This is a genomic window from Sphingomonas floccifaciens (genome assembly GCF_042681125.1).
In the GTDB taxonomy this organism is placed as follows: Bacteria; Pseudomonadota; Alphaproteobacteria; order Sphingomonadales; family Sphingomonadaceae; genus Sphingomonas; species Sphingomonas floccifaciens.
Map to the genome: position 1 here is coordinate 57672 of NZ_JBHUFC010000002.1, position 54185 is coordinate 111856.

At 67.7% G+C, this 54185-nt stretch carries 59 protein-coding genes, 1 tRNA gene and 1 pseudogene (1 of these 61 only partly in view); 31 read left to right on the top strand and 30 right to left on the bottom strand.

The genetic code is table 11. The features are described 5' to 3' along the window. Positions 1-81: 81 nt before the first annotated feature. Positions 82-918 carry an outer membrane protein gene (locus ACFSC3_RS03115; RefSeq protein ID WP_380938657.1) on the top strand — a complete coding sequence of 279 codons (837 nt, stop codon included), beginning with the start codon at positions 82-84 and terminating at the stop codon, positions 916-918. Positions 919-1206: 288 nt separating this feature from the next. Here ACFSC3_RS03115 and ACFSC3_RS03120 read toward each other — a convergent pair whose 3' ends face one another. Continuing rightward, the gene (locus tag ACFSC3_RS03120; protein ID WP_380938659.1) at positions 1207-1830 is read right to left on the bottom strand and encodes a DNA-3-methyladenine glycosylase family protein; all 624 of its coding nucleotides are present in this window, start codon (positions 1828-1830) and stop codon (positions 1207-1209) included. Between the two features lie 74 nt (positions 1831-1904). On the opposite strand from ACFSC3_RS03120, the gene ACFSC3_RS03125 reads away from it, so the two are divergent. Next, on the top strand, positions 1905-2222 hold the full coding sequence (locus ACFSC3_RS03125; RefSeq protein WP_380938661.1) for a 2Fe-2S iron-sulfur cluster-binding protein: 318 nt from the start codon (positions 1905-1907) through the stop codon (positions 2220-2222). A gap of 202 nt (positions 2223-2424) precedes the next feature. Continuing rightward, positions 2425-2757 (top strand): HNH endonuclease, encoded by a 333-nt coding sequence (locus ACFSC3_RS03130; RefSeq protein WP_380938663.1) that lies wholly within the window; start codon positions 2425-2427, stop codon positions 2755-2757. A gap of 303 nt (positions 2758-3060) precedes the next feature. Here the strand turns inward: ACFSC3_RS03130 and nusG are convergent, their stop codons facing one another. From nusG to ACFSC3_RS03160, 6 genes are all read right to left on the bottom strand, one after another. Beyond that, positions 3061-3597, bottom strand: a complete 537-nt coding sequence (gene nusG, locus ACFSC3_RS03135; protein WP_380938665.1) for a transcription termination/antitermination protein NusG — start codon at positions 3595-3597, stop codon at positions 3061-3063. A gap of 14 nt (positions 3598-3611) precedes the next feature. Further along, entirely contained in the window at positions 3612-3809 is a 198-nt protein-coding gene (gene secE, locus ACFSC3_RS03140) for a preprotein translocase subunit SecE (RefSeq protein WP_380938667.1), read from the bottom strand. 353 nt (positions 3810-4162) lie between these two features. Further along, positions 4163-4411, bottom strand: coding sequence for a hypothetical protein (locus ACFSC3_RS03145; protein WP_380938669.1), 249 nt, complete (start codon positions 4409-4411; stop codon positions 4163-4165). 99 nt (positions 4412-4510) lie between these two features. Further along, positions 4511-4587 (bottom strand) — tRNA-Trp (locus ACFSC3_RS03150). 47 nt (positions 4588-4634) lie between these two features. Further along, the gene (locus ACFSC3_RS03155; RefSeq protein WP_380938671.1) at positions 4635-6992 is read right to left on the bottom strand and encodes a putative bifunctional diguanylate cyclase/phosphodiesterase; all 2358 of its coding nucleotides are present in this window, start codon (positions 6990-6992) and stop codon (positions 4635-4637) included. Positions 6993-7454: 462 nt separating this feature from the next. After that, a complete protein-coding gene (locus ACFSC3_RS03160) occupies positions 7455-9200 on the bottom strand; it encodes a fatty acyl-AMP ligase (RefSeq protein WP_380939656.1) in 1746 nt (581 codons plus the stop codon). Positions 9201-9353: 153 nt separating this feature from the next. On the opposite strand from ACFSC3_RS03160, the gene ACFSC3_RS03165 reads away from it, so the two are divergent. From ACFSC3_RS03165 to ACFSC3_RS03175, 3 genes are all read left to right on the top strand, one after another. After that, positions 9354-9890 carry a regulatory protein RecX gene (locus ACFSC3_RS03165; protein ID WP_380938673.1) on the top strand — a complete coding sequence of 179 codons (537 nt, stop codon included), beginning with the start codon at positions 9354-9356 and terminating at the stop codon, positions 9888-9890. A 70-nt stretch (positions 9891-9960) separates the two neighbouring features. After that, positions 9961-10554, top strand: a complete 594-nt coding sequence (locus ACFSC3_RS03170) for a cold shock domain-containing protein (protein WP_380938675.1) — start codon at positions 9961-9963, stop codon at positions 10552-10554. After that, positions 10551-11039 carry a DUF192 domain-containing protein gene (locus tag ACFSC3_RS03175; RefSeq protein WP_380938677.1) on the top strand — a complete coding sequence of 163 codons (489 nt, stop codon included), beginning with the start codon at positions 10551-10553 and terminating at the stop codon, positions 11037-11039. The genes ACFSC3_RS03170 and ACFSC3_RS03175 overlap by 4 nt, the downstream gene beginning before the upstream one ends. Before the next feature lie 9 nt (positions 11040-11048). Here the strand turns inward: ACFSC3_RS03175 and ACFSC3_RS03180 are convergent, their stop codons facing one another. Further along, complete coding sequence (locus ACFSC3_RS03180) at positions 11049-11504, bottom strand: hypothetical protein (RefSeq protein WP_380938679.1); 456 nt, start codon at positions 11502-11504, stop codon at positions 11049-11051. An 80-nt stretch (positions 11505-11584) separates the two neighbouring features. Here ACFSC3_RS03180 and ACFSC3_RS03185 point away from each other — a divergent pair, with 80 nt between their 5' ends. Continuing rightward, positions 11585-11977 (top strand): NADH:ubiquinone oxidoreductase subunit NDUFA12, encoded by a 393-nt coding sequence (locus ACFSC3_RS03185; RefSeq protein ID WP_380938681.1) that lies wholly within the window; start codon positions 11585-11587, stop codon positions 11975-11977. 302 nt (positions 11978-12279) lie between these two features. Beyond that, positions 12280-12447, top strand: a pseudogene (locus tag ACFSC3_RS03190) (DUF2155 domain-containing protein); the annotation flags it as partial. A gap of 35 nt (positions 12448-12482) precedes the next feature. Here ACFSC3_RS03190 and aat read toward each other — a convergent pair. The 7 genes from aat to ACFSC3_RS03225 form a co-directional block, all read right to left on the bottom strand. After that, entirely contained in the window at positions 12483-13235 is a 753-nt protein-coding gene (gene aat, locus ACFSC3_RS03195; protein ID WP_380938683.1) for a leucyl/phenylalanyl-tRNA--protein transferase, read from the bottom strand. A gap of 79 nt (positions 13236-13314) precedes the next feature. Beyond that, on the bottom strand, positions 13315-13701 hold the full coding sequence (locus ACFSC3_RS03200) for a hypothetical protein (protein ID WP_380938685.1): 387 nt from the start codon (positions 13699-13701) through the stop codon (positions 13315-13317). A gap of 84 nt (positions 13702-13785) precedes the next feature. Continuing rightward, on the bottom strand, positions 13786-15120 hold the full coding sequence (locus ACFSC3_RS03205) for a DNA polymerase Y family protein (RefSeq protein ID WP_380938687.1): 1335 nt from the start codon (positions 15118-15120) through the stop codon (positions 13786-13788). 400 nt (positions 15121-15520) lie between these two features. Next, complete coding sequence (gene rplA, locus ACFSC3_RS03210) at positions 15521-16213, bottom strand: 50S ribosomal protein L1 (RefSeq protein WP_380938689.1); 693 nt, start codon at positions 16211-16213, stop codon at positions 15521-15523. Positions 16214-16217: 4 nt separating this feature from the next. Next, complete coding sequence (gene rplK / locus ACFSC3_RS03215; protein WP_380938691.1) at positions 16218-16649, bottom strand: 50S ribosomal protein L11; 432 nt, start codon at positions 16647-16649, stop codon at positions 16218-16220. Positions 16650-16796: 147 nt separating this feature from the next. Then, positions 16797-19787, bottom strand: coding sequence for a TonB-dependent receptor (locus tag ACFSC3_RS03220; protein ID WP_380938693.1), 2991 nt, complete (start codon positions 19785-19787; stop codon positions 16797-16799). Between the two features lie 172 nt (positions 19788-19959). Continuing rightward, complete coding sequence (locus ACFSC3_RS03225; RefSeq protein ID WP_380938695.1) at positions 19960-20364, bottom strand: winged helix-turn-helix domain-containing protein; 405 nt, start codon at positions 20362-20364, stop codon at positions 19960-19962. 180 nt (positions 20365-20544) lie between these two features. Here ACFSC3_RS03225 and ACFSC3_RS03230 point away from each other — a divergent pair, with 180 nt between their 5' ends. The 4 genes from ACFSC3_RS03230 (at position 20545) to ACFSC3_RS03245 (ending at position 23351) form a co-directional block, all read left to right on the top strand. After that, the gene (locus tag ACFSC3_RS03230; RefSeq protein WP_380938696.1) at positions 20545-21624 is read left to right on the top strand and encodes a sensor histidine kinase; all 1080 of its coding nucleotides are present in this window, start codon (positions 20545-20547) and stop codon (positions 21622-21624) included. Positions 21625-21628: 4 nt separating this feature from the next. After that, entirely contained in the window at positions 21629-22414 is a 786-nt protein-coding gene (locus ACFSC3_RS03235) for a LytR/AlgR family response regulator transcription factor (protein ID WP_380938698.1), read from the top strand. Positions 22415-22456: 42 nt separating this feature from the next. Further along, positions 22457-22789 (top strand): hypothetical protein, encoded by a 333-nt coding sequence (locus ACFSC3_RS03240; RefSeq protein ID WP_380938700.1) that lies wholly within the window; start codon positions 22457-22459, stop codon positions 22787-22789. Between the two features lie 61 nt (positions 22790-22850). Then, positions 22851-23351, top strand: coding sequence for a hypothetical protein (locus ACFSC3_RS03245; protein ID WP_380938702.1), 501 nt, complete (start codon positions 22851-22853; stop codon positions 23349-23351). A 352-nt stretch (positions 23352-23703) separates the two neighbouring features. Here ACFSC3_RS03245 and ACFSC3_RS03250 read toward each other — a convergent pair whose 3' ends face one another. Then, positions 23704-26115 carry a PhoX family protein gene (locus ACFSC3_RS03250; protein ID WP_380938704.1) on the bottom strand — a complete coding sequence of 804 codons (2412 nt, stop codon included), beginning with the start codon at positions 26113-26115 and terminating at the stop codon, positions 23704-23706. A 172-nt stretch (positions 26116-26287) separates the two neighbouring features. After that, positions 26288-28747, bottom strand: a complete 2460-nt coding sequence (locus tag ACFSC3_RS03255) for a PhoX family protein (protein ID WP_380938706.1) — start codon at positions 28745-28747, stop codon at positions 26288-26290. A 333-nt stretch (positions 28748-29080) separates the two neighbouring features. Between ACFSC3_RS03255 and ACFSC3_RS03260 the strand changes: the two genes are divergently transcribed. The 4 genes from ACFSC3_RS03260 to ACFSC3_RS03275 all read left to right on the top strand — a co-directional run bounded on the left by ACFSC3_RS03260 (position 29081) and on the right by ACFSC3_RS03275 (position 31021). Next, positions 29081-29578, top strand: coding sequence for a hypothetical protein (locus tag ACFSC3_RS03260; RefSeq protein ID WP_380938708.1), 498 nt, complete (start codon positions 29081-29083; stop codon positions 29576-29578). After that, entirely contained in the window at positions 29575-30033 is a 459-nt protein-coding gene (locus ACFSC3_RS03265; RefSeq protein WP_380938710.1) for a hypothetical protein, read from the top strand. The genes ACFSC3_RS03260 and ACFSC3_RS03265 overlap by 4 nt, the downstream gene beginning before the upstream one ends. After that, on the top strand, positions 30030-30452 hold the full coding sequence (locus tag ACFSC3_RS03270) for a hypothetical protein (RefSeq protein ID WP_380938712.1): 423 nt from the start codon (positions 30030-30032) through the stop codon (positions 30450-30452). Before ACFSC3_RS03265 ends, ACFSC3_RS03270 begins: the two co-directional genes overlap by 4 nt. Positions 30453-30715: 263 nt before the next feature. Continuing rightward, positions 30716-31021 (top strand): hypothetical protein, encoded by a 306-nt coding sequence (locus tag ACFSC3_RS03275; RefSeq protein ID WP_380938714.1) that lies wholly within the window; start codon positions 30716-30718, stop codon positions 31019-31021. On the opposite strand, the gene gspD is transcribed toward ACFSC3_RS03275, so the two are convergent. From gspD to gspG, 5 genes are all read right to left on the bottom strand, one after another. After that, a complete protein-coding gene (gene gspD, locus ACFSC3_RS03280; protein ID WP_417774576.1) occupies positions 31015-33105 on the bottom strand; it encodes a type II secretion system secretin GspD in 2091 nt (696 codons plus the stop codon). The two genes, ACFSC3_RS03275 and gspD, sit on opposite strands and share 7 nt — an antisense overlap. Positions 33106-33117: 12 nt before the next feature. Beyond that, the gene (locus ACFSC3_RS03285) at positions 33118-33942 is read right to left on the bottom strand and encodes a type II secretion system protein N (protein WP_380938718.1); all 825 of its coding nucleotides are present in this window, start codon (positions 33940-33942) and stop codon (positions 33118-33120) included. Further along, complete coding sequence (gspI, locus tag ACFSC3_RS03290) at positions 33939-34322, bottom strand: type II secretion system minor pseudopilin GspI (protein WP_380938720.1); 384 nt, start codon at positions 34320-34322, stop codon at positions 33939-33941. Before gspI ends, ACFSC3_RS03285 begins: the two co-directional genes overlap by 4 nt. Beyond that, complete coding sequence (locus tag ACFSC3_RS03295) at positions 34319-34756, bottom strand: prepilin-type N-terminal cleavage/methylation domain-containing protein (protein WP_380938722.1); 438 nt, start codon at positions 34754-34756, stop codon at positions 34319-34321. Before ACFSC3_RS03295 ends, gspI begins: the two co-directional genes overlap by 4 nt. Positions 34757-35019: 263 nt before the next feature. After that, positions 35020-35496, bottom strand: a complete 477-nt coding sequence (gspG, locus tag ACFSC3_RS03300) for a type II secretion system major pseudopilin GspG (protein ID WP_380938724.1) — start codon at positions 35494-35496, stop codon at positions 35020-35022. A 10-nt stretch (positions 35497-35506) separates the two neighbouring features. Here gspG and gspL point away from each other — a divergent pair, with 10 nt between their 5' ends. The 4 genes from gspL to ACFSC3_RS03320 all read left to right on the top strand — a co-directional run bounded on the left by gspL (position 35507) and on the right by ACFSC3_RS03320 (position 39958). Then, on the top strand, positions 35507-36637 hold the full coding sequence (gene gspL, locus ACFSC3_RS03305) for a type II secretion system protein GspL (RefSeq protein WP_380938726.1): 1131 nt from the start codon (positions 35507-35509) through the stop codon (positions 36635-36637). Further along, positions 36634-37128 carry a type II secretion system protein GspM gene (gene gspM / locus ACFSC3_RS03310; protein WP_380938728.1) on the top strand — a complete coding sequence of 165 codons (495 nt, stop codon included), beginning with the start codon at positions 36634-36636 and terminating at the stop codon, positions 37126-37128. The genes gspL and gspM overlap by 4 nt, the downstream gene beginning before the upstream one ends. Next, positions 37125-38606 carry a GspE/PulE family protein gene (locus tag ACFSC3_RS03315; RefSeq protein ID WP_380938730.1) on the top strand — a complete coding sequence of 494 codons (1482 nt, stop codon included), beginning with the start codon at positions 37125-37127 and terminating at the stop codon, positions 38604-38606. The genes gspM and ACFSC3_RS03315 overlap by 4 nt, the downstream gene beginning before the upstream one ends. 128 nt (positions 38607-38734) lie before the next feature. Then, the gene (locus tag ACFSC3_RS03320; RefSeq protein ID WP_380938732.1) at positions 38735-39958 is read left to right on the top strand and encodes a type II secretion system F family protein; all 1224 of its coding nucleotides are present in this window, start codon (positions 38735-38737) and stop codon (positions 39956-39958) included. Positions 39959-40094: 136 nt separating this feature from the next. On the opposite strand, the gene ACFSC3_RS03325 is transcribed toward ACFSC3_RS03320, so the two are convergent. Beyond that, complete coding sequence (locus ACFSC3_RS03325) at positions 40095-40871, bottom strand: hypothetical protein (RefSeq protein WP_380938734.1); 777 nt, start codon at positions 40869-40871, stop codon at positions 40095-40097. Positions 40872-40900: 29 nt separating this feature from the next. Here ACFSC3_RS03325 and ACFSC3_RS03330 point away from each other — a divergent pair, with 29 nt between their 5' ends. From ACFSC3_RS03330 to ACFSC3_RS03350, 5 genes are all read left to right on the top strand, one after another. Next, entirely contained in the window at positions 40901-41848 is a 948-nt protein-coding gene (locus tag ACFSC3_RS03330; RefSeq protein WP_380938735.1) for a type 1 periplasmic-binding domain-containing protein, read from the top strand. Positions 41849-41917: 69 nt separating this feature from the next. Continuing rightward, positions 41918-42490: a prepilin-type N-terminal cleavage/methylation domain-containing protein gene (locus ACFSC3_RS03335; protein ID WP_380939657.1), complete on the top strand. Its 573-nt coding sequence runs from the start codon at positions 41918-41920 to the stop codon at positions 42488-42490. Continuing rightward, a complete protein-coding gene (locus ACFSC3_RS03340) occupies positions 42490-43374 on the top strand; it encodes a type II secretion system minor pseudopilin (RefSeq protein ID WP_380938736.1) in 885 nt (294 codons plus the stop codon). Before ACFSC3_RS03335 ends, ACFSC3_RS03340 begins: the two co-directional genes overlap by 1 nt. Before the next feature lie 159 nt (positions 43375-43533). Then, complete coding sequence (locus ACFSC3_RS03345) at positions 43534-44916, top strand: L-serine ammonia-lyase (protein ID WP_380938738.1); 1383 nt, start codon at positions 43534-43536, stop codon at positions 44914-44916. 46 nt (positions 44917-44962) lie between these two features. Further along, complete coding sequence (locus ACFSC3_RS03350) at positions 44963-45295, top strand: phasin family protein (protein ID WP_380938740.1); 333 nt, start codon at positions 44963-44965, stop codon at positions 45293-45295. 160 nt (positions 45296-45455) lie between these two features. Here ACFSC3_RS03350 and ACFSC3_RS03355 read toward each other — a convergent pair whose 3' ends face one another. Both ACFSC3_RS03355 and gpmA read right to left on the bottom strand, forming a co-directional pair. After that, the gene (locus ACFSC3_RS03355) at positions 45456-45593 is read right to left on the bottom strand and encodes a hypothetical protein (protein WP_205493965.1); all 138 of its coding nucleotides are present in this window, start codon (positions 45591-45593) and stop codon (positions 45456-45458) included. After that, positions 45574-46287 (bottom strand): 2,3-diphosphoglycerate-dependent phosphoglycerate mutase, encoded by a 714-nt coding sequence (gene gpmA / locus ACFSC3_RS03360; protein WP_380938742.1) that lies wholly within the window; start codon positions 46285-46287, stop codon positions 45574-45576. Before gpmA ends, ACFSC3_RS03355 begins: the two co-directional genes overlap by 20 nt. Before the next feature lie 137 nt (positions 46288-46424). On the opposite strand from gpmA, the gene ACFSC3_RS03365 reads away from it, so the two are divergent. After that, the gene (locus ACFSC3_RS03365; RefSeq protein WP_380938744.1) at positions 46425-47144 is read left to right on the top strand and encodes a dienelactone hydrolase family protein; all 720 of its coding nucleotides are present in this window, start codon (positions 46425-46427) and stop codon (positions 47142-47144) included. 154 nt (positions 47145-47298) lie between these two features. Here the strand turns inward: ACFSC3_RS03365 and ACFSC3_RS03370 are convergent, their stop codons facing one another. From ACFSC3_RS03370 to ACFSC3_RS03380, 3 genes are read right to left on the bottom strand one after another with little or no spacing between them, the layout of a single operon-like run. Continuing rightward, positions 47299-48420, bottom strand: a complete 1122-nt coding sequence (locus tag ACFSC3_RS03370) for a M14 family metallopeptidase (protein WP_380938746.1) — start codon at positions 48418-48420, stop codon at positions 47299-47301. Further along, positions 48417-49022 (bottom strand): DUF4136 domain-containing protein, encoded by a 606-nt coding sequence (locus ACFSC3_RS03375; RefSeq protein WP_380938748.1) that lies wholly within the window; start codon positions 49020-49022, stop codon positions 48417-48419. Before ACFSC3_RS03375 ends, ACFSC3_RS03370 begins: the two co-directional genes overlap by 4 nt. Then, the gene (locus ACFSC3_RS03380; RefSeq protein ID WP_380938750.1) at positions 49019-49579 is read right to left on the bottom strand and encodes a hypothetical protein; all 561 of its coding nucleotides are present in this window, start codon (positions 49577-49579) and stop codon (positions 49019-49021) included. Before ACFSC3_RS03380 ends, ACFSC3_RS03375 begins: the two co-directional genes overlap by 4 nt. A gap of 138 nt (positions 49580-49717) precedes the next feature. On the opposite strand from ACFSC3_RS03380, the gene ykgO reads away from it, so the two are divergent. Next, positions 49718-49843 carry a type B 50S ribosomal protein L36 gene (gene ykgO / locus ACFSC3_RS03385; RefSeq protein WP_055755695.1) on the top strand — a complete coding sequence of 42 codons (126 nt, stop codon included), beginning with the start codon at positions 49718-49720 and terminating at the stop codon, positions 49841-49843. A 117-nt stretch (positions 49844-49960) separates the two neighbouring features. After that, the gene (locus ACFSC3_RS03390) at positions 49961-50578 is read left to right on the top strand and encodes an HAD family hydrolase (protein ID WP_380938752.1); all 618 of its coding nucleotides are present in this window, start codon (positions 49961-49963) and stop codon (positions 50576-50578) included. A gap of 31 nt (positions 50579-50609) precedes the next feature. Here ACFSC3_RS03390 and ACFSC3_RS03395 read toward each other — a convergent pair whose 3' ends face one another. Then, positions 50610-51140 carry a GNAT family N-acetyltransferase gene (locus ACFSC3_RS03395; RefSeq protein ID WP_380939658.1) on the bottom strand — a complete coding sequence of 177 codons (531 nt, stop codon included), beginning with the start codon at positions 51138-51140 and terminating at the stop codon, positions 50610-50612. Between the two features lie 67 nt (positions 51141-51207). On the opposite strand from ACFSC3_RS03395, the gene dxs reads away from it, so the two are divergent. From dxs to ACFSC3_RS03410, 3 genes are all read left to right on the top strand, one after another. Beyond that, entirely contained in the window at positions 51208-53130 is a 1923-nt protein-coding gene (gene dxs / locus ACFSC3_RS03400; protein ID WP_380938754.1) for a 1-deoxy-D-xylulose-5-phosphate synthase, read from the top strand. Between the two features lie 66 nt (positions 53131-53196). Continuing rightward, entirely contained in the window at positions 53197-53424 is a 228-nt protein-coding gene (locus ACFSC3_RS03405; RefSeq protein WP_380938756.1) for an AbrB/MazE/SpoVT family DNA-binding domain-containing protein, read from the top strand. Next, positions 53421-53834: a PIN domain-containing protein gene (locus ACFSC3_RS03410; RefSeq protein WP_380938758.1), complete on the top strand. Its 414-nt coding sequence runs from the start codon at positions 53421-53423 to the stop codon at positions 53832-53834. The genes ACFSC3_RS03405 and ACFSC3_RS03410 overlap by 4 nt, the downstream gene beginning before the upstream one ends. On the opposite strand, the gene ACFSC3_RS03415 is transcribed toward ACFSC3_RS03410, so the two are convergent. Beyond that, positions 53824-54185 carry the 3' end of an alpha/beta hydrolase gene (locus ACFSC3_RS03415; RefSeq protein WP_380938760.1) on the bottom strand. 628 nt of this gene lie beyond the right edge of the window, so 362 of the gene's 990 nt are visible here — the last part of the coding sequence; its start codon lies off the right edge, out of view; it ends in the stop codon at positions 53824-53826. The genes ACFSC3_RS03410 and ACFSC3_RS03415 overlap by 11 nt on opposite strands.

The window sequence follows — 54185 nt, forward strand, 5'->3', positions numbered from 1 at the left end:
CAACTGCGACGGTCGGTGGAGCCGATCCGCGATCGAGCCGTTCGGACGACTGATCGAAATCATCGACCAGGAGATAGATACGTGCGGACCTTTCTTACCATTCTCGCCGCCGGCACGGCATTCGCCGCGACCGGGGCTGCCGCACAGGACGATACGCGTCCGGCGTTCGACGGCGTCTACATCGGTGCTTCGGGCGGCTATGACGTGCAGGGGAACGACGTCGGGTCGAGCATCCGCTTCGACCGCAACCTCGACGGCCGCTTCACGGACACCGTGACGACAACGGCCGGCGCCAACGCCTTCTCGCCGGGCTTCTGCAACGGCCGCGCGACCAGCACCGCCAACACCGCCTGCGTGAACGACCGTGACGGGTGGAGCTACAACGCGCGAATCGGCGCCGACACGCGCCTCGGCAACCTCGCGGTCGGCGCGGTGGGCGAGTTCGGCAAGAGCGAGATCACCGACAGCGTTTCGGCCTTCTCGACCACGCCCGCATGGTACACGATGACCCGCTCGGTTGACTGGGAAGCCAATCTGCGCGCACGCGCCGGCTATGTCGCGGGTGAGAGCACGCTGTTCTACGGCACGTTCGGCGCGGGCTATGCCCGGATCGATCGCAGCTTCACGACCAGCAACGGCACCAACGCCTTTACCGAACGCGGCAAACGCAACCGCTTCGGCACAGTCGCCGGCGGTGGCGTAGAGACGATGCTCGGCAGCAACTTCTCGATCGGCCTGGAATATCTGTGGCACCAGTATAACGACGACGATTACCGCGTCCGCGCGACGCAGGGCACCGCCCCGGCGACCACCAATCCGTTCATCCTGGCGCCGAACACCGCCGGCACCGACTTCCGCCGCAGCGACGACAAGTTCCGCTGGCACAGCTTGCGGGCGACGGCGGCGTTCAGGTTCTAAGCGGGCGGCCGTGGGCTTGCCCAAGCAAGCCCACGGACTCGCCACGTCGGGCAGCGGGGCGGCGCAGCCGTCCCGTCTGACGGGCGTGGTGAGCGGGCGCTAGATGTAGTTTCCGACTTACTTCTCTCCCGGGTCGTCGCGCCGTCGGACGGAGCAGCTACGCTGCACCGCCGGCCGCCGCGACGAGTCTTCGGATTGCTGATGCAATCCGAAGCCGTCTGCTCCTGGGACGCCACGCCGTCGGACGGANNAGTCGGCGGTTTGCTTGCGCAAACCGCGCGCCGCCTGCTAAATCACCGCCATATCCGCGCGATAGTGATGCCACGTCATGATCGCCGCCGCCCCGCGATGCGGCCGCCACGGCTCGGCCAGTTCGCGCGTCAGCTTCTCGGAAGGCCGCGCATCCAGCCCCAGGATACGCCCGACCTCGATCTGCACGGCCAAGTCGCCCGCCGGCCAGATGTCCGGCCGCCCCTCCGCGAACAGTAGGTAGATTTCCGCCGACCACCGCCCGATGCCCTTAACCCGCACCAGTTGCGCGATCGCCTCTTCGTCGTCCGCGGGCAGGTCGGCCAGGTTCAGCCGTCCGCTCACCACCTCCTCCGCCAGGCTCTTGGCATAGCCCGTCTTCTGCCGCGAAAAGCCCACGCTGCGGAATGTCTCGTCCGGCACGCCCGCGATCGTCGTCGGGTCGGTCAGGTCGCCGAGCGCCTCTGACAGCTTGGTCCACACCGATTGCGCCGCCGCGACCGACACCTGTTGGCCGATGATCGTGCGCAGCAGCGTCGCATAGCCGCGGTCGCTGATCCGCACCGGCGGATAGCCGACCCGCGCGATCGCCGCGGCGAATCCCGGCTCGCGGGCCGCCAGCACGTCGAGGGATGTCTTCAACTGCTCGGCACTCAATCCCATCGACGGTTCCCATTCTTGTAAAGCCCGCGCAGGCGCGGCATGGCGGCTGGGTAACGCAAAAGGACCGCGACAAGATGCCGACACTTATCGTCACCACCCGCGACGGGGAAGAGCGCGCGGTCCAGGGCCAGGCCGGCCTGTCGGTGATGGAGGTCATCCGCGACAACGGCTTCGACGAGTTGCTGGCGCTGTGCGGCGGCTGCTGCAGCTGCGCGACCTGCCACGTCCATGTCGACCCCGACTTCGCCGACAAGCTACCGCCGATGAGCGAGGATGAGGACGACCTGCTCGGCTCGGCGGCGGAGCGCGACGACACGTCGCGACTGTCGTGCCAGCTGCCGTTCAGCGATGCGCTGGACGGACTGCGCGTGCGGATTGCTGCGGAAGACTAAGCTGCCAGCGCGTACGTGAAGAGCGTGGCTATTCACCAGACGCGCCAAGCCGGCCGGCGGTGCGCAGCGACCGGCCGACGACGCGGCTTCGCGCGCTTGCAATAAAGCGCCGGATGCCTAGTCCGGCCAACGCGAATCGTCACCCCCCCAGTGAAATGCAGGCTGACGGAGCCCAGCCCGTTCTGACGGGTTTATCCCCACCATGGGCGGCCGCATTCGACGAAAGACCGGCTTGGCCGAGGCTGCCGCCCGCCGCGACGCCGAACCTGTCGATACCTGTGCCTTGTGCAGCCGCTCGCTCGGTCGCCGGATCGAGTGGCACCATGTCGTCCCCAAGAGCGAGGGCGGTCGCGATACCGTGCCCGTGCACCCGATCTGCCACCGCACGATCCACGCGACCGCGAGCAACACCGAACTCGCTCGCGTCTATCCTACCCTCGATGCGTTGCGTGCTCGAGAGGACATCGCACGCTTCCTGACCTGGATCGCTGATAAGCCACCCGATTTCACGGCACCGACCCGTCGCCGTCGCTGACGGGCAGGACGCGCAGCCGTTTATCGCGACACCTATCGCCGGATGCTGCTTGGGGTCACTGGGGGCTGGTCGCCATCGCTGAGACGCGGCCCGTGGTGAAGTAGGACTTCGTAAGTGGCGGGTCCCAGTACGGCATCGGCACATGTGCGCCTAACTGCCGCAGCGTAGCGGACCCTTTTGCAACGAGGCCGGTGCCCTGTCGGCGGCAGAACCTGCGCCATCTTCGACCGTAGCTATGCCCCGCTGGTCGAGCGTAGGCGACCTCGCGGGTTAGCGCTGGCCAACCCGCGAAATGACGTCGCCTTACTTGCTGCGCTCGACCTGCTCGAATTCCAGTTCGACCGGGGTCGCGCGGCCGAAGATCGAGACGGCGACCTTGACCTTGCCCTTGTCGAAGTCGAGTTCCTCGACCAGGCCGTTGAACGTCGCGAACGGGCCGTCCAGCACCTTGACCGAATCGCCGATCTCGTAGTCGACCTTGACCTGCTGCTTGGGCGCGGCGGCGGCTTCTTCCTTGGTGTTCAGGATGCGCGCGGCCTCGGCCTCGCTGATCGGCTGGGGCTTGCCCGAACTGCCTAGGAAGCCGGTCACCTTCGGCGTGTTCTTGACGAGGTGATACACGTCGTCGTTCATGCTCAGCTTGGCGAGCACATAGCCGGGGAAGAACTTGCGTTCCGACTGGACCTTCTTCCCGCGGCGAACCTCGGTGACCTGCTCGGTCGGCACCTCGACCGCCTCGACCAGCTGGGTCAGGCCCATGCGTTCAGCGTCGGCCAGGATCTGGTCGCGAACCTTGTTCTCGAAGCCCGAATAGGCGTGGATGATGTACCAGCGCGCCATGTCTATCGTGCCCCTTACTTCGCCAGGCCGAGGAGGAAGTCGACGATCGTGCGGAACACGCTGTCGACGCCGAGGAAGAACAGCGCGAGGATCGTGGTCATGATCATGACCATGACGCCGGTCATCCAGGTTTCCTTCGGCGTCGGCCAGGCGACCTTCTTCCGCTCGGCCTCGACCTGCCGCATGAATTCCAGGGGAGTCGTCTTCGCCACGCTACAGGCCTCGCTTCGCAATTGATGTCCGCGGGACATGGGCTCTCTGCCCGGTCCCGTGAGGGGCGCCGGTGCGGATTATCCACGCTGTCGGATTGGAAGTGGCGATAGCCGCACCGGCGACCGAGCGCAAGATGTTCGCTTGCGCCTTGGGTCGCTGTAGGGACTGCAAGCGGAAAGGGGCGGGGCGCGGCTCGGTCGGCTCGGCTCAGCCCGTGCTTCGGCGAAGGCCTGAGCGCAGTGCTATTTCAATGCGGATGAACCGAACTCCGGACGTTTCCGCGTCCGGCACATACGAAAAAGGGGCCGGACGCATGGCCCGACCCCTCTATTTCGGTCGCTTGCGCGAGCGATCAGTTGCTGTCGCTGTCCGAAGCGATCGCAATGATGCCGGCGACGACGGCGGCGCCGGCGACGATCGCGATGATCAGGCCGGTGCCTGCCAGCGCCTTGTTCTTGCCGGCGGTCGCCGAGACGCGGGCGTTGGCCGGAACGGCCTTCGCCAGCGACAGCTTCGCTGCCGGGTTCGACGCGGTCTGCGCCATCACCGGCGTTGCGACCATGCTCAGCGCGACTGCGCTCATGACAAACTTGCGTACCATATTACTTCCCCTTCTTAGGTTACGAAACTCTCGTGCTCGCCGTCGAATTTCACCCGATCACGACGATCGGACGATCGGCGAAACCAGTCGAAGGCGATTTGGCAGGGGCGCTCGGATTCGAACCGAGGGCCTTCGGTTTTGGAGACCGACGCTCTAACCAGCTGAGCTACGCCCCTGTACCCCGCGCCCTCTAACCCCCCTCCGCGGCGTCCGCAATGCAAATCTATGCCGCGCGAACTTGTTCACCGACACTGTCGGTCAACCCGCGGGCCTCCTCGACCGGAAGCGGGCGGCCGAAATAATAGCCCTGAACCTTGGAACAGCCAAGCGTCTTTATTAACATATGTTCTTCTTCCGTCTCGACCCCCTCCGCGGTCGTGGTCATGTCGAGCGACTGGGCGAGCGCCACCACGGCGCGGATGATCGCGATCGCTTCCTTCACGCCTCTGGCCGCGCCGGTCACGAAGCTGCGGTCGATCTTGATCGTCGAGAAGCGCGTCCGGCTGAGGTAGCCGAGCGACGAATAGCCGGTCCCGAAATCGTCGAGGCTCAGGCGGATGCCGAGGTCGAGCAACCGTTCCAGCGTCTGCGTGGCGCCGGTGCCTTCGCGCAGGAACACGCTTTCGGTGACCTCCAGCTCCAGCCGGTCGGCGGACAGTCCCGACGTCGCCAGCGCATTGGCGACGACCGCGACGAAGCCGGGGTTGTGCAGCTGTTCGGCCGACACGTTGACCGCGACGCGCGAATAGCTCTTCCAGCCCGCCGCCTCGTGGCAGGCGGTGCGCAGCACCCATTCGCCGATCGGCGCGATCAGTCGCGCCTCTTCGGCCAGCGGGATGAACTTCGCCGGGCTGACCGGCCCGAGCGTCGGATGGGTCCAGCGCAATAGCGCCTCGAATCCGGTCAGCGACCCCGTGCCGGCATCGACCACCGGCTGATACATCAGGTGGAGCTCGTCCTTCTCCAGCGCACTGCGCAGCGCCATTTCGAGGACTCGGCGTTCCTCGGCCTGGAGGTGGAGCTGCGGTTCATAGGCATGGAACACCCCGCCGCCGGCATCCTTCGAGCGATAGAGCGCAAGATCGGCCGAGCGGATCAGCATTTCCGGCGTCCGCCCGTCGCGCGGGCCGATCGCGACGCCGACCGACGCGCCGATGAACAGCGTATGCTGGTCGACGTCATAGGGTGTCGACAGGGTGGAGATGATCGTGTGCGCCAGCTGCTCGACCTTGGCGGTATCGGTCGCGTCGCGCACGACGACGGCGAATTCGTCACCGCCCAGCCGCCCGATGATCTCATTGTCGGTGATCAGCGTCTTCAGCCGATCCGACACGCGCCCCAGCAAGCGGTCGCCGATCGGATGGCCCAGCGTGTCGTTCACCGCCTTGAACCGGTCGAGGTCGATCATCATGAAGCCGCAGCGCGAGCCCCATTTGTCGGCCTCCTGCATCGCCTGGCCCAGCGTCTCGTTGATCAGCAGGCGGTTGGGCAGGCCGGTCAGCGTGTCGTAGCGCGCCATGCGGTTGATCTTGTCGGCCGACGCCCGCTGCTCGGTCACATCGGAGCCGACGCCGCGAAAGCCGACGAAGCCGCGATCCTCGACGAAGCGGGGGCTTGCCGACATTTCCCACCAGCGTTCCTGCCCGTCGACATAGACCGGCAGCAGCAGGTCGCGGAACGCTTCGCGCGCCTTGAGCTTGTCCGACAGCGCGCGCAGACCCGCGGCGAAATTGCCGCTTTCCCAGGTCGGCCCGGCGAGGATTTCCAGGAAGCTCTTGCCGTTGATCGTCGTCGGGTCGACCCCGATCGAGCGGGCGAAGCGGGGGGAGGCGCGCACGACTCGACGCTGTGCGTCGATCTCCCACAGCCAGTCGGCGCTGCTATCTTCCTCCGTCTCGCGCAGCAGCAGGCTGACCGTCTCGTCGCGTTCGGACAGCGCTATCTCGTTGGCGCGCATCACGACCAGCGCGCGGCCGCGGGCAAAGCAGCCGACCATCAGCAGCGCGGTGAAGATCACGGTCGTACCGGCGATGGTCGGCATGGCGAGCAGCACGAAGGTGCCGCTCATGGCCGAGCCGACCATGCCGAGGAACAGCAAGGTCGCCAGCGGCAGCGTGGCCATCGAGATCGCCGCCGACGCCATCAGCACGACGACGACGCTGTACAGCCCGAGCAGTGCGATCGGATCGGCGTAGTGGCCGAAGACCATCGGCGCGACCGCCCAGATGCCGCCGAGTGCGATCCCGTCCAGAAACGTGCCGCGGACGTCGGCCAAAGTCGCATTGCGATCGGTCCGGTTGCGCGTCGATAGGCGCCGCACCGCGACCCCGACCGCGACGATCGCGACCAGCGCGTTCCACCCGACCAGCCAGGCCAGCGGTACGAGATGTGCGAACGACAGGGTGACGAGAGTCGCCCCGATCACGTTCGCCGCCAGCATGAACAAGGCCATCTGCGCGCCCCCATTCATCTGCGCCGCCCGAATCGGCGCCCAATCGGTCGAGTCGGCCGGATCGTAAAGGCCGAGAAGCGCCCGCGCATCGATGCGCGGCGCTGCGAACTGGGAGGTCGGGATACGCATCACGATCGGGAGCGTAAGCCCGTAAGGTTGAGGGATCGTGTATGTCGTTGGTGCGGAGCGGGATTTGCTTTGCTCAACCGTTCGTGCTGAGCGCAGTCGAAGCACTTGGTGGAGGGCTGCCCTTCGACTTCGCTCAGGGCGAACAGGGTTCGGCTTTGAGAGGTCTCGACATTCGACCGATCGATGCTGCTTCTAGTCTTCGTCATCCCGGACTTGATCCGGGATCCAGAGCCAAACGCCGTGTCGCTCGCGACCCTGGATCCCGGATCAAGTCCGGGATGACGGTGCCTTGGGGTAACCGTTCAACGCTCTTATCCTGCGCCGGCCCTTGGGATGGCTCGGTTCGCTTCGATCAAAACACGCGATAGCGCGGGTCGACACACCCGTCAGACGGCCCGGCTTTGCCGGGCCGTCTGACGGGTGTGTCGAGTCCTCGGATCGCTTAAGCGATCCGAGGCACGATCATGCCGCGATCGCGTAGGGCTTGATCTCGCCGGTCAGATACAGGTTCCGCGCCTTTGCCCGGCTGAGCTTGCCCGAGCTCGTCCGCGGCAGGGTGCGAGGGGGCACGAGTTCGACGACGCAGTTCATGCCGGTGACCGCGCGGACGCGTTCCTTGATCGCGTCGTGCAGGCGCTTGCGCTCCTCGCCGTCGCTGGTGCGGCACTGGACCAGCACCGCCGGGGTCTCTTCGCCGCCGGGCGTGGTGATCGCAAAGGCGGCGATGTCGCCCTGCTTGAAGCCGGGCAGCTGTTCGACCGCCCATTCGATGTCCTGCGGCCAGTGGTTGCGGCCGTTGACGATGATCATGTCCTTCGCCCGCCCGACGATGTAGATGTAGCCGTCCGAAAGATAGCCCATATCGCCGGTGTCGAGCCAGCCGTCCGTCATGCAGGCGTCGGTCGCGTCGGGGTCGCGGAAATAGCCGACCATGACGCTCGGCCCGCGGCACCAGACCTTGCCGACCGCGCGGTCGGGCAGAGGCGTGCCGTCCTCCTCGCGAACCTCGATCTCCATGTCGCGCACGGCCTTGCCGCAGTTGACGATGGCGCGGAAGCGCTGGGGACGGTCCTCGCCCGCGGCGACGCCGGACAGCTGGGTTTCCTCGACCAGCTCGACGACGATGCCTTCGCCTGGCGGCATGATCGAGACGGCCAAAGTCGCCTCGGCCAGGCCATAGCTCGGCAGGAAGGCCGACGCCTTGAAGCCCGCATCGCCGAACGCGTCGACGAAGCTCTGCATCACGTCGGGGCGGATCATGTCGGCGCCATTGCCCGCAACCCGCCAGCGCGACAGGTCGAACCGGTCGCTGGCCTTGGTCTGCGACGACATGCGGCGGGCGCAGATGTCGTAGCCGAAGGTCGGCGAATAGCTGAGCGTCGTGCCCTTGTTGCGACTGATGAGGTCGAGCCACGCCAGCGGGCGCCGCGCGAAATCCTCGGTCTTCAGATAGTCGGTCGACACCTGATTGGCGACCGGCGACAGGAAGCAGCCGACGAGGCCCATGTCGTGATACCACGGCAGCCAGGAGACGCAGCGATCCGCCGGCTCCAGCTTCATGCCATGCCCGTGCGCCGCCAGATTGTTGAGCAGCGCATGATGGGTGATCGCGACGCCGTGCGGGAAACGCGTCGATCCGCTCGAATATTGCAGATAGGCGATGCTCTGGCCATCCAGCGTCGGCAGCGACACCTCGGGCGCGTCTTTCGCGGCGATGCCGGCGAACGATATGCCATCGACGCCGGCGACACGCGCGGCCTCGCCCGCCATCTCGCCCAGTTCGTCGGGGTAGATCAGCAGGCACGGGTCGCAGCTGTCGAGCTGGACGCGCAACTGGTCGATATAGGACTGCGCACCGCCGAAGCTGGTCGGCAGCGGCAGTGGCACCGGCCACGCACCGGCATAGACCGCGCCGAAGAACAGCGCGGCGAATTCCGGACCCGTCTCGGCGATCAGTGCGATCCGGTCCTCGGGCTTCACGCCCATCGCGATCAGCCGGCGCGCTTGGACCAGCGCATCTGCGCGCAGTTCGGCGAAGGGATAGGGCCGCGTCAGCGTGCCGCGAGCGTCGTGAAAGTTCAGGCCCCGCGACCCGCTAGCTGCATAGTCGAGCGCATCGCCCAACGTCGCGAAATCAGCGAAGCGGCGCGGCAGCGCGTCTTCGGTGGGCGTGGGAGCGGGGGCGATCGCCGCCGCCTGGTCCGTCATCGCCATGTCACCCGAATCCATCAAGAGTCTCGCGTCCCTAATCAAAAAATGCCCGGTCACGGTCTGCTGCCGCGGTCGTCGGTCCCTGATGTAGTCGGCGGTTGCGCCGACCCGGCGTTCAAAATCCGGTCCCACTGTGGCACAATCAAGGCCATGCGCCCCAATTCGTCACCGCGACCCCTGGATCCCGACGCTCTCGACCGTCTCGCCCTGCGCTATGTCGAGCGCTACGCGACGACAAGGGCGAAATTGCGCGACTATCTGATCCGCAAGATCCGCGAACGTGGCTGGGCGGGGGATGTGCCGCCCGACCCGGCGGCGCTGGCCGATCGAATGGCGGAGCTGCGCTATGTCGACGATCGCGCCTTTGCCGAGGCGCGGGTACGCTCGCTCGGTCGGAGGGGGTTGGGCGCACGGCGTATCTCGGGCGCGCTCCGGGCGGCGGGGATCACCGGCGACGATGCCGAGGCGGTGCGCGAGGATATCGATGCGCAGGCCGACGACAGCGCGCTGACCTTTGCCCGGCGGAAACGGCTGGGGCCGTTCGCCACGGCCCCGGCGACCGATCCCAAGGCGCGCGATCGGGCCTTCGCCGCGATGCTCCGCGCCGGGCACGATCCCGACCAGGTCCGCCGCATCCTGGGCATGACGGCCGACGATCTGGCCCGGATTGGCATGGAAGACCGTTGATCTTCGTCAAGCGGGGGACTTTCCGTTCGCGGCAGGCTCTGCAATAGAGGGGCGGGGGCATTTGTACGGGATGCGTATCGACTTGGACCGATCCGGGTTTAGCGAGGGGGAAGCGGGTGGTGCGGCAACGCATCCGGCCGGTACCGCGCGTCCGGAGACCGATGTCCATGCCGGCGTCGTCAAATGGTTCGACGTCACCCGCGGCTTCGGCTTCCTCGTCGCAGACGATGCGACAGTCGGCGATATCCTGATCCACTTCTCGATCCTGCACGACCATGGCCGCCGCAGCTTGCCCGAGGGCGCGCGTGTGGTGTGCGAGACGGTGCGGCGCGAGCGCGGGTTGCAGGCCTGTGCCATCCTGTCGATCGACCTGACCGACGCGATAGAGCCGGTCCGTCCGCGCAGCGGCGGCGGCGACCGGATCGACCGGCTGCTGGCGGTCGCCGATGCCGGGCCGTTCGAGCCGGTCGCTGTCAAATGGTTCAACCGGTTGAAGGGCTACGGTTTCCTGATCCGCGACGCCGTGCCGGGCGACGTCTTCGTCCATATGGAGACGCTGCGCCGCGCGGGGATCGAGGAGGTCGAGCCCGACGACCGGTTGCGGGCGCGGATCGTGTCGGGCGACAAGGGGCCGCTGGCGGTCGCGGTGGAAAGGGACGAATGACGATGGCGCTTCGGCGGTGTTTCCTGGCGGTAGCGCTCGTCGCACTCGCGCCGCTGACGACGGCGTGCAATTCGGGCGGCGGCGCGGCGACCGACGGAACAGCCAAGCCGACGGTCACGATCCGCTCCGCAAACGGTGCGCATGCCTTCCAAGTCGAACTCGCGCGCACCGCGGCGGAACAGCAGAAGGGGCTGATGTACCGGACCGACCTGAAGAAGGACGACGGCATGCTCTTCGCGCCCTATCCGCCCGAAGGCGGCCCCCCGCGCGAAGCGAGCTTCTGGATGGAGAACACGCCGACCCCGCTCGACATCATCTTCATCAGACCCGACGGCACCATCGCCCGCATCGCCGAGAATACGGTGCCCTTCGACAAGACCCCGATCCCGAGCGGCGAGCCGGTGAGCGCCGTGCTGGAAATCGTCGGTGGTCGTGCGGCGGAACTGGGGATCGCGGAAGGGGACAAGGTCGAACTGCCGAAATAGAGGTCGGGCTCACGCTTCGATCAGTCGAAGCCTCTCCAAATCCTTCGGTCTACCAAAGGACCTAAGGAGCCCACGAAGATCGTCGATTCCCGGAATATAAATTTGTCCGCCGTCGACTGCCATCGCCAGTCGGGTCGTAAACCCTATCGATTGCCAACCCTCATTACAGGCCAGGCGGAAGCCGCCGAAGATCTCCACCGGAATGGGTGGGGCGGTCCAAACTCCGAAGATATCGGATTGAAACAGCGCGCTTGGCTCCGGAACGATACGATCGCCGTTTACGTCCGTGAGGAACCGCTCGGCGTCGCGGTAAGACATCATGACGTCGACGTCTTTGAGCGGGGTGACGAAAGCGCCGTGCAGAGCGACTGCGGCGCTGCCGATGATCCACCAGTCATCCTCGGCCGCACGGGCTCCCTGTGCGATCATGGCCAGAGTGATCGCGAGAGGTTCGGGAATAGCCATGCTGTCTGATGATCGGTTTGTGGCGGCGTGTGCAACTGCGGATGTTGCACGCCCCCCCGCCGCCCGCTAATCCCCCGCGCATGGGCATCAACCTCAATCCCTTCACCTGGTGGAACGGCGCCACCATCGGCACCTGGTTCGGTCTGCGCGGCAAGACGAGCGTGGGCGAGGATGCGCTGGGCAACGTCTATTATCAGGGCGGTCGCGATACTGCGGGCAATCCGCGGCGCTGGGTGATCTATTCGGGCTCGAACGATGCCAGCCGCATCTCGCCCGAATGGTTCGGCTGGCTGCACCACCAGATCGACGACGTGCCGGATCGGGCGCTGCCGCCAGCGAAGCCCTGGGTGAAGCCTGCCGTCCCGAACATGACGGGCACGCCGCTCGCCTATCGCCCGTCCGGCGCGCTGGAAAAGGGTGGCAAGCGGGCCTCCGCGACCGGCGATTATGAGGCGTGGACGCCCGACGCATGATGACCCGCGGGCGCTGGCTGGGCGTGGGCGCAATCGTGCTCGCGGGCGGGGCCGGCGCCTGGCTGGGTAGCGAGCGGCTGACCGCTGCGGTTCGCGGTACTCCGGCGACGTCGACGAGCCTGATCGCCGTGCCCGAGCGATCGGCTGCGCCACGACCGGCGCTGTCGGCCACCCGTGCGCAGCCGAACCTTGTCGCCACGCCAAACGCGACCGCCACCGCGAGCGGCGAGACGCCGATGGCGGAGCGCGTCGCGGTCGTCGGCTTCCTCAACAAGCGCAACGGTCAGGCCCGCGACCTCGTCATGAAGCCGGGGCAGGCATATCGCGTGGGCGAGGCGATCGTCCGCCTGCGCGCCTGCGAACAGACCGCGCCCTGGGAGGAGGAACAGCTGACCGGCGCCTTCCTGCAGCTCGACATCGCGGGCACCGACGGCCGCTGGCGTCGCGCCTTTTCGGGCTGGGTGTTCAAGGAACGGCCGGCGCTGAACGTGGTGCAGAGCCCGCTCTACGATGTCTGGCCCAAGAGCTGCACGATGCGTTTTCCGACCGCCGGGCCGGACACCGTCCCGGCCGGGGCGGGCGGGGCTCCGCCGACAAGGGCGTCGAATGCGCGGAAGTCGCCCTCGACCGCGGGCACGCCGTTGAGCAGCCCGCCAACCGATACGCCGAGCGCGGAGCCCAGCAACGCGTTGTAACCGGCACGCGGCACCTCGATCGCGCCGAGCGAGGCGAGATGGGGCGTCTGGAACTGGCAGTCGAGCAGAGTGAATCCGCCGACGCGCAGCCGGGCGACGAGCGCGGCCAGCGCGACCTTCGACGCGTCGCGCATCCGGCTGACCATGCTTTCCCCGAAGAAAGCGCGGCCGAGCGCCAGGCCGTAGAGCCCGCCGACCAGCCGTTCGTCGTCCCACACCTCGACCGAATGGGCGAAGCCGCGGTGATGCAGGCTGACGAACACCTGCTCGATCGCGCCGTTGATCCATGTGTCCGGGCGGTCGTCCGCCGCTTCGGCGCAAAGCGCGATGACCGCCTCGAACGCGGTATCGGCGGTCACGCGGAACCGTTCGCTGGCGATCGTCCGGCGAAGGCGGCGCGATAGATGAAAGCCGTCGAGCGGCAGGACGGCGCGGATACGAGGCTCGACCCAATAGACGCCCTCGTCGTCGCGCGCGTCGGACATCGGGAACACGCCCATCGCATAGGCGCGCAGCAACAGATCGGGGTCAATCGACTCCGCCGGGCCGGTCGGGCGGCTCATTGCGACCACCGCTTGCAGACATGCAAAGGGGGCCGGCGGTGGTCCACCGGCCCCCTGAGAGTTTCCGTACGGATCGGCGTCAGGCCTTGCAGGTCAGCGCCGACTTGCCGGGGGCGGTGTACTTGATCGAGGTCGGCGTGCCGTCGATCGTGTAGCCGCCGCCGACGAAGGGCTGGCCGGATTCCGGCGCCTTCAGCTGGGTCGGCGTGCCGGTCTTTTCGGTGCGCAGGTTCGCGAGCTTGCGGCCCTGGAAGAAGTCGACGTAGATCAGGCTGTTGCCCGGCTGGCAGCGGAAGGTGACCGCCTTCTCGATTGCGGGCGGCAGTTCGACCGCAGTCGCGTTCTTCAGCTGTTCGGCCATCGGGTCGGCAGCGCGGGTGTCGACGACCTCCGGCTGCTTTTCGCCGCAAGCGGCCAGGGAGAGCAGCGCGAGCGCCGCGGCGGAGGCGAGGATGCGATTGTTCATAACGATTCGCGATTTCGCGCATGCAGCATGGTGCGTCAAGGCGGACGGGCGCCCTTTTTGAATCACCGGTCGCATGCCCGCCTTTCATTCGTGAAATTCGTCCATGTCGGGAATACGCCCGAACGCGATCTTGGTGCCGACGCGGTCGACGCGTCCGCCCGACAGCGGACCGACCGAGACGGCATGGCGGCCGAATTTCTCGTTGATCCGGTCCATCGCCCGGCTGAGGCTGAGCGTCCGCGTACCGCGCGCCAGCGGATCGTCGGGGTCGAGCGCCCCGAACAACGACCCCTGTTCACCATCGACCGCAGCGATCTCGGCCAGCGTCACGCCGATCATCCGCAGGCGAAATCCGCCCGGCCGCGTCCGTCCGACCGCCGCCAGCCGCGGGAAGATTGCATCGAGCGCCCCGAGCACCGCGAAACTGTCCTGCGTCGCGGGGAGCTTGATCGACGTGCGCCAGTTGGATTTGTCGTCCTCGAACTTACCGTGAAGGATGAGCAGGCGCGCGACATAGCCCTTTCGCCGCAGCCGGCTCGCGCATTTTAGCGCCAGGCGGCGCGCGGTCAGCCGCGACGGCTCCAGCGCGCGCTTCGATGGCGAGAGGACGTGGCTATGCCCGATCGTCCGGTTCTGCGTCGGCTTTTCAGGCAGGTCGACGCCGTGGAGCAGATACCACAGCCGGTCGCCGTTCACGCCGCCCCACGCGGTGCCGGCATCGCGCGGGCGTCGTGCGCAGAGCTGGCGGATGTCGTTGATCCCATCGCGCGCCAGACGCCGCTCCATCTTCGCGCCGATCCCCGAAATATGGCGGAGCGGCATGTCGTAGAGCCGGTGGGGCAGTTCATGTCCTTCCAGCACGATCAGGCCGTCTGGTTTCTGCATGTCGGACGCCAGCTTCGCCAGCAGGCGGTTCGGGGCGATGCCGACGGACGACGTCAGGCACGCGCCGACGTTGGCGAGGATGCCCGCCTTGACCCGTCGGGCGAGCGCAACGGCCGAGTCTCGGTCGTTTTCGTTGTCGAGCAATCGGCAGGCGACCTCGTCGATCGAGCAGATTTTGGTCACGGGGATGTGCCGCCAGATCTCCGCGACGATGGCGTCGTGGAACTCGACATAGCGTTCGTGGCGCGCCGGGGCGATCAGCAGGTCGGGGCAGCGGCGCCTGGCTTCCCACACGGGGGTGCCAGTCGTGACACCATAGCGCTTGGCCTGGACCGACGCGGCGATGGCGACGGTCGTATCGCTGTCGACCGGCGCGACAATGACGGGCTTGCCGCGCAGGGCGGGGTCGAGCTGTTGCTCGACGCTCGCGAAATAGCTGTTCAGGTCGAGGAAAAGCCAGCGCAGGGGGCGCGGCGGGAGGGTCAGCACCGCGGGCTGGGGAAGGGGGTCTGCGCGGCGAGTCGCGGGCGGCATGGGTGGAACATTAGCGGAACGTGAGGGGGGAGTCCCGCTTACTTCGCTACACTGAGTTACAACGACACTGGTGCGGGCAAAGTTGAGGGGCAGGCCTCCGCCTCTTCACCGTCATCCCCGCGAAGGCGGGGATAAATTCTGACTGACCTTCGTGAGTCTCATGGTCACCAGAGAATATTTATCCCCGCCTTCGCGGGGATGACGATTGAGCGAGCGTGGAGGCACGTTCGCAACGCGAGAGCTCCAATAGAAAACGGGCCAGAAGGTCGCCCCTCCGGCCCGTCTCTATTTTCAGCGGCGGGAGCGAAGTGAATTCGCTCCCTCGTCGGTCGGGCTTACGCCCGCCGGCCGTGCTTAATCGTGCTGCCGCACCGCGAATTAGCGGCGCTAATTCGCTCGATTAAGCCGACGCTACCTCGGCGACGTCCACCTTCACGCCCGGGCCCATCGACGAGCTCAGCGCGACCTTGCGGACGTACTTGCCCTTGGCGCCCGACGGCTTGGCCTTGATCACTGCGTCGACCAGCGCGTCGAAGTTCGCGCGCAGGTCTTCGGCCGGGAAGCTCGCCTTGCCGAGGCCGGCGTGGATGATGCCCGCCTTTTCGACGCGATACTCGATCTGGCCACCCTTGGCCGCCTTGACGGCTTCGGCGACGTTCATCGTGACGGTGCCCAGCTTCGGGTTCGGCATCAGGCCCTTCGGACCCAGTACCTTGCCGAGGCGACCGACGACGCCCATCATGTCCGGGGTCGCGATGCAGCGGTCGAAGTCGATGGTGCCGCCCTGGACGGTTTCCATCAGATCTTCCGCACCGACCACGTCCGCACCGGCGGCACGGGCTTCGTCAGCCTTCGCACCCTTGGCGAACACGCCGACGCGCACGGTCTTGCCGGTGCCCTTCGGCAGCGTCACCACGCCGCGGACCATCTGGTCGGCGTGACGCGGGTCGACGCCAAGGTTCAGCGCGATTTCGACCGTCTCGTCGAACTTCGACGTGGCGTTGGCCTTCACGATGCCGATGGCTTCGTCGACGCCGTGCAGCTTCTCCGCGTCGACCGTCCAGGCCTTCTGCTTCTTGCTCAGCTTGGCCATGATCTCAGCCCTCCACCACTTCGAGGCCCATCGCGCGGGCCGAACCTTCGATGATCTTCGTCGCTGCGTCGATGTCGTTCGCGTTCAGGTCCTTCATCTTGGCCTGGGCGATATCGGCGAGCTGCGAGCGCTTGATCTTGCCCGCGACGACCTTGCCCGGCTCCTTCGAGCCCGACTTCAGGTTCAGCGCCTTCTTGATGAGGAAGGTGGCCGGCGGCGTCTTCGTCTCGAACGAGAACGAACGGTCGGCATAGACGGTGATGACGGTGGGCAGCGGCGAGCCCTTTTCCATGTCGCCCGTCGCGGCGTTGAACGCCTTGCAGAACTCCATGATGTTGACGCCGCGCTGACCCAGCGCCGGGCCGATCGGCGGCGACGGATTGGCAGCGCCGGCCGGCACCTGCAGCTTGATATAGCCGGTAATCTTCTTAGCCATGTGGCCTCACTCTTTTGCTGGGCGCCACCTGTGCGGCGATGCCCGGTTCAAGTTTAGCGGTCGTGACGGGCGCGTGCCGAGACGCGCGCCCTCCCGCAGATTTTCCACCGATTCCGAATGGAAGGTCGCGCCGTTAGCGGAAAAACCCTATCGGCGCAACGCCCCTGCACCGCCGCCCAGCGCGCCGTCGGGGCGCGCTTGGGGGCGACGATTGAAGAACAGCTTGCGGAAGGAGATGGCGACCGTCCTCCCGATCGGGTCGAGCAGATCAGGCTGATAGTTGATCGGTACGCTGCCGTTGGCGTCGGTGACGCGCAGGCGGGTGTCGAGCAGGTTGCGGACGTTCAATTCGACCCGCGCGCCAAGCAGCCAGGGGTGATCGCGCACCGCCTTCATCGTCGGGTTGAAGGTGACGAACGAACGAATTCCCAGCGTCGTCAGCGGCGCCGCGCGGATGTCGATCGGCACGCGAGCGGTGCCGCCATTCACGAAGGCGCCGGACTGCCAGTTCAAATCCGCGCGCAGGCCGTAGCCGTTCTTGGTGATGCCGCCGTTCGCTTGGACGAGGTGCTTGAATGGGCCGCGGATATCGGTCGCGTCTCCGTTCAGCCGGTCCAAATCGGGCAGTCCCGCAGCGAGCGTCGCGGTGTCGCGAAACTTCCAGGTGTGGAAAACGGAGAGCTGCACACGCCCCTCGTTCCCGCCGCCGCCGAAGCCACCGCCGCCAAAGCCGCGTCCACCACCGCCGCCACCAAATCCACGACCACCGCCGCCACCCTGGCCGCCGAAGCGCTGGCCGCCGCCGGGGGGCGGGGGTGGGCCACCGTCCTGCACGATGATCGTCGGCGGGCTGGCGGGGGGTGAAGCGGGCGTGCCTCCACGCTGTTCGGGGCCGCGCGCGCCGACCGTGCCTTCCGGCGCCTGAGACCGCTGCGGCTGTGCTTGGCCGCCCTGGCTGCCGCCGGGCCGACCGCCACCAAAGCCGCCGAAACCGCCAAAGCCGCCGCGCGCGGGCGCCGCCGGTCCGATCCGTCGTGAGAAATTGAACCCGTACCGCAGTTGCTGCTGGTCCGATCGGACGAAGTTCACCGGACGCGCATCGACCCGGATCAACTGTCCCGTCGCGTCGCGGAGGAAACGGTCCGGGAAGGCGGCTTCGATCGCGGCGGTCGGCGTCGACAGGTTCTGGATCGGATTGAGCGTCCGCCGCCGGGTATATTCGGCAGTGATGTTCAGATCGGTCGAGGAGAACGGCCGCGCGTTGATCGAAAGGTTGGTCGAGCGATTCTCCGGCGACCGCAGCAGGGGATTGCCGCCGCTCAGCAACGTCACGTCGACGCTCGTTCCGCGCACGAAGTCGAAGACACGCGCATTCGGGGTGACGATGACCGGATCGCCGGTCTGGTTGATGGTCGGCGCATTTTCGTCGCGGTTGACGGTGGCGAGGATGAACAGCTTGCCCGGCAACGGCGACCAGTTGACGCCATAGCCATAGGTCGACAGCCAACCGAAGTCGGACGTCTGGTTGAATTCGTAGCTGGCGTTCACCGACAGATTGCCGATCGCCGACAACACCCCGCGTCCGCGATTGGCGATCGGCAGGTCGATGCGGGCTAGGCCGCGGCCGACGTTGCGGCTCTGGCTGCCGATCGCGGTCACGCCGCTGCGCTCCGTGCGCGTCTCATTGTCGTTGCGCGTGAAGCCGGACGTCACGTTCAGCCGCACGTCACCCGCTGGAAGCGTCGCGACCGGGCCGTTCGCCTGATATTCGACGACGGCGGTGTTGGTCAGGGACCGCGCATAGTCGCGGCGATAATCGCCGAGCAGGTCGGGCGAGAAGATGGCGAACGGGTTGAGCGCCGGGTCATTGGCCGCGATCCGGCTGGCAATCGGCGACATGTCGAAATTATTGTCGGTCAGCGTGCTTGAGAACCGACGGTTGTAGCTGCCATTGACCGACCAGCGCCAGCGGCCGGCGTCGCCGTTCAGCGCGCCGTTGAATTCCAGATTGGTCGTCTCGCGGTTCTGTTCGCGCGCCCCTCCTTCCGCCAGATAACGGTTGATGACGACCGGGTTGGCGAAGGGCGAATAGGGATTGCCTGCCGGCACCGTCAGGCTTGTCGAGGCTAGGCCGAGCGCGCTGTCGTTCTTCGTCCAGTCGAAGCCGGCCGAGACCGAACCGGTGATCGTGTCGCTGATCGGCTGGGCATAGGAGACGCTGGATTCGATCTTCTGCTGCGCCGGGCTGGCGGTCCGATACGCGCCGAAATTGCTCGGGTTCACGCCGCCGAGAAACGATCCCAGGGTCGGACGGCCGGTTACGCCGTCCGGTACGCCGGCCACGGTTACCGTGCGACCGGCCAAAGCGCTCAGCGCCGGGTCGATCTGGGTCTGGCCGCTGCCTGGCGTCAGATTGCCGTTGATAGAGAAGGGGCGCGTCGGCGTCGTCGTCGGCAGGATGTCGCGGTCGGCCTCGTACACCGGCGTCTGCCCGGTGTAGTTCAGCGACAGGTTGACCCGCTTGTCGCGCATGATGCGCAGCAGGCTCGCCTCGTCCTTCGTCGTGAAACGGTCGCCTTGGGTCGCGCCGCCGCCCTCGACTTCGGCGGTCACTGCATTGAAGCGGCGGCGCAGGACGAAATTGATGACCCGTTGTTCGGCGCGGTAGCCCAATTGTTGCGCGGCCTCGGGCGGCAGGATGTCGACGCGCTCGATCGCTTCGGGCGGATAGTTTCCGATCTCGCGAAAGCCCGAGATGCGCCGACCGTTCAGCAGGACGACCGGCATCCCGCCCTCGGTTCCGCGCCCGCTGCCGAGCTGCGGTGCGAGCTCGGTCAGCAGGTCGCTAATCGAACTGACGCCGTAGGCGCGCACGTCCGCGGGGCGGAGCACCTGTTCGGCTGGAATGTCGCCGGGTACGCTGCCCCGCTCTCGCTGGCCGATAACCGTCACTTCAGCGGCGACGTCGCCTTCGTCTTCCGTCTCCGGCGGCGCTTCGGCCGGTGTTGCCGCGGGTATAGGAGCCTGTGTCGGCGCCACGGACTGCGGCGCCGGAGCGACCGGCGGCGTTGCCGTGGTGTTCGGCACCGGCTGCGGCACCGGTGTCACAGTGGTCTGCGCCAGCGCAGGCTGGGCCACGGTTGCAAGCAAAAGGGCGGCGAGGGACGGGGAGGTGGATCGCATCGGGTGTCTTCGGTTCCGGTCGGACGGCTGCGCGGGCGCGCGGTCGTTGCGCAAACGACGCTATCGCCGAATTGTCGCAGAATCTTGCCCGATAGCCGGAAATTTCCTGTGGTCCAGGGTTGGCGGCTCAGGCGAGGACGGTTTCATCCTCGGTCGCGCCGATCCAGAAGGCGGTCGATCCGCTGCGGTCCGCCTCGGTCCGGAAGCGGATGCCCCAGCCGCGCACCGTCTCGATCGGGTCGGCCGCGCCGACATCGGCGAACTTGCGCCGGATGCGGTGGATCAGCACGTCGCGGCTGTCCGGGCAGCTGCCGGCATCGGCCAGCACCCCGGCGGTCATGTCCCAGTTCAGGCGGCTGCGACGCATCAACGCGGCAAGCAAAGTCGCCTCCACCCGCGACAATGCGACGCGGTGGCCGTTCCAGCGAAACTCGACCGGATCGAGCGTCATGCTGACCGCGCCGCGCTTCACCAGCGGGCGACGGGCGATGTCGGGATGGAGCGTGGCGAACGGGGCGTGATCGTGGAACATGCTGCCTGGCTATCAGTCTCCTGCCGACCGCGCGTCCGTCCTGTCGCCAGCAGACACAATCCAGCAACAAAGCGTAGGTGTGTTACTCGTGTGAGCCACCAAGTGCATCTTTGTGCCCACCAACGACCTGACCGGCGCTTGGCAGGCAGGCGTCCTTCCCCCTAGAACCATCGCGAGCCTATGCCCTTGTCCGCCACCATTTCCTCCAGCGATCGATTCACGCGACGGGTGTCGGCCGTCACGATCCTGTTGTTCTGGCTGGCGCAATTTTCCTTGCTGACGGTTCAGCGCCTCGTCTTCGGTGCCGCGGACGATGCGCGTTTCCATGCGACGCGGCTGATCGTGACCGGTGTCGGGATCGTGCTGTCTTCGGCCATCCTGGCGCTGCATATCGGAACGCGAGGACGTCCGTTGTCGCAGCGGCTGCTGATCGCGGTCGTCGCGGCGGTGGTCGGATCGGCGGTCCATGCCTTCGCCAATTTCTGGATCTTCCGCGCGACGATGCCCGCCGATGTGGTCGGCGTGACGAACCTGACCTCGCACCTGTTGGCGATGCTGCAATGGTTCTCGACCTATGCCGCGATGTCGGGATTGCTGCTGGCGATCGTCTATTCGGGCGAGGTTCGCGACTACGAACGCGGCGTCGCGCGCCTGCAACGCGAAGCGCATGAGGCCCATCTGCGGGCGCTGCGCTATCAGCTGAACCCGCATTTCATGTTCAACACGCTCAATTCGATCGCCTCGCTGATCGGCACCGGCCGGGTCGAACATGCCGAACATATGGTCGAGAACCTGTCCGACTTCCTGCGCGCGGGATTGGCGCTCGATCCCAGCGAGGACATTCCGCTGGCCGAAGAGATCGAGCTGCAATCGACCTATCTGGCGATCGAGGCGGTGCGCTTTCCCAACCGGCTGGTAGTCGAGATCGACGTTCCCGACGACGTGCAGGACGTGCGTGTGCCCAGCCTGATCGTCCAGCCGCTGGTCGAGAATGCCGTGCGCCATGCCGTCGCCCTGTCGACGCGACCGGTGAAGCTGACGATCGCGGCGGTGCGGGAAGGGGCACGCCTGCGCATCCGCGTGCACGACAGCGGCGCGGACGCCGGCGACCGCCGCGCGCCGCCCGGTACCGGCGTCGGCCTGGTCAACGTCGCCGAGCGGCTGGCCGCGCGCTACGGCGAGGATTGCGGTTTCACCGCCCACGGCTGCACCGGCGGCGGTTTCGAAGTCAGCTTCGCCATCCCCATCGAGGACGCCTGATCCGATGATCCGTTTTCTGATCTGCGACGACGAACCGCTGGCGGTGGAGCGGCTGCGCGACCTGGTAGGTCGGGTCGACGGGGCGGAGGTCGCCGGCAGCGCGACGGACGGCCGCACCGCGATCGCCGAGGTTGCGCGGCTGGCGCCCGATGCGCTGCTGCTCGATATCGAGATGCCCGCGCTTGACGGCTTTGATGTGGTGGAGGCGCTGGCGAAGGCCGGCGGGCCGACGCCACTGATCGTGTTCATCACCGCCTATCCCAACTTCGCCGCCCATGCCTTTGACACCGGCGCGATCGATTTCCTGACCAAGCCGGTTCGGCTCGCCCGCCTCGACACCGCAGTTGAGCGCGTCCGCCGCGCGATCGACGACCGCGAGGCGGCCTCGCGGCTCGCCGACCTCGCGCAGCAGATCGACCTGCTGCGCGCCGGGCAGGGCGGGGGGGCGGGCTCGGGCGGGACGACCGGTCATCTGTGGGTCCAGCGTCGCGGCGAAAACCTGCGCCTGGACCTCGCGCGGGTCGACCGTGTGCAGTCGGAGGGTGAATATGTCCGCATCTACCAGGGTGAGGCGAGCTACCTCCACCGCGAGCCGATCAGCAGCCTGATCGAACGCTTCGACCCCAGCCGCTTCGTGCGCATCCACCGATCGCACATCGTCAACCGCGACCGCGTCGCCTCGATCCGGCGGCGGCCGGCGGGCGGCTATACGATCATCACCGATCGGGGCGAGGAACTGCCGGTCGGACGGAACTATCGCACGGTGGTGCGCGATCTGGTCGAGGATTGATCGAGGTTGCGACACCCGCAATCGACAAGAAAGGAGAGACTGATGACGCGTCCGATGTTCGCTCTGCTTCTGGCCCTGCCGCTCGCCGCCTGTGGGGGCGGGGACGCGCCGACGGGCAACACCGCCACACCGAAGGCCGCCGCGACCGAAAGCGAGTTTCAGGCCAAGGTCGCCGCGCTGACCCCGGCCGAGCGCAACGGCGTCTTCATCCGCGCGATCCGCGATGCCGGGCTGAACTGCCAGGAGGTCACCGAATCAACCAAGGACAAGAAGCCCGGAATGTGGGCCGCGCGCTGCGCCGACGGCACCGGCTATGCGGTCCAGATCCTGCCCGACGGCACGGCAACGGTCTTCGCCCCCGCCGGCGCACGCTGATGGACCGAGCCCGCATCCGAACGCCTTGCCGCGGGTTGTCGGCAGGGAAAGGATGCGGACGATGAGCGAGACGGCCGAACGCGACGATCCCAAGCTGTGGGAGCGGGTGAAGAAGAAAGTCACCGCCGGCAGCAAGGGTGGCAAGGCGGGCGAGTGGTCGGCGCGCAAGGCGCAGATGGCGGTCGCCGAATATAAGAAAGCGGGCGGCGGCTATGTCGGCGCCCGCGATGGCGACAACAGCCTGCATGAGTGGACCGAGGAGGATTGGGGCACGAAGTCCGGCAAGCCGAGCGGCAAGACCGGCGAGCGCTACCTGCCCGCCAAGGCGCGCAAGGCCCTGACGAAAGGCGAGTACGACCGCACGACCGAAAAGAAGCGGCGCGACACGAAGCACGGACAGCAATTCTCCGCCCAGCCCAAGGACGTCGCGAGGAAGACGGCTGCCTATCGCGACAAAGTCGGCCCCACCAAGGCGGACTTGATGGCCGAGGCGCGGCGCAGGGACATCAAGGGGCGGTCGACGATGACGAAGGCCGAACTGGCGAAGGCGCTTGGGAAGTAGGGCTGATTACCGGGGTGTAATCGATTTTCCGTGCCTTGGCGGAAGCTGGAGAATCGCGCGACTAACCGCGCCTCACCCTCCACCGTTCGTGCTGAGCGAAGTCGAAGCACATGAGTCTCATGCCCTTCGACTTCGCTCAGGGCGAACGGGTCAGGTTAAAGGCTCAATGCTACGAACCTTCTGTGATCAAAGCTCTCAAGCCTGCCTGCCGTCGCTGAGGTACGGTCATGCCTTAAAAGGCTGCGTCCTGTTTATTGCCCGCCATTCGCCCCGAGCCCATCGAAGCGCGTCCCTCAAGGACAAACGCTTCGACAGGTTCAGCAGGAACGGCGCGTGGATCCGCCCCGCGGCCTTATAGTCCGACCACGCCGCCATCGTTGCGGGTGATGACGATCGTCGCCGACCGTGGGCGCGCGCTCGCGGCACCGGTCTGGTTCGCCGGCCAGTTGCTGGTCGGGGCGGCGGCGGTGCCGTTTTCGCCGGGGTGCTGGATGTTGACGAACAATGTGCGGCCATCGGGCGAGGTGTCCGCCCCGACCACCGCAGCCTCGTTCGGCCCGACCAGGAAGCGCTTCAGGCCGGTGGCGGTCAGCGCGGCGCCGATGCGGGTCGCCTGCGTGGTGCCGCCGTTGTTGGTGATCGTCTTGGCCGCCGTCGAGCCGCCGTCACCGAGCGCACCTGTACCCAGTGCCACCAGCATCTGGTTGTTGGTCACGTCGCGATACGCTTGGTCGTCCGTCTGCACGAACAGCAGCGGGGCGGCGACGCCGCTCGCGCTGGTCGGGCGGGCGAAGCGCAGCCCCTCCGGCCCCGAGAAGTCGTTGGTCGCGGCAAGGCCGGAGATGTTGATGTTGGTCGCGTCCAGATCGGCGCCGGCACCGAAAGCGTAGATATCCCAGGTGAAGCTGGTCGCGTCGGGCAGGCCGTTGGCATCCTGCAGGCGGATGATGTGGCCGTTGCGGTTGCCGACCTGCGCGCTCGGTGCATCGACATAGGCGCGCGGGGAGGCCGGGTTGGTCGTCGCGCCGGTCCGCGCGTCATTGCCGTTCATCGCGATCAGCAGGTCGCCGGTCACGACGTTCCGCTGGATCCACGACGCCCGGTCGAGCGGTGTCGCCGCCAGGATATCGCCCGCGATCCGCGCATGAGTGAGCACATCGGCCTGATCGGCAAAGGCATAGGTCGCGTTCGACGCATCGAGACCGTTGGCGCCGAACGTCAGCGGCACCCAGGTGCCGGTGCCGTCCGCCGCGAACTTCGCGACATAGAGCGTGCCGGTGTCGAGGTACTTGTCGCCGATCGCCATCCGGTCGGTCGCCGCGGCATCGGTCGCGACGAAGACGGTGTTGGACACGAACTTGTAGAGATATTCGTTCTGCCCGGCATCGGCCATGTAGATCGTCGGCTTCACGCCCGCGACGGTCGCGAACTGCTGTACGCCCGAATGCGCGAAGCGGCCGAGCGCGGTGCGCTTCCGCACGGTCGCGGCCTTGTCATAGGGATCGACCTCGACAACCCAGCCGAACTGGTTGGGTTCGTTGCGATAGTCGGCCGTCGCGCTGGCGCCGGTCGCCTGCGCGTCCCAGCGCGCATAGAGGCTGCTCGCCGCTGCCGCGCTCGCCCAGTCGTACAGGCCGGTCGTCGCGGTCACGCCGTAGCGGTTCAGCGCATAGACCTGCTTCGCGGTGCGGCGCGCATTGTCGGTCGAGGGGCGGCGGAAATAGCGCGCCCATTTTTCCTCGCTGGTCAGCGCGGTGCCCCAGGCGCTGGCGCCCAGCGCCGAATTGCCGATCGTCCCGCGCCCGGCGGTGCCGTCGGTCGAGAAGGCGGTCTGCAACAGCGCATTGCCGCGGACCGGGCCGTTGAAGACCACCGCCGTCGATGGCGTGACGCGGCGGTTGTACGCGCTCGTGGTCACCGGCGCCCAGGCGTTGGCAGCGCTCGCCGCGACCTCGACCACGCTCACGCCGTGGGCTTCGGTTTCCTTCGCGACTTCGCTCGCCGGGCGGACGCCGCCGGGAGCGGTCGGGCCGTTGGCGTGCAGATAGGCCTGGGTGATGCCTTCGTTGTTCAGCGCCAGCAGGCCGCGCGCGCTGTTCGACACGTCGATCCCGGTGCCGCTGGCGACCAGCCCGAAATAGAGGAAGCCCGCGCCATTGTCGCCGAAACGGTTGGCGAAGTCGGCGTCGGTGCCCGCGTTGCTGTAGGCGGCGACGCCGCTCGCCAGCGGATCGCCGGTCGCGAGCAGTGTGGTGACGGTATAGCCCGCGGGGACGGTCACGCGGTCGTTGCGGTTCTTGTCGACCGCGGTGAAGCTGAGCGTGCTGGCCGTGCCGGTGATGTTGACGTCGGCGAAGCTTTCCTGCCCCAGATTGTCGGTCGCGGTGAAGCGGATGACGATCACGTTGCCGGTGACGCTGCCCGGCACGATGAAGCTGGTCGTCAGGCCGGTCGTCGCCGACAGCGCGACGGGTGAGCCCGATACCTGGCTGAACCTGGTCGTCGCGACCGAACCATTGTCGCTTGCCGTCGCGGTGATCGTGACGCGGGTGCCGGCCGCTGCGGTTGTCGGCGACGCGGTGGCTGTCACCGTCGGCAGCGCGTCGCTGGAGCCGCCGTTGTCGCTACCGCACGCAGCGAGCAGTGAGCCGCCCAGCACCACGGTCGCCGCGGTCGTCGCCGATCCGCGCAGTGCATCGCGCCGGGAATAGCGCCGCGCGATCAGGTCGCCAAGGGTCGGGGCGGTGCGGGTGGGATCGGTCATTCGCAGTCCTCGAAGAAGCAATCGGAACAGGGCGTACGTCACGCCGGATCGCCGCTGCTTAGCGCGCTAAGGGCATTTTGCCACGCCTTTCATCGAAGCGCTGCCCGAGGAATGCGACGGTTTGCGGGCCGGGGGCGTACACACCCCAGCCCGCATCCCCTTCTACGTCGGGTCAGAGCCCGACGATACCGCCATCGGTACGCTGGATGACCACCGTCGCGGAGCGCGGACGGTTACCCGGTGCGCTGCCGGTCTGCTGGCTGGCCGGCCAGTTGCTGGTGATGTTGCTGATCGAGCCATCCTCGCCCGGATGCTGGATGTTGACGAAAAGCGTGCGGCCGTCCGGGGTCGAATCGACGCCGGTGACTTCGCACTGCACGGGGCCTACCAGGAAGCGCTTCAGCGATGCGCCGGGCGTCTTGCCGACGATCGTCGTGGTCGTGGTGCTGGCACCGGCGGCGTTGAAGTTCGTCACCGTCCGCATCGCGCCGTCGCCGACCGTGCCCGGGATGGCGGCCAGCATCTGGTTGTTCGTCTGGTCGGTGAAGGCGCCGTCGTCGGTCTGAATCCACAGCAGCGGATTGCCCTGGCCCGACGCGTTGGTCGCGCGGCCGAACCACAGGCCGTCGGGCGACGAGAAGTCGTTCGACGCGTCGAGGTTCGACAGGTTGATGTTCTGCGCATTCAGGTCGGATCCAGCGCCAAAGGCATAGATGTCCCAACGGAACGCGGTCGCTTCGGTCGTGTCGCCGCTTTCGCGCAGACGCAGGATATGGCCGTTGTGGTTGGCGTAGCTGAAGTTCGGCGCGTCCTGGTACGAACGCGGATTGGCTGCGTCGGTGTTGGCGCTGGTCCGCTGCGAATTGTTGGTCAGCGTCAGGTACATCTCACCCGTGACCGGGTTGACCGCGGTCCACTCCGGCCGGTCCATCTTGGTCGCGCCGACGATATCGGCCGCCAGGCGGCAGTGCGTCAGCACATCGGCCTGGTCGGCGAAGGCATAGGTCGCGTTCGACGCGGTCAGCCCGTTCTGGCCGAATACCAGCGGCAGCCAGGTGCCGGTGCCATCCGCGGCGAACTTCGCGACGTAGAGCGTGCCCGAATCGAGGTACTTGTCGCCCATCGCCAGCCGGTCGGTCGCGCCGGCGTCGGAAGCGCTCCACGCGGTCGCCGACACGAATTTGTAGAGATATTCGTTGCGGGCGTCGTCGCCCATGTACCAGGCAGGCTTGCGACCCGCGACGAACGCGCCCGGCCAGCAGCCTTCGTGGTTCATGCGGCCGAGCGCGGTGCGCTTGCGCGGGGTGGTCGAGGGATCATAGGGATCCATCTCCAGCACCCAGCCGTACTGGTTCGGCTCGTTGCGGAAGTCGGCCGTGGCGCTCGCGCCGGTCGCTTGCGCGTCCCAGCGGCGGAAGGTCGTGTTGGTCGAATCCGATGCGACGACGGTCGCCCAGCCGTAATTGCCCGACGACGAGGTGACGCCGTAGCGGGCGAGTGCGGTCACTTCCTTCGCGCTGCGACGCGCATTGTCGGCCGAGGTCGGCCGGCGGAAATACCCCGCCCAATTCTCCTCGCAGGTCAGGCTGGTGCCCCACGGCGTATAGCCGTTCGCGCAATTGTTGATCGTGCCGCGGCCCGCCACGCCGGTCGGCGAATAGGCGGTGAAGAGCAGGCTGCTGCCGCGCACCGGCCCGGAGAAGGCGGTCGGCGTGTTCGGCGTGATGCGGCGGTTGAGTGCGCCCGACTGGTTGTAGCTCCACGCGCCGTTCGCGGCCTGGCTGACCTCCACGACGCTGACGCCGTGCGCCTCGATCTCCTTCAGCGCTTCGCTTTCGGGGCGCGCGCCGTTGACACTCGTCGGGCCGTTCGGGTGCAGATAGGTCTGGAAGATATATTCGTGATTCATGACCAGCAGCCCGCGGGTGCTGTTGGTTTCGTCGCGGGTGTTGCCGCTGGCGGCCAGGCCGAACCAGTGGAGCGCGTCATGGTTGTCGCCCGCGCGGGTCGAGAAGCCGGTGTCGGTGCCGTCGTTCTTGTACGCCGGGGTCGATGCGCTGATCGGGTCGCCGCAGCGATAGAGGACGCTGACGGTATAGCCCGCCGGCACGGTCACGACGTCGTTCTTGTTCTTGGCGACCGCCGAGAAGGTCAGCGCCGCCGGTTCGATGTTGATCGTCGTGTCGGCGGTGGTCGTCCCGCCCTTGTCGTCGGTCGCGCTGAAGCGGATGACGATCGGCGTCGTCGTGGCGACGCCCGGTGCGATGAAGCTGGTCGTCAGCCCGGTCGTCGACGACAGGGTGACGGCGGGGCCGCTGACCTGGCTGAAGCTGGTCGCGGCGATGCTGCCGTTGTCGGTGGCGGTCGCGGTCAGCGTGACGCGGCTGCCGCTGGTCGTCTGGCTGCTCTGTCCGACGCTGATCGTCGGGCGCGGGTCACTGCCGCCCATCTTGTCCTCGCCGCACGCGCTCAGCACCGCGCCGCCGAACACCGCCATCGCCGCCGCCGACGCACCGCCACGCAGCGCATCGCGCCGTGAATAGCGCCGGTCGATCATGTCGCTCAGCGACTCGCCGCCGCTGCGGTTGGTATCGACGTCACCGTCGGTGTAGCCGAAATCGAACGAAGTCATGGTCGTAGTCCCCCCGGGAATCGCGTGTGTGCCGGGCGGCTTTGACGGGTGTGGGCGACACCGGCGTGACGGGAAGGGGACCGTTCGGTTGCGAAGCCGTTACGGTTCGATGACGTACCTGCTTTAAGCCCTCTCCCCTCGCGGGGAGAGGGTTTGGGAGAGGGGAGGTGTTTCACCGAGACCGCTGTCCGCGGCACTGCCCCTCTCCCAACCAGTTTCAGGTCGGATCGTCCCCCGGACGATCCTAAACCGTCCGGGGGACGGTTTACCTGAAACTCCCCGAACGGGGAGAGGGCTTTAATTGGCGCCTACTTCCCCGCTAAAGCCCCCACCATGCCGCCCGAGCGCACCACCCCCAGCCTCGCCCACCGCCTGCGCACCGCGCTCGCCGGCATCGACACCGGCCATGACCGCCGCGCGGGCATTGCCGTCGCCATCCTCCTCGCCGCCGCGCCCGCCGTCACCTGCGCCGGCGCCCGCTGGACCGAAACCCGCGTCCGCCGCGACATCGCCGCGGTCGAGCGCACCGCTCGGCCACGCCTCGACACGATCGCGGCGACCCGCGACGCCCGGCGCCAACTGGGCGCGATCCTCGATATGCCAGGAGTCGCCGGGACGCTCGACGGCCTGGCCGACGCACTCCCGACCGGCGCAACGCTGACCAAGGCCGGGCGCACCCCCGACCGCCGCCTGACGGTGGAGGTCGCTTCACCCGACCCCGATCGCCTTCGCGCGGCGCTGCGCCGAGCCCCCCAGACCACCCGCCTGCGCGACACCGGCCAGCGCCGCGGTGATGGCGCGATGCTGGTCGCGCTGGAGGAGCCGAAGTGAAGCTCTCTCCGCTCGCACTCGGCACTGCCGCCGGCCTGGCCGTTGCCGCGCTGCTGGCGATTCCCGCTACCGACGCGCTGCGCGACTTGCGCACGGCCCGGACCGAGCGTGCGACGCTCGCCCAGGTCGCGGCCGATCCCAGCCCGTCGCGCGCGATCGTTATCGACGGCGATGGGACGCCCGCGCGCGACGCCGGCGCCGCCGCCGACCGCCTCGCCGCCCGCATCCGCGCCGCCGCGACCAAAGCCGGCCTGCTGGTGGAATCGGCGACGCCCGCGCCCTCCGCCGGCCTTTCCCGCGTTCGCCTGACGGTTTCGGGCAGCGAGGACGCCGTGGTGGGCTTCGCCGACACGCTGGAACGCACCCGCCCGCTCGCCCGCTTCGCGACGTGGCAGATGACGGCCAGCGGTCGTACCGTCACCCTGTCGGGAGAGGTCGTGAGCCCGTGGCAATGACCCGCACCGAACGCGCCGCCGTCGTCGGGGCGGCGCTGATCGCCATCGCCACGCCTGCACTGTTGCTCGGCATCGGCCGCGAACCGGTGCCCGCCATACCGCCCGCACAGCCCCTGCTGGCCGCCCGCCCGGCCGCGGCCGGGACGACCGTCTATACCCGCGACCTGTTCGGCAGCGGCGGGCAGGGCGCAGCCGCCGACGACGCGCCCGCCCCCGAAGGTGCCCCTGAACTCGCCGGCATCGTCGGCCGTATCGGCGCCGACGCCGTCGCCCTGGTCCGCACCACCGACGGCCGTACTCGTACCATCGCGGTGGGCGAAAGCGTCGATGGCTGGGTGCTGGAGTCACTCGCGATCGACGCGGCGTACTTCACGCGCGGAGGACAGAAAGCGCGCGTGCCGTTGCCGGCGGGGGAGTGACGGTGCGACGTCTAGAGCCTGAAGCGATCAGCTTTGATCACTCCCGTTCGCCCTGAGCGAAGTCGAAGGGCAGCCCTCCACCAGGTGCTTCGACTTCGCTCAGCACGAACGGTTGAACAAAGCTGATCGAAACCGGCACTAGTGATCGTACTCCGGTCGACCCGGTGAGATCTGCAGCGTTAACCCGGTCTTAGTTTTCGGCGTTGGACAGTGGCCACATGAAACGGAGACTGAAGATACGGCTTCGTGACCGCCCTTGGCCGATGTTTTTCGAAGCCGTGTTTTTCACGGTCGCCGTGATAGGGGGCGGCATTGACCTTCTGGATGGTCAGGTCACCTTGCGGCGGTTCGGGATAATAACCCTTGAAGACAGCCCGGGCGCTTTCGCAATGTACGTCGTCGGTTATGTGTTCTGCTGTGCGATCACTCTTTTTGGTTGGTTCGTTCTCCGAAGCGAATGGTCGCAGTCCTATCTGTCGCCGCTGAAACCGCGCTTTCACGACCCCGCAAAGACGCGCCCGTTCAAGCGCAGCGAACGATCCTCGACAATAGAGCACCCGCGTCAGTAAATTCCATCAATCTCCAGCGTCAGCCGCGGCCCCGGTGGGTTGAGCAGCAGGCTCCCGCCACGCCGCAGAGTCGCTTCGTCGCCGCGCAGGCGGGCGTATTTCGCATCCGTCGCCGTGCGCGCGTCGGCGCCGTCGCGCAGGATGGTGGGCTTGAGGAAGATGAACAGCGTCCGCTTCGTCCGGCCCTCGCGGCGCGCCTTGAACAGCTCGCCCAGCACCGGAATGTCGCCCAGCACCGGAACCTGACTCTTCACCTGCTGGCGATCATCGGTGATCAGGCCGCCAAGCACGATCGTCTGGCCGTTGTCGGCCAGCACCGTCGTGTTGATCGCGCGGCGGTTGGTGATGAGGTTTTCCGCCGAGGTCGCACTGACCAGCGACGACGCTTCGCCCGCGATCTCCAGCCGGATCGTGTCGCCGGCGTTGATCCGCGGCAGCACGCGCAGCGTCAGGCCGACGTCCTTGCGCTCGACCGTCTGATAGGGGTTGGCAGTGCCGTTGCCGGTCAGGATCGAGCCCGTCACGAACGGCACGTTCTGCGCCGCGACGAATTCGCCCATCTTGTTGTCGAGCGTCGTCAGCTGCGGCGTCGACAGCAGGTTCGCCTTGGTCGATGTGCTGAGCGCGCGGACCAGCATCGAGAAGTCGTTGCCGATGCCGACATTGGCCGACAGCCCCTCACCAAGCAGCGCACCGGCGGGGAGGGCGAGCACGCTGCCGAGGATCGCGCCGATCGGGGTGATGCCGGTGACCGCGCCGAACGACGTGCCGCCGCCCTGAACCTGCGTCAGCGCCGCACCCGCCGCGCCGATCTGGATGGCCAGCGCTTCGGCATTCTCGCCGGTGATCTCGGCGATCGCCGCCTCGATCAGCACCTGTGGGCGGCGGACGTCGAGTTCGGGGATCAGCCGCTCGATACTGGCGATCGCGGTCGGCGTGCCGCGCACGACGATGGCGTTGATGTCGGGGGCGGGCTGCACCGTCATCTCGGCGGTCGCAAAGCCCTGCGGCGTGACTGCGGGCTGGCCCGACCGGCCGAGCGTCGCCGTCCCGCCGCCGGCCGCCCCGGCGCCGGTGCCAAGGCCCGACCCGGCGCCCGCGCCGGAGAGGTTGCCCGACAGCGTCCCTGCGGTCGCCGCGTTGTTGGCGATCAGCCCGCCGAGCGCGCTGGTCGGATTCGTCGGGCTGACGCTGGAGGTGCTGCGACCGGCGAGGCTCCGCGCGACGGGATTGGTCGCATCCGCTTCCTGCCCCAGAATGCCGCGCAACACGTCGGTCACCGCCTCCGCATCGGCATAGGCCAGGCGGAAGACGCGCGTCGTCGGTGTCGCGCCGCCCGGCGCGTCGAGCGCCTGTGCCATCCGCCGGGCCTCCGCCACGCTGGCCGGCGTACCACGCACGATGATCGAGTTCGATCGCGGGTCGCCCGCCACGCGTGCGCCGCCTTCGCCCATCACGCTCTGGATCGAGGCGGCGATGTCGGCGGCGTTGCCGTTCTTGAGCACGATGGTGGTGAAGGTCGATCCGCCGCCGCCGTCCAGGCTGCGCGCCAGTCCCTCGATCCGGCGGACGTTGTCGGCGTAATCGGTGACGACGATCGCGTTGGGCTGGGTCAGCGGCTCGACCGAGCCGAAATTGGCGACCAGCGGCCGGACGATCCGCGCCGCGTCAGCCGACGGCACGTTCGACAGGCGGATCATCCGCGTGATCAATTCCTGCCCGCTGGCGCCGCGGCTGGGGACGCCGCCGTCGCGGATCGCGTTGGCCTGCGGCACGATGCGCCACGCCCGGCCGGAGCGAACCGCGGCAAAGCCGTTGGCGCGCAGCACCGACTGGAACAGGTCCCACACGCCCGCCGCGCTGAGCGGCTCGGCAGAAGTCACGGTCACCGCGCCCTTGACCGCGGGGTCGAGGATCAGCGTGCGCCCGGTCAGTCGGCTGATCTGTTCGGCGACGTCGGCGATTTCCACGCCGCGCATGTTGACGACGATGTCGCTGGGCGCGGGCGCTTGTTGTGCGGACAGCGCGGTGCCGGCCAGCGCCAGGGCGAGCATCGACAGACGGATGGGTCGAATCACGGACATATTCTCAAGACCCTAGCGGAACGGGACGGTGACCGTCATCTGACGACCGTTTCTCGTGAACTGCATTTCGGCGACGCCATTCATTTGCGCGTTGCCGATGGCGGCGCGGACCGCATCCTGCGACGTGATCGCGATGCCGTTGATCCGGTTGACAACATCGCCCTGCTGCATGCCGGTCGGCGCGCCGGCCCCGACGCGGTAGCCGCCGTCGGTCGGCGTCGCGTTCATGCGTTGCAGCACCGTTTCCGCGCTAGGAAGGGCCGGGGTCGCAGGCGCCGGGGTCGATGTCGCAACAGGGTTGCCGACCGGCGGCGGCGTGGTCGGGATCGATACGGTGGAGGGTGCTGCGCCCGACGTCGCCCCCGCCGCGCCAGGCTTTGCGAAGGCGTCGGGGAAGGCCAGAAATTCGCTGCGGCCGCCGTTGGTGACGATGACGCGGTTGATCTGAATCGCCGCGATCGTCGCGCCGCCGACGACTTCACCGACCTTGAACGGCTTCATCGCTTCGCTGCCCGACTGGATATAGGCGATCGACAGTTCGGCCGGCCGTGCGAAGACGATGCCCTTCAGCACCAGCGGCAGCGTCGTCGGCGTCGCGCCATCGGCGCTCACCCCGGCGCGGCCGAAGGGTGCGAGCGCCAGCGTCGGCGCCAGATCGGGGACGGGGGCGGCGGTGCGGACCGGCGGCACGGTGATCGCGCCGACATCGGCATGGCCCGCCAGTCGCCAGGTCAGCCCGGCAAGCGCGAACGCCACCGACACGACGACGGCGCCGGTGAACACGTCGAGCACGATTCGCTGGCGATAGGGCGTGAGGTCGAACCGGCGGAGGATCATCGCTGCCCCTCTTGCGACACCGGCTCGCCTATGTCGAGAAATCCGTCGAGCGATGCGGTCGGCGATTTCGCACCTTCGGCGAACACGTCGATCCGCACGCGCGCGATCGCCGGGTCGCCGGTCGCGCGCTCGGTGCTGCGGACGCGCCAGTTGGTGTCGAGCATCGTCACCCGATCGGGGGAGGGGATGCCGGCGTTCATTTCGGTCAGGCGATTCTCCGCCACCCACATTGCGGCCGATCGCTGCTCCATCGCACGGGTCGAATCGATATGCTGCTCGACCGCGCCGACCAATCCGACCGTCGCGATCGCCAGCACGGCGAGCGCGACCAGCGCCTCGATCAGCGAAAAGCCGTCGTCGTGTCCTTCCGCCGCGATCATGTCGGGCGCCCCTCCGCGCGGGTGACGGTGGAGGTGAGGCCGTCGTAGCGGACGACCCACACCTGACTGCCGCTGGTCAGCGTCGCGGTCAGCGGCTTCGACAGGCCGTCGAGCCCCAGCAGCAGCGGCGGCGCCTGGTCGAGCGTCATCGCGACGCCGCCGGGCAGGGTGTGATGATCGAGCTTGGGCGTGCCTTTCGGAATCACGCCGTCCGAGGCGACCTTGGTGAAGCTGTACCCGCTGTCATCGACGGTCAGCGCGATCATCCGGTCGCCCAGCATCGCATCGTCCCCCGCCGCCTCCAGCCGCGTCGCGAACCGCCGCGCCTCCGACTCGACCGAAGGCGCCCGCGTCGCCGACCCGATCGCCAAAGCGACGCCGCCTGACGCGATACCGATGATCGCAAGGACGATCAGCATCTCGACGAGCGTCATGCCCAGATCCGATCCACCCCGGCACGGGGAGGGGGACCGCCCGCGAAGCGAGTGGTGGAGGGGGCGGGCCGCAGCCGAGTCGCGTGCGGAGCCCCCCCTCCACCATGCTTCGCATGGTCCCCCTCCCCGTGCCGGGGAGGACTTAGGAACCCCGTTCGCCCTGAGCTTGTCGAAGGGCTGCGCTTCGTTCCGCGGGCGACGTCGCCCGAAAAAGAAGGGCAGGGCTTCGACAGGCTCAGCCCGAACGGAGGGTGTTGCGAACCTCACCGACCGGCCACGATATCCGCGTCCAGCCCTTCGCCGCCTTCCTGGCCGTCCTTGCCCAGCGACTTCAGCGCGAAGCCGCCGGGGGCGGGCGCGGCATAGACATAGGGGTTGCCCCACGGGTCGACCGGCATCTGCGGCAGATAGGCCTCCGCCGGGAAGTTCGACGGCACCGGCGGCGTGGTCGGCTTCTGCACCAGCGCCTTCAACCCCTGCGCCGTCGTCGGATAGTCGCCGTTGTCGAGCCGGTACATCTTGAGCGCCGCGCCGATCGTCTTCAGGTCGGTGTTGGCGGTCGTCACGCGCGCCTGGTCGGGGCGGCCGATGACGTTGGGAACGATCAGCGCGGCCACCAGTGCGATGATCGCCAGCACCACGATCATCTCGACCAGAGTGAGGCCTTCGTCGTTCGCACGCTTGCGGGCACGGCCGCACGCTGCCACGGTGTCACGAAACTTTCGGAATTGAATGCGCATTCGCTCGCCCATGATTACCACGCGTGACACCCTTGTTACAGCCGAAGCGGCCCCGCGCGCCAGTCTCGATCCGGGCGGGCCGGCCGGCGTGTGGTCGCTGACCGGCGAGGCGCTGGTCGCATCGGACGGCGACGGGCCGGCGACCGTGCTCGTTCCCAGTGAGGCGGTGCGGCTTATCGCGGTCGATCTTCCGCTGCCGACGCGGGCGAAGCGGGTCGTGGCGCTGCCCTTCGCGGTCGAGGAACTGATCGCCGAGCCGATCGACAGCGTCCATCTGGCGCTTGGTGTCGAACTTTCCCCGCGGCGCTACCTGGTGGGCGTCGTCCGGCATGATCGGATGGCCGAGTGGGTCGCCCGGCTCGCGGTCGAGGGGCTGGATCATGCCGCCCTCGTCCCCGATGCGCTAGCGCTGCCTGTGCCGGCGGCGGGCGAATGGGCGGTGGAACTGGGCGAAACGCGCGCGCTGGTTCGCGCCGGCGATGGGACCGGCTTCGCCATTCCGGCGCCGCTGTTGCGGACGGCGTGGGAGGCGGCGGGGCGCCCGCGTACGATCGCGTACGGGACGGCGCTCCCCGCCGACATGAGCGACACCGCCGACGCGCTGCCGCTCGATTCGCTCGCCCGCCGCCTGCTCGCGCCGCCACTCGACCTGCGCCAGGGTATCTATGCCGCGCGTCGCACCGGCCTGCCGTCCTTCTGGCGGCGGATCGCGACGGTCGCCGTGTTCGGCCTGCTGGCGCATGTGGTGATCGCCGCGATCGATACGCTGGCGTTGCGCGGGATCGCCGATGCGCGAGCGGCAGAGACCCGTGCGCTCGTCGCCAGCCGCGCGCCGGGGACGAGCTTGCCGCAGGACGGGCTGGCGGTCGCGGTCGCCGACCTGTTGCCGAGTCCGGCCGCCGGGGGCGGGGCCAACCCGTTCCTGCCCGCCGCCACGCGCCTGTCGGGGGCGCTCGCACCGCTGGGCGCCAGGCTGTCGGTGCGCAGCATGCGGATGGCGGGCGGATCACTGATCGTCGATCTCGACAGTAGCGATCCCGCCTTCGCCGGTCGCGTCCGCACCGCGCTGTCAAATGGCGGCGTAACGGCATCGGTCGTTCCGATCGACGGCGGCGTCCGCATCACGAGTCCGCTGGCATGAAGATCGTCCGCATCATCGAGCATCCGACCGTCGAGCGCATTCGCGTCTGGTGGAGCGACCTGACCCCGCGCGAGCGGGTGATGGTCGGTACGCTCGGCACGCTGATCCTGCTGGCGATCCTGATCTACGGCGTGGTCAAGCCGATCCAGGCGAGTCGGGCGGAGTCCTTTGCCGACATCCGCACCTATGAAACACTGATCGCCCGCGTGAATGCCGCGCCCGCACTCGGCCCGCAGGCGGCGGCACCCCAGCAGCGTAGCGGCAGTGCGGCGGATATCGTGACCCAGTCGGCCGCGGCCTACGGGGTGCAGGTGCAGGTCGAGGCGATGCCTGGCGGAATTCGCGCGACCGTGGCGGACGCGCCCTATGATGCGGTGGTCAACTGGATGGCCGATGTCGCGCGCACCTCGACGCTGGCCGCGACCCGCGTCGACCTTCAGAAGCGCCCGACGCCTGGTCGCGTCTTCGCCCAGATCGAGTATCGCGGATGACCGACACGCTGATCGTCGAGACGAGCGCGCCGCCTGCGCTCCTCCCCTATGGCTTCGCGCGCCGCGGCGGGGTGCTGCTGCGCGGGACCGAGTGCCTGCACCGTGCCGACGCCGCGCTCGATGCGCTGCTGGAGGTGCAGCGGCTTCATCCGACGCTGATCTTCACCGGCGTCAGCGACGAGGCTTTTGACGCCGCCCTCAGCGCGACCTACGGCCAGGGTGCCGCGCAAGCCGCCGAGTTTGAGATGGACGCGACCGATCTGGCCGCGCTCGCCGATTCGGTCGGTCCGGTCGACGACCTGCTCGATTCGAACGATGATTCGCCCGTCATTCGTCTCATCAACGCGATCCTGCTGGAAGCGGTGAAGGAGGGGGCGTCCGACGTCCATGTCGAGACGACCGAAAAGCGCCTCGTCGTCCGCTTCCGCATCGATGGGGTGCTGCGCGACGTGGTGGAGCCGCAACGCGCGCTCGCGCCTCTGCTCGTCAGCCGCATCAAGGTCATGGCGAAGCTCGATATCGCCGAGAAGCGCGTGCCGCAGGACGGTCGCGTCACGCTGCGCATCGGCGGGCATGACGTCGACGCGCGTGTGTCGACTATCCCGACCCAGCATGGCGAACGCGTCGTCATGCGTCTGCTGGAAAAGGGGTCGCTGCGGCTCGACCTTGCCGGGCTCGGCATGAGCGGGCGCGACGTCGAGACCTTCCGCCGCCTGCTCGACCGCCCGCACGGCATGTTGCTCGTCACCGGGCCTACGGGTTCGGGCAAGACGACGACGCTTTACGCCGCGCTCAGCCGCCTCAACGACCGCAAGCGCAACGTCATGACGGTCGAGGATCCGATCGAGTATGAACTCGCCGGCGTTGCCCAGACCCAGGTCAATCCGCGTACCGACATGACCTTCGCCCGGGGGCTTCGCGCCATCCTGCGCCAAGACCCCGACGTCATCATGGTCGGCGAGATCCGCGATCAGGAAACCGCCGAAGTCGCGGTGCGGTCGGCGATGACCGGGCATTTCGTGCTGTCGACGCTTCACACCAACAGCGCGGTCGGGTCGGTCACCCGCCTGCTCGATATGGGGGTCGAGCGCTATCTGCTCGCGCCGATGCTCGTGGGACTGGCGGCGCAGCGGCTGGTCCGGCGGCTGTGCCCCGATTGCCGGCAGCAGGATATCGCGACCGACGCCGACGCGGCGTTGCTCGGCGGTGGGCTGGTCGCGGGCGACCCGGTCTACCGCGCGGTCGGCTGCGAGGCGTGCCACGGCGACGGCTATCGTGGGCGCGACGGTCTGTACGAAGTGATCGCGGTCGATGCCGAGCTTCAGGCGATGATCCACGACGGCGTGTCCGAAGCGGCGCTGGAGAAGGCGGCGCGGGCGAAGAATCCGTCGCTGCTGGACGATGGCGTGGCGAAGGTGAAGTCGGGCGTGACCACCGTCGAGGAAGTCGCGCGCGTGACGCGGGACAAGGGCGTGTGATGGTCCTCCCCTGCAAGGGGAGGTGGCATCGCGCAGCGATGACGGAGGGGTGTCACCCTCTCGATAGCGCGATACCCCTCCGTCAGGCCTGCGGCCTGCCACCTCCCCTTGCAGGGGAGGATTGAGCCATGCCCGCCTATGCCTACCGCGCGGCCGACCGCACCGGTGCGACCAAGAAGGGCGTCATCGAAGCCTCGTCCGCCCCCGCCGCCCGCGCGATGCTGCGCGAGCGGTCGCTGCTCCCGCTCGCGGTCGAACCCGCTGGCGCCAGGCCGCAAAGGGCCGGTGCGATCACGCTGCCGTCGTTCCGCCGCGGCGTGTCGTCCAAGCAGCTGGCGACGCTGACCCGCCAGCTCGCGACGCTGATCGGCTCCGAAATCCCGGTCGAGGAAGCGTTGCGCCTCGTCGCACAGCAGTCCGAGGCGAAGCAGGTCAGCGCCCTGCTCCTCGACGTCCGCGGCAGCATCCTCGATGGCCGCAGCTTCGCCGCGAGCCTCGCCAATCACCCCAAGGCCTTCCCCGAATTCTACCGCGCATCGGTCGCGGCGGGGGAGAACAGCGGACGGCTGACCCACGTCCTCAACCACCTCGCGCAGTTCGTCGAGACACGGCAGGCGAATGCGCAGAAGCTGCAACTGGCGCTGCTCTATCCGGCACTGCTGGCGACCGTGTCGATCGGCATCATTGTCCTGCTGATGATCTATGTCGTCCCCGACATCGTCCGCGTGTTCGTGTCGCGCGGCGCGGAGCTGCCGTTTCTGACCCGCGCGCTGATCGCGATCTCCGCATTCCTGCAGAACTGGGGTCTGGTGGTCCTGATCGCGATCCTCGCCGCCGGGCTGGTCGGCGGTCGCTGGCTGCGCGACCCGGCGAATCGCCTGAAGCTCGACCGCGTCTTCGCCGAGCGCCGCCCGTTCAAGCGGTTCAGTCGCCAGCACAATGCGGCGCGCTTCGCCGGCAGCCTTGCGACGCTTGTGGAAAGCGCGGTGCCGCTGGTCGAGGCGCTTCAGGCCGCCGCCGCGGTGACCCCCAACCGCCACGTCCGCGAACGCGCCCTGATCGTCGCGGCGCGCGTGCGCGAGGGGCTTTCCTTGCGCGCCGCGATGACGGAAGCGGCGGTCTTCCCCTCCATGCTAACCGCGCTCGTCGCCAGCGGCGAAAGCTCGGGCAAGCTCGCCCCGGCGCTGGGTCGCGCCTCGAGCGAACTCGACCGCGAACTCGACGCGCTGGCGGCGACCCTGGTCGCGCTCGTCGAGCCGATGGTGCTGCTGATGATGGGCGGGATGGTGCTGATGATGGTGCTGGCAATCCTGCTGCCGATCATCAACCTCAATAATCTCGTGACGTTGTAGATAGATCCTCCCCGGCACGGGGAGGGGGACCAGCCGCAGGCTGGTGGGGGGGGCTCTCCGCAAGCGATGCCCTAACGGGCCGCCCCTCCACCGCGCCATTGCGCGTCGCGGTCCCCCTCCCCGTGCCGGGGAGGATTTAAATCTGCCCCTTGATGCTCCCCCCCGGCGGCAGGCCGACGAACGGCAGCACCGCGGCACCCTCCGGCGTCACCTGCAACTCGACCGCGCCGTCGCCACTCAGCTGGATCGTCATCAGCGTCCGCCGCCGCTGAGTCGCCGGGGCCAGCCGCAGCGTCGAGCGATCGCCGACATGGACCGCCGTCAGCACGAGGGCAGGGACCGGGGTGGCCACGCCGCCCGCCTTCGGCCGGCAGCTGCCCGGATCGGTCAGCAACTCGCCTTCGATCCGCTGGCCCGATCCGCCGAGCTTCACCTTGGGGAAATCGAGCTGCATCGTCATGTCGCACACGAACGGCAGGTCGGGTTGCAGCGCCTGGAGCAACGTCCCGTCGGCCGACCCACTCATCGCGTCGACCGTCGTCGACGACGGCCCGATCAGCGCCCGCCCGCCGAGGTTGGTCGCCGCGCCCTTCGCGGTCCAGTCGGCGGCGAAGGCGAGGGTAGTGAGACTACGCAACGGCGCCCAGGACCAGTCGAGCACGCTGCCCCCGGCCAGCCCGACCTCGCCGTTCCACACCGTCCCGCCGACGCCGGTACGCCACGGGCCAGGCGAGGCGAGGGCGCCGGCCGGGATCGTCGCGATCATCGCGACGGCGTAAGCGGCTATCCCCAGCGCGCCGAAGCGGATAAGACGGCGACGCGCGGCTTGGCGCGCGATGTCGGAGGCATAAGGTGAATCGTCGGGACGCTCTGAAGCTTCTGCGATCCGGCCTCGTCGTATCAGCGGCGTCATCGGCTTTCCCTTCGTGGGCCGCCAAGAAGGTGGACAAGCGACCCGTCGCCCTGCTGTTGCCATTGACCGGCGAGCGCGCGCAACTGGGACTTAGCATGCAGCGCGCGGCGATGCTCGCCGAAAGCGATGCGAAGCTGATGTTCGCGCTCGACACCGCGGGCACCGCGACCGGCGCGTCGGCAGCCGCGACGCAGGCGCTGAAGCGTGGCGCGGCGATGATCCTCGGGCCGCTCACCTCCTGGGAGGCGTCGGCTGCGGCCGGGGCGGTCGCGGGGAAGGTGCCGGTCATCGCCTTCACCAACAATGCCTCGGCGCAAGGCTCCGGCGCGTTCGTGTTCGGCCTGACGCCGACCCAGACGACGACGGCGGTGCTGCGTTATGCCCGCTCGCGCGGCGTCAGGTCGGTGACCGTCGTCGGCGACGGAACCGCCTGGAGCAATGCGGCGTCGGAAGCGGCGGTGAAGGCGCAGGGCGACCTAGGCCTCGACATCCGCGCGATCGCGGTGACCGCGGGCAAGCCGCTGCCGGCGGCCGGCGACGCGCCCGACGCGGTGCTGATCCCCGGCAGCGGTGATGCGGTGCTGGCGGCGGCGCGCGGACTGAAGGATACCGGCGTCCAGTTGCTCGGCACCGTCCAGGCGCTCGACAATCGCCCGTCCGCCCTCGCCGCGCTGGAGGGGGCGTGGATCGCCGCACCCGATCCGGCCGCGTTCGGCAGCTTTTCCGCCGATTACGAAGCGCGGATTGGCGGATCACCCGGCGCGATCGCCGCGCTCGCCTATGATGCGGCACGGGTGGCGAAGACGTTGCGCGACGCCAACCGCCTCGACCGCGCCGGTCTGCTGGGCACCGACAGCTTCGCCTGCGTCACCGGGCCGGTCCGCTTTCGCGCCGACGGCAGCTGTTCGCGCGACCTCGCGATCCTGCTGGCGGGATCGGACGGCTATCGGAGCGTCGCGACCAGCCGGGGAGCGTGAGGGGTGATTCGCCGCTCGTCATCCCCGCGAAAGCGGGGATCCAGAGCCACGGGCGACGCGCTTGTTGCCCTGAATTTCCGCGTTCGCGGGGATGACGCGGGAGAGCGGGGACGACGGAAGGCGTGCGGCGACCACGGCTTCACCCTGATCGAACTCATGATCTCGCTCCTGCTGTTCGCGCTGATCGCGGTGGCGGGGGTGGCGCTGGTCGACAGCGTTCTGGGGGTGCAGGGGCGTACCGAAACCCGGCTCGATCGCCTGACTGCGCTGCAACGGACGATGCTGGTCGTGTCGAGCGACGTCGAACAGGTCGCGGCCGGCGATATCGTCGGTGGCGGCAGCAGCCTTACGTTCCGCCGCGCGGCGCCCGGTGTCGGCGGTGTTCCGGCGACGATCCGCTACGCCCTCGACCGTGGCGTGCTGGTCCGCGATGCCGGGGGCGGCGCGCAGGCGCTGTTGCGCGACGTCGCGAACGTCCGCTGGCGTTTCGCCGCGGGTACGGCGTGGATCGACCGCTGGCCCGCGGGCGATCCCAAGCTCTGGCCCGGCGCGATCGAGCTTGAGGTCACGTTTTCTGGTCAGCCGTCCGGCACCATCCGCCGCGTCGTCGCACTACCGGTTCGCGCGAAGGACGTCAGCTGATGCGCGACGATGATTCGGGCATGATCCTGGTCAACGTGCTGATGTTCGTCGCGATCGCGGCGGGTTTGGTCCTGCTGATGATCGAGCGGGAGGAACTGGCGCTCGACCGGTCCTTGCGCGTCCGCGAGGCCGCCCGCGCCGCCGCCGTGGTGAAGGGTGGTGAGCTGTCCGCCCTCGCCGCGCTGCGCCGAGACGCCTTAGTAGCGCCGGAGGTCGACTCTGTCGCCGAGCCCTGGGCCGCGCTGGCGGAGAATGGCGCGAAGATCGATGGCGGCACCTTCGACCTGGCGATTTCCGACGCGGAAAGCCGGTTTAACGTCAATGCCCTGCGCTCCGGTAATGCGGCGGCGACCATCCTCTTCGAACAGATTGCCGCCAGCATCGGCGTCGACCGCGATACGACGGCGAAGGCGGTGGAGGCGGTGCGGCTCAACGGCCCGTTCACCGACCTGCGCCCGCTGCGCTTCGCGGGCCTGCCGCCCGAGGCGGTCACCCGGCTGGAGGCGCTGGTCACCGCGCTGCCGGGCGACACGACGATCAATCTCAACGCCGCGACGCCGGAGGTGCTGACGATCCTGTTCCGCGATCCCGCCGTCGTCGACCGGCTGGTCAAGGAGCGGACCCGCCGCGGTTATCTGACGCTAGAGGACCTGTCGCGCGAGAATGTCGCGATGCCGCCGGGTGCGTCGTTCCGTTCGAACACCTTCTGGGTCCGCACCCGCGCGACGATCGGCGACACGGCGCAACAGGGGGTGACGCTGATCCAGCGTACGCTCGACGAACAGGGCGTACGGCATGTCCGGCCGGTCGAGCGCTGGTCGGGCGCCGGCATCCCGCCCGATGCGCCCGCCTTCGGTCAGGCGGACAATCGCGCGGCGGGATAGTAACGAACGAAACTATCGCCTAGGTTCGCGTCCTCACCTCCGTTCGTGCTGAGCGTGTCGAAGCACCGTACTGCGATAAGCCCGCGAGCCGCTCGCGGCACGAAGTACGGTGCTTCGACAAGCTCAGCACGAACGGTCATTAAGTGTGCTCCAGCGATCATGCCCAAACCCAGCCTGTCCGTCCGCGCCAATGTCGACCGCCCGATCAGCGTCGTCGAGCTGTTCACCATCGGCATCGGTCCGTCGAGTTCGCACACCGTCGGCCCGATGCGCGCGGCGAAGGCTTTTGCCGAGAGTGTGGTCGATCGCGCGCCGGTCGCGGTGACGGCGAGGCTGCACGGCAGCCTCGCGCTGACCGGCCTCGGCCACGCCAGCGACACCGCGGTGCTGGTCGGCCTGTCGGGCGGCGCGCCGGAGACGGTCGATCCCGATGCGATTCCCGGTTTGGTCGCCGCGATTCGTGAAGGCGGCTCGCTCGATCTGGCGTCGACACATCGAATCGCCTTCGATCCGAAGAGCGACCTGATCTTCGACCCCGCCTTCCTGCTCAGCCATCCCAACGGCATGACCTTCGTCGCGCGGTTCGGCGACGGCAGCGAGGAAGTCCGCCGCTATTATTCGATCGGCGGCGGCGCGATCATCGCGGAAGGAGAGGAGGCGTCGCGCGCCAATGTCCAGCTGCCGCATCCCTTTTCATCCGGTGCGCAGATGCTGGCGCTGGCGGCGGCGGAGGGCTGTTCGATCGCCGACCTGGAACGCGCGAACGAGGCGGCGTGGCGGTCCGATTGCGAAACCAGCGGGTTCCTCGATCGGGTGCGTGACGCGATGCTCGCCAGCATCCGCCGCGGCATCGCCACTGACGGCATCCTGCCCGGCGGGCTGAAGGTGCCGCGGCGCGCGAAGGCGATCCACGACAAGCTGTCCGACCGCGGACCCCGCAGCGATCCGTCTGCGGTGTTCGACTGGGTCAGCCTGTGGGCCTTGGCGGTGAACGAGGAAAATGCAGGCGGGGGCAGGGTGGTAACCGCGCCCACCAACGGCGCAGCGGGCGTCATTCCGGCGGTGCTCAAATATTACGAGACGTTCGTGCATGGCGCCACGCGGGCGGGCGCGCACGACCTGCTGCTGACGGCGTCGGCGATCGGCAGTCTCTACAAGAAGCGCGCGTCCATTTCGGCGGCCGAAATGGGGTGCCAGGGGGAAGTCGGTGTCGCCTGCTCCATGGCCGCGGCCGGACTCGCTGCGGCGCTGGGGGGAACGCCGGCACAGGTCGAGAATGCCGCCGAGATCGGGATGGAGCACAACCTTGGCCTGACCTGCGACCCGATCGGCGGGCTGGTCCAGATCCCGTGCATCGAACGTAACACGATGGGCGCGATCAAGGCGATCAACGCCGCCTATCTCGCGCTCCACGGCGATGGCAGCCACGTTGTCAGCCTGGATGCCGTCATCGAGACGATGCGCCAGACCGGCGAGGACATGCGCTCCAAGTACAAGGAAACCAGCCAGGGCGGGCTGGCGGTGAACGTCGTCGAATGTTGAGCGTTATGGGTATGCGGCGATGCGCCGCTTACCCAAGGGAGCATTCATGAGCGACGATCGATCGACCGCAGGCGCGGCCACCGAGAACATGCAGCGCACCGGTGAAGCGATGCGCGCCACCGGCGAGCGGATGGCCGAGAACGGCTCGACCGTCGGCGCCAAGATCCTCGACCAGGCCGAGGAAAATGTCCGCGAAGCCTTTGCCGCGATGCGTGCCGCGACGCAGGCCAAGGACCTGTCCGAAGTGATGAAGATCCAGGGCGATTACATGCGCGACCAGGGCAGCCGCGCGATGGCGCAGGCGCGCGAGATCGGCGAGATGATCGTGCAGTTCGGCAAGGATACGACCGACACGATGCGCGGCGGCTTCAAGGGCTGACGTAAAAAAATCCTCCCCCAGCTTGTCTGGGGGAGGGGGACCGCCCGCGAAGCGGGTGGTGGAGGGGCTATCCCGCGACCGATGGTGAAGGGCATGCCCCTCCACCATCGCTATCGCGATGGTCCCCCTCCCCGAGACAAGCTCGGGGAGGAATTGAAAACTAATGACTCTTCCCGCCCTTCTTCCCCAGTTCCGCCTGCGCGGCGCTGGACTTGCGCGGGTTGCTCTTACCTTCCTTCGCCGCTTTCGCGTTCGCGCGCTGGGCTGTCGCGCTGCCGTTACCCTTCTTGTCCGCCATGTGTCCGACTCCTCTCGGACAGATAATAGCGGTCGGTGGGCTTCAGTTCCGCGTCCAGTTCATAAACGATCGGCTGGCCGGTCGGAATCTCCAGGCCGGTGATGTCGGCATCCGAAATGTTCGACAGATGCTTCTCCAGCGCGCGCAGCGAATTGCCGTGGGCGGCGATCAGCACGCGCTTGCCCGCGGTCAGTTCGGGTGCGATCCGCTCGTTCCAATAAGGCAGTACGCGCGCGATCGTGTCCTTCAGGCTCTCGGTCTGCGGGATCGGAATGCCCTTGTACCGCTCCTCCTTCGACAGGTCATAGGCCGATCCTTCGGCGGGCAGGGGCGGGGGGATGTCGAAGCTGCGGCGCCAGATCTTGACCTGGTCGTCGCCGTGCAGCGCCGCGGTCTCCGCCTTGTCGAGTCCGGTCAGCCCGCCATAGTGGCGCTCGTTCAGCTTCCACGACTTTTCGGTCGGCAGCCACAGCCGGCCCATCGCCTCCAGCGCCAGGTTGAGCGTCTTGATCGCGCGGGTCTGGAAGCTGGTGAAGGTCAGGTCGAAATCGAGCCCCGCCGCCTTCATCGCCTCGCCCGCGGCCCAGGCCTCGCGCTCGCCCTGTTCGGTCAGGTTCACGTCCCACCAGCCGGTGAAGCGATTCTCCAGGTTCCACGACGACTGGCCGTGGCGGATGAGGACGAGCGTGGGCATGTGCGTTTCCCTGTGTTGGCGGGCTAGTAGCTCACCCCGTTCGGGCTGAGCGTGTCGAAGCCCTGTACTTCTTCTCCGGCAAAGGGCTTTAAAGAAGTGCAGCGCTTCGACAAGCTCGGCGCGAATGGGAGGTGGCGGTGGCGATCCAAACGAAATCGCATGTCTACGACGGCCCCGGCGGCCCGTTCGAGGGCACGATCGCATGGGATGACGCCGCGAGCGATCCGCGTCCGGGCGTGATGGTCGTGCCCAATGTGCTCGGTCAGAAGCCGGCGGACGACGACATCGCCGCCCGGCTCGCCGGGCTGGGTTATGTCGGCTTCGTCTGCGACCTCTACGGCCAGGGCAAGCGGACGACGCGTAAGTCGCCCGATCCGGCCGTGTATATGAAGACGCTCAACGCCGACCGCGCGCTGTTGCGCGACCGCCTTCACGCCAGTCTCGCCGCGATGCAGGCGGTACCGCAGGTCGATGCGTCGCGGTGCGCGGCGATCGGCTATTGCTTCGGCGGCAAGTCGGTCCTCGACCTTGCCCGTTCGGGCGCGGCGGTGCGCGGCGTGGTGAGCTTCCACGGCCTCTACGACGCACCGGGCTATGCCTATCCGACGCCGATCGCGGCGCGGGTGCTGATCTGCCACGGCTGTGACGACCCGCTGGCGCCTCCGGCGAGCGTCGTCGCGCTGGGCGAGGAACTGACGGCGGCGGGCGCGGATTGGGAGCTGCACGCCTATTCGGGGACCGGCCATGCCTTCACCGACCCGGCGGCACCGGCGAAGCCGGGGTTCGGGTATCGCGCCGCAGCCGACCGGCGCAGCTGGGCCGCGGCAGTGGAGATGCTGGGGGAGGTGCTGGCGTAAAAAATCCTCCCCCAGCTTGTCTGGGGGAGGGGGACCGCCCGCGCAGCGGGTGGTGGAGGGGCAGGCGGGGCGATCGAGAGGGCGGGAATGCCCCTCCACCATCGCTATCGCGATGGCCCCCCTCCCCGAGACAAGCTCGGGGAGGACTGATCCATCAAATCCCGTCGATCATCTCGGCCAGCGTCTCGAGGCACGACACCGCCAGCGCCTTCGACCGTTCGCCGTCCCAGCCATGCACCGCGTCCGGGTTGGGATCATGGTCCTTGAACGGCATCTCCAGCGTCATCGCCACCGCGCCGAACCGTTCGGCGAGCTGGTTGGTCGACATGCTGAGATTGGCCTGACCCGCGGCGGCTTTGACATAGCCTTTCTCGGTCTGGAAATCGGGCGTCCGCGCCGCCAGTCGGCGACCGAAGTCGTAGAATTTCTCGCCCAGCGCGTCGGTCCACGACGGAATGCCCTCGAACCCTGCGAGGAAATTGGCCGGAATCGCCTCGTCGCCATGCACGTCCATCGCGAAGTCGACGCCGCTTTCGTCCATCGCGCGCAGCACGCACAGCACTTCCGGGCTCTTGTCCGCGCTCGGCGCATGCCATTCGCGGTTGAGGTTCACGCCGGCGGCATTGGTGCGCAGATGCCCGCGGAACGAGCCGTCGGGGTTCATGTTGGGGACGAGGTGGAGCGTCGCCTTCTCGCGCAGAGCCTGCGTGACCGGGTTGTCGCCATCGGTCAGCATCTCGATCGCGCCTTCCATCCACCACTCCGCCATCGGCTCGCCGGGATGCTGGCGGGCGTAGAGCCACACCTGCTTCGGCCCTGTGCCCAGCGTCAGACAGTCGATCGCCCGCCCGTCCAGGCTCTGCCCCAGCTCGCGGTGGGTGACGCCGGGCGCCAGCGCCGCCTCCGCCACCAGCGCGTCGTGGCGGTCGAGGGTGTAGGGCTGGAAATAGGCGAACCAGGCAAGTTGCGTGTCGAAGCGGTGCGTCCACGTCAGCACGCCATCGGCATAGCTGGTGTCGTCCGCCATCACCCAGTCGAGCCGGTCGGTCGACACCCGCGCCTTGTACCCCGGCCAGCCGTTCGGATAGGCCGAGCCTGCGCAATTCTCGATCCGGAACGTCAGCGTGCGCCCGGCCGCGCCCGACACGCGGAAATGGAACCACTGATAGAAATCGGACAGGTGATCGTTCGGGATTTCGAGGCGGACGACGTCCCCCTCGATCCCGACGAGATGGATAGCGCCGCTATCGAATGCGGCCGAAATGGCGATGGTCATCTGACGGTCGTAGTGATTCCTGACTCGCCGGGAAACCCCTGAAAAAGCGCGGTTGCCAGGCGGCCGGCGGTGATGCCCGGCTGTTCGTCCGGGCCAAGCAATGCGGGCCGCTGCGCGCGTCCCTCCCAGACGATCGTCCCGTCGCCGCGTCGCTTCAGCTGCACCGCCAGTTCCGACTGGACCAGCTCGCGCGTCTTGCTGCCGATGCCGGTGCTCAGCCCGCCGCCCAGGCCGACTCCGCCGCCGCGACCGCCGCCGAAGCTGCCGCCGCCGATCCCGATCGAGAAGCGCGGCGGCGTGCGGACGGTGCCGCGCGACTGGCGGGTGAAGCCGACCGCGGCGATATATTGCGACTGGCTGCCGGTCGGGGCGGGGGTGAAGCCCAGCCCCGACAGCTCCGTGCCGACCGCATCGGCATACATCGTATATTCGGGGCTGATCTGTGCCGCGCCGTTGACCGGCTCGATCGCCACGGTGCCCGGCGCGATCGGCTGGCCGAGGTGATAGCGGCTGACCTCGGTCGGGCCGGCGTTGGATCCGGTCGTCGCGCAGGCGCCGAGCGCAAGGACGACGGGGGCGAGCAGGGCGAGTTTGATGGTCATGGTACGCTCACCATCAAGCCCGAAGGCGCGCCAAAGTTCCGCGTCAGTGCCGCCGCCAGCTTGCGCGCGAGCACCGCGGGATCGTCGGCGCGCGTGCCGGTGACGCCGTAGGTGACCGCACGCCCCTCCCACACCGGCGTCGATTCGCCGCGGCGGGTGATCGTCAGCGCCATGGTCGTCTCGACCATCGTGCCGACATTGACCTTGCTGCCGAGCGCCAGTGACACACCCGCACCCATGCCGTTGACCCCGCCCGGCATCCCGATCGCCGGCGACTTCGCGCCCTTCGCCAGAGCGGCCCCCTTGGCATAGCGGGTGATCGTATAGCTCGCGACATGACGCGCATTCTGGGCCGAAGGGATGACCGTGAAGCCGGCATCGGTCAGCGCGCTTTCCACCGCGTCCGCCGTCGTCGCGTCGAACACCGCCGCACCGCGGTCGCGCGCGGGTGCGGGGCGGACGACGCCGATCGTCCCGCCGGGGGTGAAGGCGCTGTCCGCCGCCGCGACGGGCTGGACAGCGAGGGTTGCAGCGACGATCGCGCTGATGAATGGCATGGTGCGTTCCGGCTCCCGTGGTTGGGCGAGCGTCGTGGCCAAGCGGGTGCACCCGCTTCGACCTTGACTTCGCCGACCCTCGCTTATAGGCGGGCGCCTCTTTTCCGAAACCACCAAATCAAAGAAGCGGCCTACGCCATGAAGATCGTCAACTCGCTCAAGTCCCTGAAGGATCGCCACCGGGACAACCGCGTGATCCGCCGTCGCGGCCGCATCTACGTCATCAACAAGACGAATCGCCGCTTCAAGGCGCGTCAGGGCTGAGGCCTCTGGATCAGCGTAGCTGATCCGCGAGAAGCCGAAGCCCGGCCGGCGGCGCGACAAGCGCCGTCCGACGACACCGAATTCACTTCGGTATCGGGCTCCTGAAAGAGCAACAAGATGACCGTCACCCCGCACGCCGTGATCTTCGACGTCGGCAAGGTCCTCTACGACTGGAACCCGCGGTTCCTGTACGAGCGTCTCATCCCACCGGGTGCGGCGCTCGACGCGTTCCTGCGCGACGTGCTGACGATGGAATGGCATTTCCAGCACGACGAGGGGCGCCCGTTCGCCGAAACCTCCGAAGAACTGGTCGCCAAATTCCCACAGCATGCCGAACTGATCGGGCATTGGGGGCCGCGCTTCCTCGAATCGATCGGCGATCCGATTCCGGGCATGCATGATCTCGTCGCCGAACTGGATGCGGCCGGAGTGCCGCTGTTCGCGATCACCAATTTCTCGGGTGAATTCTTCCCCGAACTGCGGACCCGCGACGCCTTCCTGTTCGACCGTTTCCGCGACATCGTCGTGTCGGGCGACGAGAAGCTGGTGAAGCCCGACCCGGCGATCTACCGCCTCGCGCTCGACCGGTTCGGGCTGGCGGCGGAGCAGGCAGTGTTCGTCGACGACAATGTCGCGAACGTGGAGAGCGCGGGCAAGCTCGGCATCCATGCGATCCTGTTCAAGGACGAACCGAAGCTGCGTGCGGAACTGCGCGGGCTGGGGTTCGGGGTCTAACGATCCTCCCCTTCCAGGGGAGGATTAATGATCACCCCAAATCCTTCCCCATCCGCACCATCGGCACCGGCTCCACACCTTCCGCCTCCGCCATCACCGCCTCGATCGGCATGTAACCGCACGCCCGGTACAGCGGCTCGCCCGACAGCGTCGCCATCAGCTCGACGCGCGCGAATCCCGCGTCTTTCGCCGCCGCCTCGCACAGCGCCAGCATCCGCCGCCCGATCCCGCGCCGCGCATGGGCAGGGTCGGTGTACATCGTCCGCACTTTCGCGGCCTCGCTGGCCGGATCGAGCATTCGCGCCTCCCGCGCGACCGCACTTGCGTCCCCACCGAACAACGTCGCCCGCGGGCTCCACCCGCCGCACCCGACGATTGCGCCGGCGTCCTCGATCACGAAATAGGTGCAATCGGCGATCAGCTGCGTGTCGAGCCCCATGAAATGCCGGCTTGCCGCCAATTGTGCGGGGGTCAGGAACGGGCGCTGCAAGACTTCGGACGCGCGCGCCATCAGGTCGCGGATGGCGGGAATATCGGCTTCGGTCGCAATACGGTGGTCCATGCGCTGGGGCGTACCATCCGCGTCGGTATCATTCGACACCGAACATCGGCTGCGATAAACGGGTCGAATGTCCGATACGCCTGATACCCTGCTGCTCGACACGGTGAACACGCCGGCCGATCTGCGAAAGCTCGCTCCCAAGCAGTTGAAACAGCTCGCAGACGAACTGCGCACCGAAACCATTTCCGCGGTCGGCCAGACCGGCGGGCACCTGGGGTCCGGGCTCGGCGTGGTCGAGCTGACGGTCGCGATCCATTATGTCTTCAACACGCCCGACGACCGGCTGATCTGGGACGTCGGTCATCAATGCTATCCGCACAAGATCCTGACCGGGCGCCGCGACCGCATCCGCACCTTGCGCCAGGGCGGGGGGCTGAGCGGCTTCACCAAGCGTAGCGAGAGCGAATATGACCCGTTCGGCGCGGCGCATTCGTCAACGTCCATTTCGGCGGCCTTGGGCTTTGCCATCGCAAACAAGCTGAACGACGCGCCCGGCAAGGCGATCGCAGTGATCGGCGACGGGTCGATGTCCGCCGGCATGGCCTATGAAGCGATGAACAACGCCGAGGCCGCGGGCAACCGGCTGGTCGTCATCCTGAACGACAACGACATGTCGATCGCGCCGCCGGTCGGGGGGCTGTCCGCCTATCTCGCGCGGATGGTGTCGTCGAGCGAGTATCTCGGCCTGCGCAGCCTCGCCTCGAAGCTGACGTCGAAGCTTTCGAAGCGCGTCCATAAGACCGCGTCCAAGGTCGAGGAATATGCCCGGGGCATGGCGACCGGCGGCACCTTGTTCGAGGAACTGGGCTTCTATTACGTCGGTCCGATCGACGGCCACAACCTCGAACATCTGATCCCGGTGCTGGAGAATGTCCGCGACGCCAAGGAAGGGCCGGTGCTCGTCCACGTCGTGACGAAGAAGGGCAAGGGCTATGCCCCGGCCGAGAATTCGGCGGACAAATATCACGGCGTCCAGAAATTCGACGTCATCACCGGCACGCAGGACAAGGCGCCGCCGGGACCGCCCGCGTATCAGAACGTGTTCGGCGACGCACTGGTCAAGGAAGCAGCGACCGACAGCCGTATCGTCGCGATCACCGCGGCCATGCCGTCGGGCACCGGCGTCGACCGCTTCGCCAAGGCCTATCCCGACCGCGCGTTCGACGTCGGCATTGCCGAGCAGCACGCCGTCACCTTCGCTGCGGGTCTCGCCGCGCAGGGGATGCGGCCGTTCTGCGCGATCTATTCGACCTTCCTCCAGCGCGCGTACGATCAGGTCGTCCACGACGTCGCCATCCAGAATTTGCCGGTGCGTTTTGCGATCGACCGCGCGGGGCTGGTCGGGGCAGACGGCGCGACCCACGCCGGCAGCTTCGACGTGACCTATCTGGCGACGCTCCCGAATTTCGTCGTGATGTCGCCGGCGGACGAGGCCGAGCTGGTTCACATGACCCACACCGCGGTGCTGCACGATTCCGGCCCGATCGCGCTGCGCTACCCGCGCGGCAACGGCACCGGCGTCGACCTGCCGCAGGTTCCCGAACGGCTGGAGATCGGCAAGGGCCGTGTGGTGCGCGAGGGCAAGACCGTCGCCATCCTGTCGCTCGGCACCCGCCTGGCCGAGGCTTTGAAGGCCGCCGATGCGCTGGAGGCCAAGGGCCTGTCGACCACCGTCGCCGACCTGCGCTTCGCCAAGCCGCTCGACGAAGACCTGATCCGCCGCCTGCTGACGACCCACGAGGTCGCGGTCACGATCGAGGAAGCCGCGGTCGGCGGCCTGGGTGCCCATGTCCTGACCTATGCCAGCGACGCGGGGCTGATCGATGCCGGCCTCAAGCTGCGCACGATGCGCCTGCCGGACGTTTTTCAGGACCAGAACAAGCCCGAACTCCAGTATGACGAGGCGAAGCTGAACGCCCAGCATATCGTCGAGACGGTGCTGAAGGCGCTGCGGCATAACAGCGAAGGTGTCGCGGAGGCGCGGGCGTAGGTCTTGCCGACCCGAAGCCAGAGGCATAAAATTGGTGCAGCATTTTTTTCGGAGGGTGCCGTGCAAGTGACGAAACTGGACGATGGTCTGGCGGTACGTATCCCGGCTGATGTCGTTCGTGCGCTCGGCATCAAGGAAGGCGATACGATCGACTTTCTGGAGCGCGAGAGCGGCCATTTGACGCTCGTAACTCAGGAACAGCGTCGCGCTGCGGCATTGGCGCGAATCCGCGAACTAGCGCGTCCTTTGCCCGCTAATTACAAATTCGATCGTGAGGAGGCCAACGCACGGTGACCAGGCCGTTCGCGGACAGCAATATTCTGGTTTATGCTTTTGCTGCCGGCGACCCGTATCAAGCAACCGCCTATGCGTTGCTGCAAGATGGCGTGACACTCAGCGTTCAGTCTTTAAACGAGTTCGCTAATGTCCTCTCCCGAAAACTTCGATGGGACTCGCCCTCAGTCCGGGATGCTTTGATCAGTCTGCGTAGCGTCTCGAATGCTATTGTGCCGGTCGACCTCGCTCTTCACGATTTCGGTATCATGATTTTCGAGCGTTATCGCTTGTCGATCTATGACTCGATGATCGTCGCCGCCGCACTCCAAGCCGGGTGCGATACCTTATATTCGGAGGATATGCAGGATGGGCAAGTGATCGAAGGTCGCCTGACCGTCATCAACCCCTTCCGCGACCTCACGTCGTAACCAACCGCCCCTTCGCCCAGGCCAGGAACAACTCCGGCCACAGATGCGCCGGCAGACCCGCCGTTCGCCGGCCCCAGCCGAAGCCGTGACCGCCCTTTTCGAACAGGTGCATCTCCACCGGCACGCCCGCCGCGCGGGCCGCGGCGTGGAGAGCCAGGCTGTTGGCGACCTTCACCGTCGCGTCGTCCTCGGCATGGACGATGAACAGGGGCGGAGTGTTCCTCGTCACCTGACGGTCGGGGGAGTGTTCGATCACCATCGTGTCGGTCGCGTCCGCGCCGATCAGCTTGGCGCGCGATCCGGCGTGGGCCAGGCCCTCCTCCATCGACACGACCGGATAGATCGGCGCGG

Coding starts and splice junctions, on each gene's coding strand:
- ACFSC3_RS03295 (WP_380938722.1), bottom strand. CDS start 34,756: ATGACGCTCGTCGAGATGCTGATCGTCCTTGCGATCATCGGTATCGCG.
- ACFSC3_RS03180 (WP_380938679.1), bottom strand. CDS start 11,504: ATGGCTATTCCCGAACCTCTCGCGATCACTCTGGCCATGATCGCACAG.
- gspI (WP_380938720.1), bottom strand. CDS start 34,322: ATGATCGCGGCGGAAGGACACGACGACGGCTTTTCGCTGATCGAGGCG.
- gpmA (WP_380938742.1), bottom strand. CDS start 46,287: ATGCCCACGCTCGTCCTCATCCGCCACGGCCAGTCGTCGTGGAACCTG.
- ACFSC3_RS03160 (WP_380939656.1), bottom strand. CDS start 9,200: ATGACGGACCAGGCGGCGGCGATCGCCCCCGCTCCCACGCCCACCGAA.
- ACFSC3_RS03155 (WP_380938671.1), bottom strand. CDS start 6,992: ATGCGTATCCCGACCTCCCAGTTCGCAGCGCCGCGCATCGATGCGCGG.
- ACFSC3_RS03275 (WP_380938714.1), top strand. CDS start 30,716: ATGTTTTTCGAAGCCGTGTTTTTCACGGTCGCCGTGATAGGGGGCGGC.
- ACFSC3_RS03345 (WP_380938738.1), top strand. CDS start 43,534: ATGCCCAAACCCAGCCTGTCCGTCCGCGCCAATGTCGACCGCCCGATC.
- ACFSC3_RS03255 (WP_380938706.1), bottom strand. CDS start 28,747: ATGACTTCGTTCGATTTCGGCTACACCGACGGTGACGTCGATACCAAC.
- ACFSC3_RS03130 (WP_380938663.1), top strand. CDS start 2,425: ATGGGCGGCCGCATTCGACGAAAGACCGGCTTGGCCGAGGCTGCCGCC.
- ACFSC3_RS03145 (WP_380938669.1), bottom strand. CDS start 4,411: ATGGTACGCAAGTTTGTCATGAGCGCAGTCGCGCTGAGCATGGTCGCA.
- nusG (WP_380938665.1), bottom strand. CDS start 3,597: ATGGCGCGCTGGTACATCATCCACGCCTATTCGGGCTTCGAGAACAAG.
- rplA (WP_380938689.1), bottom strand. CDS start 16,213: ATGGCCAAGCTGAGCAAGAAGCAGAAGGCCTGGACGGTCGACGCGGAG.
- ACFSC3_RS03200 (WP_380938685.1), bottom strand. CDS start 13,701: ATGAACAATCGCATCCTCGCCTCCGCCGCGGCGCTCGCGCTGCTCTCC.
- ACFSC3_RS03240 (WP_380938700.1), top strand. CDS start 22,457: ATGACGCGTCCGATGTTCGCTCTGCTTCTGGCCCTGCCGCTCGCCGCC.
- dxs (WP_380938754.1), top strand. CDS start 51,208: ATGTCCGATACGCCTGATACCCTGCTGCTCGACACGGTGAACACGCCG.
- rplK (WP_380938691.1), bottom strand. CDS start 16,649: ATGGCTAAGAAGATTACCGGCTATATCAAGCTGCAGGTGCCGGCCGGC.
- gspL (WP_380938726.1), top strand. CDS start 35,507: ATGATTACCACGCGTGACACCCTTGTTACAGCCGAAGCGGCCCCGCGC.
- ACFSC3_RS03120 (WP_380938659.1), bottom strand. CDS start 1,830: ATGGGATTGAGTGCCGAGCAGTTGAAGACATCCCTCGACGTGCTGGCG.
- ACFSC3_RS03355 (WP_205493965.1), bottom strand. CDS start 45,593: ATGGCGGACAAGAAGGGTAACGGCAGCGCGACAGCCCAGCGCGCGAAC.
- ACFSC3_RS03380 (WP_380938750.1), bottom strand. CDS start 49,579: ATGCCATTCATCAGCGCGATCGTCGCTGCAACCCTCGCTGTCCAGCCC.
- ACFSC3_RS03320 (WP_380938732.1), top strand. CDS start 38,735: ATGCCCGCCTATGCCTACCGCGCGGCCGACCGCACCGGTGCGACCAAG.
- gspG (WP_380938724.1), bottom strand. CDS start 35,496: ATGCGCATTCAATTCCGAAAGTTTCGTGACACCGTGGCAGCGTGCGGC.
- ACFSC3_RS03395 (WP_380939658.1), bottom strand. CDS start 51,140: ATGGACCACCGTATTGCGACCGAAGCCGATATTCCCGCCATCCGCGAC.
- ACFSC3_RS03315 (WP_380938730.1), top strand. CDS start 37,125: ATGACCGACACGCTGATCGTCGAGACGAGCGCGCCGCCTGCGCTCCTC.
- ACFSC3_RS03230 (WP_380938696.1), top strand. CDS start 20,545: ATGCCCTTGTCCGCCACCATTTCCTCCAGCGATCGATTCACGCGACGG.
- ACFSC3_RS03375 (WP_380938748.1), bottom strand. CDS start 49,022: ATGACCATCAAACTCGCCCTGCTCGCCCCCGTCGTCCTTGCGCTCGGC.
- ACFSC3_RS03260 (WP_380938708.1), top strand. CDS start 29,081: ATGCCGCCCGAGCGCACCACCCCCAGCCTCGCCCACCGCCTGCGCACC.
- ACFSC3_RS03170 (WP_380938675.1), top strand. CDS start 9,961: ATGCGTATCGACTTGGACCGATCCGGGTTTAGCGAGGGGGAAGCGGGT.
- ykgO (WP_055755695.1), top strand. CDS start 49,718: ATGAAGATCGTCAACTCGCTCAAGTCCCTGAAGGATCGCCACCGGGAC.
- ACFSC3_RS03235 (WP_380938698.1), top strand. CDS start 21,629: ATGATCCGTTTTCTGATCTGCGACGACGAACCGCTGGCGGTGGAGCGG.
- ACFSC3_RS03325 (WP_380938734.1), bottom strand. CDS start 40,871: ATGACGCCGCTGATACGACGAGGCCGGATCGCAGAAGCTTCAGAGCGT.
- ACFSC3_RS03285 (WP_380938718.1), bottom strand. CDS start 33,942: ATGATCCTCCGCCGGTTCGACCTCACGCCCTATCGCCAGCGAATCGTG.
- ACFSC3_RS03350 (WP_380938740.1), top strand. CDS start 44,963: ATGAGCGACGATCGATCGACCGCAGGCGCGGCCACCGAGAACATGCAG.
- ACFSC3_RS03205 (WP_380938687.1), bottom strand. CDS start 15,120: ATGCCGCCCGCGACTCGCCGCGCAGACCCCCTTCCCCAGCCCGCGGTG.
- ACFSC3_RS03250 (WP_380938704.1), bottom strand. CDS start 26,115: ATGACCGATCCCACCCGCACCGCCCCGACCCTTGGCGACCTGATCGCG.
- ACFSC3_RS03165 (WP_380938673.1), top strand. CDS start 9,354: ATGCGCCCCAATTCGTCACCGCGACCCCTGGATCCCGACGCTCTCGAC.
- aat (WP_380938683.1), bottom strand. CDS start 13,235: ATGAGCCGCCCGACCGGCCCGGCGGAGTCGATTGACCCCGATCTGTTG.
- ACFSC3_RS03270 (WP_380938712.1), top strand. CDS start 30,030: ATGACCCGCACCGAACGCGCCGCCGTCGTCGGGGCGGCGCTGATCGCC.
- ACFSC3_RS03245 (WP_380938702.1), top strand. CDS start 22,851: ATGAGCGAGACGGCCGAACGCGACGATCCCAAGCTGTGGGAGCGGGTG.
- ACFSC3_RS03340 (WP_380938736.1), top strand. CDS start 42,490: ATGCGCGACGATGATTCGGGCATGATCCTGGTCAACGTGCTGATGTTC.
- ACFSC3_RS03185 (WP_380938681.1), top strand. CDS start 11,585: ATGGGCATCAACCTCAATCCCTTCACCTGGTGGAACGGCGCCACCATC.
- gspM (WP_380938728.1), top strand. CDS start 36,634: ATGAAGATCGTCCGCATCATCGAGCATCCGACCGTCGAGCGCATTCGC.
- gspD (WP_417774576.1), bottom strand. CDS start 33,105: ATGTCCGTGATTCGACCCATCCGTCTGTCGATGCTCGCCCTGGCGCTG.
- ACFSC3_RS03225 (WP_380938695.1), bottom strand. CDS start 20,364: ATGTTCCACGATCACGCCCCGTTCGCCACGCTCCATCCCGACATCGCC.
- ACFSC3_RS03125 (WP_380938661.1), top strand. CDS start 1,905: ATGCCGACACTTATCGTCACCACCCGCGACGGGGAAGAGCGCGCGGTC.
- ACFSC3_RS03390 (WP_380938752.1), top strand. CDS start 49,961: ATGACCGTCACCCCGCACGCCGTGATCTTCGACGTCGGCAAGGTCCTC.
- ACFSC3_RS03175 (WP_380938677.1), top strand. CDS start 10,551: ATGACGATGGCGCTTCGGCGGTGTTTCCTGGCGGTAGCGCTCGTCGCA.
- ACFSC3_RS03370 (WP_380938746.1), bottom strand. CDS start 48,420: ATGACCATCGCCATTTCGGCCGCATTCGATAGCGGCGCTATCCATCTC.